We start from the raw sequence: 54,216 nt of genomic DNA, 5'->3' as shown, positions 1-54,216 counted from the left end.
GCCAATGGGCGCCTGCGGGGCGCGAAGTGTTGGATCAGGAGCGCGAAAGCGCGAGCAGCCGGCCCAGCATGGCGGTGCGCGTTTCGGCGTCCAGTGTCGGCGCGCCGAGCAGGTCGGCGAGCCAGAGGCCATCCACGGCATATCGGACGAGCACGGCATCCGGCGAGGAATCCGTGCCGATGTTTTCCGCGAGATGCCGCTCGACCCATTGTCGCCAGCGTTCCCGCAGGTGCGGCTCGGAAATCAGCGCGATGGTCAGCACCTTCCATTGCTCGCTGTCGTCCATGCCCTCCGGCACGAAGAACACCGCGACATAGGCTCGGGTGAAGCGACCCTTCGGCTCCGGGTCGGATTGCATCTTTTCCGCCAGCACCCGGTCGAGCTTTTCCGTCAGGTCGCTGAACAGGCCGTCGAGCAGCGACAGCTTGTTCGGAAAATGGTGCAGCAGGCCGCCCTTGCTCACGCCGGCCGCCTGCGAGACCGCATCGAGCGTCACGCTTCCCGGCCCCTTCTCCAGCGACAGCCGTGCGGCGACCTCCAGCAATTGCTGGCGGACGGCTTCCGGGTGTTTCTTGCGGTGATGTGCCTTGCTCATGCTCAAAACATACCGTCTGGACGGTTTCTTGTCAATCTGCCAAAACCGCGCGCTTCGTCGCAGGCAAAAGGCTGCCATTGCCTGCCGGATGGCCGGGCGCTAAGACCGGGGAAACGGGAAAGCGGCAATGGCGGATACGACCGGCAGCGAGGAACGGCAGGGCGAGACGATCACCCTCTATGAGGCGATCGGCGGCGATGCGGGCGTGCGGGCGCTGACGCACCGCTTCTACGAACTGATGGACACCCTGCCGGAAGCGGCACGCTGTCGCGCGATCCATCCACCGGATCTCTCCGGCAGCGAAGAGAAGTTTTACGAATACCTGACCGGCTGGCTCGGCGGACCGCCGCTCTATACGGACAAGCGCGGCCACCCCATGCTGCGCCGTCGCCATTTCGTGGCACAGATCGGGCCGGCGGAGCGCGACGAATGGCTGCTTTGTTTCGGGCGAGCGCTGGAGGAGACCGTGCCGAGCGAGGGCTTGCGCGCCATCATCCTCGAGCCGGTGACCCGCCTCGCCCACCACATGCAGAACCAGGAATAGGAACTCCGATGTCGTTTTCGCTTCGTTCGACGACACTGCTCGTCGCCGGCCTGATGGGTATCACGGGCGTCGTCACCGCGGCTGCCGCGTCGCACGGCAGCGACCCGCGCCTGATGGCCGGCGCCTCCGCCATGTGCCTGGCGCACGCCCCGGCACTGATCGCGCTTTATGCCGCGTGGCCGACCATACGGATCGCCCCGCTTGCCGCCCTGCTGCTCGCCGTCGGAACCGCGCTCTTTGCGGGCGACCTCGTCTTCCGCCATACGGCCGGCCACGGGCTCTTCCCGATGTCGGCGCCGACCGGCGGCGTGATCATGATGGCGGGCTGGCTGGCGGTGGCGCTCGGCGCGTTCCTGCCGCGCAAGGAAACCTGATCAGCTCTTCGGAATCCGGCCGAAACGCAGCAGGTTGCCGTGCGGATCATGGATGTAGAACTCTTCCATGTTCCACGGCCGTACCGCCATCGGCGTCAGGCTGGGAACCCCGCGCGCGCTGAATTCGCGGTGCAGGTCTTCAATGCCGCCGCCGCGAAGGTAGACGGTCGTGTTCTCGCAGAGCGACCGGTCATCGACGAGCGCGAAATGCAGTTCCATGCCGGCCACGCGGCGCACGATGAGATAGTTGTTCGCCTCGTAGACGACCTCTTCGAAGCCGAGCTGCTTCGTGTAGAAAGCCTTGGTTTCCTGAATGTCGAGCGACGGCAGGACGGGCAGGACTTCGACGCGGTCGGGATCGTCGAGCACGCTCATGCGCCCTCGACCACGCTGAAACCCTCGAATTTCGGCGGGCCGAGATAGATGCCCTTGTCGGCCGCGGCATTCTTGTGCGCCTGCCGGAAATTCTCCGATTTCGTCCAGGCAATGAAATCGTCCTTGCTCGCCCAGATCGAATGGGAGGCGAAGAGGGTGAAGCCCTCTTCCGCATTGGTATCGCCACGAAGCAGGTGAAAAGACTGGAAGCCAGGGGTGTCCGCCAGGCTGGAATCCCGCCCCTTCCAGATATTTTCAAAGGCCTCTTCGTGGCCGATTGCAATCCGGAAACGGTTCATGGCGAAGAACATGCGAATACCTTGGTGTCAGAGCGAATCCCGCCGCACACGACGCGGCACGGGGAAGGCTACGACATTGTCATTGCGTGCTTCAAGGGCGGATGTGCCCTCGAAGCTCGCCGTGCGCGACGGCGGGCGGGCGTTCTGGACCGGGAATTCCGTGACATTCTCGGTTTCGAGCACCTCCGCACGACGCGTCAGCAGGGCGTAAAGTTCCGGCACAAGGCCGTCGCCGTTCTGGGCGGCCAGCTTGTGCAGGCCGATCATCATGAAGGCTTCGGGTCTTTCGTCATTCACTGCGCAGTCTCTCCCTGGCTCATGCTCTGCAGGGCACGCTCGAAGGAGGATTTGCTGCCGTTGCGCAGCGGCACGAAGGCCTTCTCCCACTTCTTGCAGCCCGTCTTCACGCGGATGCAGGCATCATGGCTGATACAGTCGATGGGGCAGAAGACGCAGTCGACCGAGGGCAGCACGTTGTCGATGCGCGATACCGCCTCGCGCAGGCCGCCATCGTGATGGATGAGGTTGGCGCCATAGGAACTGGCGATCTGGCGCAGATGCGCCACCTGGCAGTCCCGACCGCCGACATAGAGGAAGCTGCGCCCTTCGAGCGTCGCCTTGCTGTCCGCCTTCTGGGCCGCGTCGTCCTGGTGGCCGCGGGCCTGCTGCTGCTGCCTGTGCTTCTCGCGCATCGCCTTCCTCTCCGCTTCGCCGGTCCGGCGCTTGATCTTGGTGACTTCCACGCTGCGCGGCGCCTGCGGCACCCGCATTTCGACGCGCGGGGCAACGGCGGGCACTTCTGCCACCGTGGTTTCCGGCGCGGCCGCGACCTGCTTCCTGAGTGTGGCGACCTGGCGTTCCAGGTCCGAGATGCGCCGGTCGCGCTCGGCGATCATCGATTTCAAGACCGCTTCCGCGCGGCCTGCAGTCACGTAATTCATGCAAGTTCCCCTTTGGCACTCCGCAGCGCGAAGCCTCAGTCAGGGGCAACCTACAAAACCTGAGTTTGAGAGTAAAGTATAAACATGACTACGAAAGTCATATTTTCGTGCAAAAAATTCCCGCCATGGGGCTCATGACGGGAATGCGCGTCTCAGTTGAAGACGATCGGCACGTTGAAGGCCCAGGACGAGCGCCCGGCGGCCTCTGGAATCTTGGCGAAGGGTGCGGCGCGCTGCACCGAATCGACCGCCGCCTTGTCGAGGGCCGCGCTGCCGGAACTGCGCGCGACGCGGATGCCGCTCGCCTGGCCGCTTGAGCCCACGGTGAAGCTCACGACCACGCTGCCGCGATCGCCGCCGGAGACGCGGCGCTTGGCGCGGTTGATCTTGTTGCGCACCTTGCCCGGATAGTTGCTGACGGCGGCATTGCCGGCGGCGGACGAATTGCCCTTCTTCTGGCCGCCGACCGCCGCGGTCTTTACATCCGCCGATCCATCGACCTCGCCCTTGGTGGCGTTCTGCTTGGCCTTGCCCTTCTCGCCGGCCTTCTTGACCGGCTTCTGCTTCGGCTTCTTGCGCTCGACCTTTTTGACCGGCTCTTCCTTCTTCACTTCCGGAACAGGCTCGATCGCTTCTTCCGGCACGATTTCCGGCTTGATTTCCGGAACCGGGATGGCGGCGATCTCCACCTCGGCGGAGGGCACGAGCAACTCTTCCACCGGCTCGGAAACGATCGGATCGGTGGGCTGCACCATCTCCGTCACTTCGGGCTCGATTTCGGTCGGCTGGATTTCCGCCACTTCCTGCGGCACCGGCTCGGTGATGTCGGGCTGGATCGTCTCGGGCGTGATCGTATCTTCGGGATTTCCGGATTCCACCGCCTCGAAGGCGCCGTTGCCAAGCATCTCCACTTCCGCGACGACGCCGCCGGCGATCAGCGCCTGCTCTTCTTCAGGCGCCGGCGCCATGGTGAGGATTGCGGCGGCCGTGGCGTGCGCCAGCAGGGAAAGGACGCCTCCGCCAACCCAGAGCCACTTGCTTCCAGACATGATATCACCCGTCATTCCGTTTCATGCACCGCAGCACCTCATGCGCCGCGAACGCTATACTCATCCTTCAAGGCTGGCCGTCGCCTTGCTGCGCGTGACGATGCCGTCCATGCAGCGGCCCTTCTCCAGGCCCTCGCCTTCGCAGACCGGCGCATCGTTGATCAGCAGGTTCTTCACCGTCTCGCATTTGATGCCCGGCACGTCGAACTGGCGCACCTTGGATTTGCCGGCCGGCAGGTCGCGGAAATCGAGCAGCGCCAGGCGCTCGACCGTGCCCTTGTCATTGAAGATGACGAATTCGAAGGAGACCTTCGAGACGTTCTGCGCAAAGCCGTTGGCCGCCACGAAGGTGAAGAGGCAGCCCTTCTGCGAGCTTGCGAGCGCGTTGAGCTCGACGTCCAGCCCCTTGGGCGCATCCTGCGCTGCGGCATGCGTGATAGCGGCAGCAGAAAGCATCGCCGAAAGTAGAATGGTGCGTACGGTCATTGGCCCGCCTGTTTCATACCGGTTTTAAGGTCGGCCGAGAGCGCCGGCCGCGGTCGTTCCTGCCGGCTGCCTCACACAAGAATTAACATCCCATTGTGGCGCCGGTATTGCGTGCATAGATAAATATGAGTAATGAAGTCAAGATAGTAAACGCAAAATCCCCGTCAAACCCCTGTTCCGGCAACTGAATTTACAGTGAAGGGCCGGCGTGGCAGACATTCGATCAAGGCCGAGCAATGAGCAACACGACCCGACCGACCCCCGCCGAAATCCGCGCCTTTCGCGCCGAGAACCCCAAAATGCGCGAGCGCGACATCGCCGCCCAGCTCGGCATTTCGGAAGCCGCCCTCGTCGCGGCCGAAGTCGGCCTGACGGCGGTCCGCATCGACGGCGATGCCAACCGCTTCCTCGAACGCTCGGAAGCGCTCGGCGAGGTCATGGCGCTGACCCGCAACGAGAGCGTGGTGCACGAAAAGATCGGCGTCTTCGAGAAGATCACCACCGGCAAGCATGCCTCGATCGTGCTCGGCGAAAACATCGACCTGCGCATCTTCCCCGGCACCTGGGCGCATGGCTTCGCGGTCACCAAGACCGATGGCGACCAAGTGCGCCGCAGCCTGCAATTCTTCGACAAGGCCGGCGTCGCCGTGCACAAGGTGCACCTGCGCCCCGCCTCCAATCTCGAAGCCTATGAGGCCATCGTCGCCGACTTCCGCCTGGAAGATCAGTCGCAGGATTTCGTCGAGGTGGTGTCCCAGAAGGTCGACGATACCGGCCCAGTCGATGTCGCAGCCCTGCGGGAAAGCTGGGCGGCGATGACCGATACGCACCAGTTCTTCGGCCTGCTGAAGAAGCTGAAGATCGGCCGTCAGGATGCCGTGCGCAGCGTCGGCGAGGATTTTGCCCATGAGGTGCGCGCCGATGCCGTCGGCGACCTGATGCGCGCCGCCGCCGAGCGCGATGCCGACATCATGTGCTTCGTCGGCAATAACGGCACGATCCAGATCCACACCGGCCCGGTGAAGAACATCCAGCCGATGGGGCCGTGGCTTAACGTGATGGACCCGACCTTCCACATGCACCTGCGCATGGACCACATCGCCGAGTGCTGGGTCGTGCGCAAGCCGACGGTCGACGGTCACGTCACCTCGCTGGAGGCCTATGACGCGAGCGGCGAAATGATCATCCAGTTCTTCGGCAAGCGCAAGGAAGGCATGGTGGAACGCACCGACTGGCGCGAGATCCTTGACGGCCTGCCGCGCCCCGACAGCGTCGCCGCCTGAGGAACAAGCAATTCCAGCAAAAGTGTGAAGCGGTTTTGCTTGCCGAGAATTGCGTCAAGACAAAGAGACAGAGTGTTTCGCGTTTCGTGAAAACACTCTGGTGACCCGTTAAGGAACCGACCATGAGCAAGAGCTTCGATTTCCGCCGCGCCCGCCCATGGGAAGTGGCCCTCACCGTGTTTGCCCTTTCCGCCCCCCTCCTGCTGCCGCTGGCGGGCGCCGGCTCGAACGGTTTCATCCGCAAGGCCGTTGCGCAGGAAATGCAGCAGGTCGACAGCTCGAAACTGGTGGCGATCGGCGGCGCTGTGACGGAAATCGTCTATGCGCTCGGCGAAGGCGGCCGTCTCGTCGCCCGCGATTCCACCAGCACCTTCCCGGAAGACGCGCTGAAGCTGCCGGATGTCGGCTATATGCGCCAGCTCTCGCCGGAGGGCGTCATCGCCGTCAACCCGACCGCCATCCTCGCCGTCGAAGGCAGCGGCCCGCCGGATGCGCTGGCCGTCTTGAAGAGCGCCGGCATTCCCTTCGAAACCGTGCCGGAAGGCTATGACCGCGCGGCGATCCTGAAGAAGATCGACGTCGTCGGCAAATTCCTCGGCGTGCCAGAGAAAGCCAAGGAACTGGAAGCCACGGTCGCGGCCGATCTCGACGCGGCGATTGCCGATGCCGCCAAGCGGCCGGAAAACGAGCGCAAGCGCGTGCTCTTCATCCTCTCCTTCCAGAACGGCAAGGTCATGGCCGCGGGCGGCCACACGGCGGCCGACGGCATTATCGGGCTTGCCGGCGCGATCAACGCGACCGAAGGCGCCTTCGAGGGCTACAAGCCGCTCACCGACGAGGCGATCATCAAGGCCAAGCCAGACGTCGTCATGATCATGACGCGCCCCGGCGCCGGCAGCAGCGACGAGGAGATCCTCGCGCATCCGGCGATCTCGGTGACGCCGGCCGCCGCCAACAAGGCGATCCTGCGCATGAACAGCCTGCACCTGCTCGGCTTTGGCCCGCGCACCGCCTCCGCCATCCGCGATCTCAACAAAGAACTCTACGGCAATGTCTCTCAATGATGTCGTGCGCGACGATGGCGCGCACACCGTGAGCGGTTCGGTGCTGACGCGCTCCGTCCAGTCCCGGCATGCCGGCGACCGGACGGCGATCGCGCGCCTGACGCTCGCGGCCCTCGTTCTCGTCTCGATCGTCGCGCTCGCCTTGTCGATCACGACCGGCGCCTCGGATGCCTCCGCGATCAACGTCATCGGCGCGTTGTTCAGCGGCGCGGAAGACACCGCGCTCAGCATGCGCGACCGCATCATCGTCTTCGACATCCGCATGCCGCGCGCGCTGCTCGGCTTTCTGATCGGCGCGGCACTCGCCATGTCCGGCGCGGTGATGCAGGGCCTGTTCCGCAATCCGCTCGCCGATCCCGCCCTCGTCGGCATCTCATCCGGCTCCGCACTCGGCGCGGTGCTGATGATCGTGCTCGGCGCCAGCCTGCCGGCCGGGGTGATGATCGCGCTCGGCGCCTTCGCCCTGCCGCTCGCCGCCTTCGCCGGCGGCCTTCTGACGACGCTGCTGCTCTATCGCATCGCCACGCGCGGCGGGCAGACCTCCGTCGCCACCATGCTGCTGGCCGGCATCGCGATTTCCGCACTTGCCGCCGCCATCACCGGCATCCTCATCTATATGGCCGATGACAAGCAGCTGCGCGATATTACCTTCTGGAGCCTCGGCTCGCTCTCCGGCATGACCTGGGCAAAACTCTTTGCCGCAGGCCCCATCATGCTGGTGGCCCTTCTCGTCGTGCCCTTCCTGTCGCGCGGCCTCAATGCCATCACGCTCGGCGAGGCCGCCGCCTTCCACATGGGTGTGAAGGTGCAGCGGCTGAAATATATCGCGGTCGTCGCCGTTGCCGGCGCGGTCGGCGCCTCGGTCGCCGTTAGCGGCGGCATCGGCTTCGTCGGCATCGTCGTGCCGCATCTGCTGCGCATCGTCATCGGCCCGGACCACCGCTACCTGCTGCCGGCCTCAGCGCTGTTCGGCGGCGTGCTGATGCTCGGCGCCGACATGCTGGCGCGCACCATCGTCGCCCCCGCCGAATTGCCGATCGGCATCATCACGGCGCTGGCCGGCGCGCCCTTCTTCCTCTGGGTGCTGCTGCGCGACCGCACGCGCAACGGCTGGTAGGACAATGATCACCGCAAAGAACCTCACGGTCAGCCTGTCCGGCAAGACCATCGTGCATGGCGTGGCGCTCGAAGCTAAGGCCGGGCAGCTTACCGCCATCGTTGGCCCGAACGGCTCCGGCAAGACGACGACGATGAAGGCGATTGCCGGCGAACTGCCGAGCAAGGGCGAGATCACCATCAACGGCCATGCGCTGGGGGCACTCGAACCCTGGCAGCTCGCCGTGAAGCGCGCCGTGCTACCGCAGGCCGCCACCATCGCCTTCCCCTTCACGGTGCGCGAGATCGTCCGCCTCGGCCTTACCGTCGGCCCGAACCGCCATGCGGAGCGCATCGACGCCATTACCACGGAGGCGCTCGCCGCCGTCGATCTTTCCGGTTTCGCCGGTCGCTTCTACCAGGAGCTTTCGGGCGGCGAGCAGCAGCGCGTGCAGCTCGCCCGCGTGCTCTCGCAGATCTGGGAACCGGTGCTCGACGGCGAACCCTGTTTCCTGATGCTCGACGAGCCGGTCTCGGCACTCGACATCCGCCACCAGCTGACCATCATGCAGCTTGCGCGGCGTTACTGCGAAGGCGGCGGCGGGGTGATTGCGGTCATGCACGACCTCAACCTCACCGCCATGTTCGCAGACCATATGGTGATGATGCGCGCCGGCCGCATCGAGCGCGCCGGCCGACCCGCCGACGTCATGACCGACGATGCGATGGAAGCCGTGTTCGGTTGCCGCATGCGCATCAACGGCGTGCCCGCCACCGGTGTGCCCTTCGTGTTGCCGCACACCGCTTCGGCCTGATTCTCCAGCGCCTTACGGAACTTTTTGCCCCGCCCCACGTTTCCTGCCCCGGAAAGACCGTTCCGCCAAGGGGGTGGAGCGCTGTTCGGCCCGCGCACCGCGCGGGCGACCGCAAAAGGAGAAACGGCATGGCCACCGGATTGTTTTCATCGCGCAGCAAAAGCCTGCGCAACGGCCTTCACGACGACGCCCAGGCCGTCGAGGAGCAGATCGCCGAACTGCGCGACGAGATCGCGTCGCTTGCCAAGCTGCTCGCCAGCGACGCCTCGGACGGCGCAAGCGGCATTCGCAAGAAGGCACGGGCGGTCAAGGCGCAGGCGAGCGACGCCGCGCATGACCTGAAGGACCGCGCACAGGGCGACATCCGCGACATGATCGCCGCCGGCGAGGACATTCTGGCTGAGTTCCAGACGCGCTACCAGGATTCCGGCCGTCGCGCCCGCAAGGCCGTGAAGGAGCATCCGCTCGCCACGCTCGGCGTCGCGGCTGCCGCGGGCTTCCTGCTCGCAGCACTGCTGCGCCGCTGATCCCATCCTCGCACGTTTTCAGGGACGCCATCCGGCGTCCCTTCCTGATTTCCGGAGCGCCATAGCATGCTGTCACTGGGGGCCATTCTCATGCAGAACCTCGTTACCCGCGTCACGGACCGGGTGGACGAGACGATGGACATTGCCAAGCGCAATGCGATCGCCGGCCTGATCATCGGCCTCCTGCTGATCACCGCCTATGTGCTCGGCGTCGTCGCCACCGCCGTGTTGCTGGCGCAGCACTACGGCACCGTGCCGGCCCTCTTCGGCCTTGCCGGCGGCTTCCTGCTGCTTGCGCTGATCGTGCTCGCCATCGTCGCCATGCGCAACAAGCGCGAGCGTGAACTGCGCCGCATCCGCCGCGATCAATTGGCGGCACGCCGCGACCTGATGGCGGCCGCGGCGACCGTCGCCGTGCGAAAACCCTTCGCAGCAACGGCCGTGGCGCTTGCGCTCGGCTTCCTGCTCGCGCCAAAATCCCGCCGCGACGACTGATTTCCTGATTTTTTAAAGCGGCATGCGGATGACGGCCGTGACGCCCTTCGGCAGATACTCGACATGCACGCTGCTGCCGAGGATCTTGTCGAGGCTGCGCTCGATCAGCACCGAGCCGAAGCCGCGGCGCCCCTCCGGCTTGACCGGCGGCCCGCCGACCTCGTGCCACGTCATGTTAAGCACGCGCTGGCCGTCCTCGTTCAGGACACGCGCGGTGATCACCACCTTGCCGCTGCGCAGCGACAGGCCGCCATATTTGCGGGCATTAGTGGCAAGCTCGTGCAGCACGAGACCGAGCCCGACAGCCTGGTCCGGCCCAAGCTCCACCTCGTCCTTGTGGATCTCGACCTGGCCTTCATAATCCATCGCATAGGGCATGATCTGCTTCTGCAACAGCATTTTCAGATGGATGACGCCCCATTCGTGGTCGCTGAGCAGGCCATGCGCCTCCGAGAGCGATTGCAGCCGGCCGGCGAAGGCATCCATGAATTCGACCGGGTCGCTCGTCTGCCGCAGCGTCTGGCGCGCCAGCGATTGCAGCATGGCAAGCGTGTTCTTGACGCGGTGGTTGAGTTCGCGCAGCAGGAGGCGCGTGCGCTCGGAGGCAAGCTGCCCGTCGGTGACGTCGACATTGATGCCGAGAAACACCGTCGGCTTGCCGTCCGCATCCCATTCATGCACGCGCCCGCGCCCGAGCAGCCACCGCCCCGATTTCGCGGCCCGGAACAGGCCGTCATATTCCTTGCCGGAGGCGAGCGCATCGCGCAGGCGGCCGATGGTGACCTTGCGGTCTGCCGGATGCACGGCAGTGAAGAATTTGCGCGCGCTCATCGGCCGTGCCGGCTTGACGCCGAGCATGCGGTAGAAGGTCTCATTGCCAGAGACTATGCCCGTCGAGATATCCCACAGCCAGCTTGCGACATTGGCCGCATCGAGCGCCAGCGCATGGCGCTTTTCGTCGCGCGAGAGAACTTCGGCCGCCAGCGCGCGCCGTCGCGCCTCCTCCTTCAGCCCGAGCAGCGAGGTGGCAAGCGATGCCAGTTGCTTCAGGCGCGGCAGGAGATCGGGGGAGACGCGCGGATGCGGCTTCACGTCGAAGACACAGACCGTGCCGATCGGCTGGCCGCTGACGACGATCGGCACGCCGGCATAAAAACGCAGGTGCGGCTCGCCGACAACACTCGGCAGGCCGGAAAACCGATGATCCTTGGTGGCATCGGCGACGACCAGCGGTTCGTCGACATTTTCGGTGATCAATCGCACACAGAAAGAATCCGCCGAGGGCGCACGGATCTCCCGCGTGCCCTCGCGCGCCAGGAACCACTGGTCCGTGCGGCCGAGAATGGTGACGAGGGCGATCGGCGCGGAAAACAGTCCCGCGGCAAGTCCGGCAATGTCGTCGAAATCGGGATCGGGGCCGAGAAAGACCGGCATCACAGCCTCAAGCGCCGCCAAACGGTCTGGCGCGCCCAGAACCGCTTCAAAATCGGACGGTAGTGGCTGAACGTTATCCTTCATACACTTTCGGTAAGCGATTCCACGTCCCATTTCACCAGCCAGTCATGCCGGCAGACGCAGATTCGTCCCAATCCCCTCAATCTTTCCGCCGCCCGTCATCATGACAGGCGGCGTTTGGTAGAATTACGATGCGAAGGCGCGCGACGTGATCGGCGCCGAAATGGCATCCGGCCCGTAGTCACCCTCGCCGCTGACTTGCAAAAGCTCCTGCAAGCGCTGGCGGGCCCGGTTCACGCGGCTCTTGATGGTGCCGAGCGCGCAGCCGCAGATTTCAGCCGCTTCCTCATAGGAGAAGCCGGAAGCGCCGACGAGGATGATCGCCTCGCGCTGCTCGTCCGGCAGCTTTTCGAGCGCTTTCTTGAAATCCTGCATGTCCAGCGAACCGTATTGCGAGGGATGCTGCGCGAGGTTCTCGGTAAAGATGCCGTCGCTGTCCTGCACCTCGCGGCCGCGCTTGCGCAGCTTGCTGTAGAGTTCGTTGCGCAGGATCGTGAAGAGCCAGGCCTTCATGTTCGTGCCCATTTCGAACTGTTCCTGCTTGGCCCAGGCCTTCATGATCGTGTCCTGCACGAGGTCGTCCGCCTGGTCGTGGCGGCCGATCAGCGAAATGGCGAAGGCGCGCAGGCTGGGAAGAACTGCGAGGAGTTCACGCTTGAAAGTCGTCTGTCGCTGTTCCATCTCGTCCTCACTCGGCCCGTTGAACGCTGTTTTCGACAGCATCCAGCTTTTCGAGAAGATCCAAGAACCGTTGGGGAAGCGTCTCGTCCTGTACCGAATGGTAGAATGCACGAAGTTTCGTCGCGATCTGTGCATTGGGATCATCCGGCCTCTTTCGAGGCTTGGCGGCATTCGTTTTATGTTCCACGCTATTCACTCTTGGCCACTTTCATTGTTCATCGCGCCCTAGTGACGAATTCGGCTTGGAAATGCCCCGCAGCAAAAAAGGTTCCATGCTTTGGAACTTAAATTTGGTTCCCGCGTTCAAACCGTCAACTGCAATTGCAGCAATTTAAGAACAGGGGACCAATCATGCCGATTTCCGACCGCATCGGACCGCACCTGCCGGCGCTGCGCCGTTACGCACGCGCCCTCACGGGCACCCAATCCTCCGGCGACGCCTATGTGGCCGCCACGCTCGAAACGATCCTCATCGATCCTTCCGTCATGCCGGAGGGCGAGGACGACAAGGCGAAGCTCTTCGGGCTCCTGAGCCGCATCATTTCCTCCCTCCCCGTTTCGATGAGCCGCCGCGCCGGCGCCATCGCGCCCGGCCGGGAAGCGCCCTTCGACCTCTCCGGCGTTCCGCCGCTCGGCCGCCAGGCGTTGCTGCTCGCAACCGTCGAAGGTTTCTCGGTGGAACGGACCGCGGAAATTCTTGAAGCGGAAATGACCGACATCCGCGCCCTGCTCGATGCCGCCTTCGCGGAAATCGCCGCCCAGGCGCAGACCGGCATCATGATCATCGAGGATGAGCCGCTCATCGCGCTCGACCTCGCCCACATGGTCAACGGCATGGGCCACCGCGTCACCGGCATCGCCCGCACGCAGGCCGAGGCCGAGACGCTGTGGAGCGACAGCCGCCCCGGACTGGTTCTCGCCGACGTACGGTTGGCCGATGGCAGTTCCGGCATCGACGCGGTCAACACCATCCTGTCGCGGACCGACATTCCCGTCATCTTCATCACCGCCTATCCCGAACGGCTCCTGACCGGCGAGCGGCCGGAACCGGCCTTCCTCGTCTCGAAACCGTTCAATCCGGAGCAGGTGAAGGTCCTGATCAACCAGGCCCTTCTCTTTACCCCGCAAGCGCGCGCCGCGGCTTGATCTAGCTCCCGGATGGCCGCAGCGGCGGCGCGGCCGGCGGCGGTGGGAGGCACGCCCACCGCCGCCTTCGCTTTTTCTAGTGTTCGTCACCCGCACAAAAGAAAACAGCCAGCGCCTGGGAGGCACTGGCTGCTTGAGTATCCACGGACCGGAGGGGGACACGGTATCGTGGTCGATCACCAGTCGAGGGCCTCGCATTTGGGGGATATGCGCAGACCGGTGACGACACAAAAACACGCGACAACGGATTTGGTTCCGCCCGGTTGCAAATTTTTTTGATCTTTTTATTCGATCGTTTCGAGCTCTGCCCGGTGCCTGTAAAGCGCGAGGAAACGGCGGTAATCCCGGTCGTAGCGACCCTTCACATCCGCCCTATATTCGCTGCCGCCCGGATACATGCCCGCACCCGCCGCCTGAAGATCGGCATAAAGCCCGCCCGCCACCGCCGCGACCATGGCCGTTCCGAGCAGCACGGCATCGTTGGTATCCGCCACGACGACGCGGCAGCCGGTGACGTCGCGGTAAAGCTCCATCAGCAGCGGATTGCGGACATGACCGCCGGTGACATGCAGCGTATCGAGCACGTAGCCGCAGTCGCCGAGCTTGTCGAGAATGTGCCGGATGCCGAGCGCGATGGCGACTGAGGTGCGCCAGTAGAGCCGGCAGAGCCCGTCGAAGGAGGCATCGAGTGCCAGCCCGCTGATGACACCCAGCGCATGCGGATCGGCCAGCGGCGAGCGGTTGCCGTGGAAATCCGGCAGCACATGGAGCCGGTCGGCGAAGGCCTCGCCCTCCTCCTGCTGCATCTCGCGGATGCGGGCGACGATGCGCGCATGGTTTGCCGCCGAAGGCTCGCCGCCGGCGCTGTGCAGGCGCACGATATGATCGAGCAGCGCGCCCGTCGCCGATTGCCCGCCCTCGACCAGCCACCAGCCCGGCAGCACCGCCTCGTAATAAGGCCCCCACATGCCGAAGCCGAATTTCTTCTCTCGCGAGAAGGCGACGATGCAGCTCGACGTGCCGCCGATCAGTGCCAACTGGCGCTCCAGCTTCTCCGGCTGGCCGGCGAAGGGGCCGAGCACGCCGAACGTGCCGGCATAGGCATCGATCAGGCCGGTCGCGACCACGCAATCCGTGTCAAGGCCAAGGTCCTGCGCCGCCTCTGCCTTCAGCCGCCCGATCGCCTCGCCCACCGCCAGCGTTTCTTCGGGCAGCGAGCCGCGCTCGCGCAGGTCCTCAAGCCCGATCGCCTGGAGAAAACTTTCGCTCCACGGCTTTTCCTCATGGGCGAGGTAGTTCCATTTGCCCGTCATCGTGCAGCGCGACCGCGCATTCGAGCCGGTCGCCCGCCAGGTGATGAAATCGGCAAGATCGAAGAAGAAGCCGGTTTTCGCCCATTGCTCCGGCCGGTGGCGCTTCAGCCACATCAGCTTCGGCATCTCCATTTCCGGCGACATGACGCTGCCGGAATGGGCGAGCACCGGATGTTTGGTCGCGGTGCAGATGTCGGCTTCCTTCAGCGCACGATGGTCGAGCCAGACGATGGTGTCCCAGCGCGCCTCCTCACCGCCCGAGACGGCAAGCGGCTGGCCCTGCCTGTCCCGCACCACCAGCGAGCAGGTTGCGTCGATGCCGAGTGCCGCGATGCGCCCCGCCGCGACACCCGCCACCGCAAGCGCTGACTTCAGCGAAATGCAGACCGCCTGCCAGATGTTTTCCGAATCGTGCTCGGCGTGGTCGGGACTGGGCCGGCGCATGGCGATCGGGTGTTCGGACCGCCCCAGGAGCGTGCCGCTTCGGTCGAACACGCCGGCGCGGGCACTGCCGGTGCCGATGTCCACCGCAACGATCAAATCGCGCATCAATGCTCTTTCCCGTCGGCCTCTTCCTTGCGGACAAACTGTAACAATTCCCGCATGTCGTCAAACAGGGCGTCGGGGTTCAGGCTGAGGAGCGTGTCGCGATGGCGCGGCGTGCGCGCATGGGAGCCGCCGGTGAAGGCGACGACGCGCATGCCGGCGGATTTCGCCGCCGAAATGCCGGCCGGGCTGTCTTCCACCACGACGCAGTGGCCGGGCGCGACACCCATCGCGGCGCTGGCATGGAGGAAAAGGTCGGGCGCCGGCTTGCCGCGCGCCACCATGCTGGCGCTGAAAATGTTCGGCTCGAAACGATCGATCAGGCCGGTGACGGTAAGCGACAGGCGGATGCGTTCCGGCTGGCTCGACGAGGCGACGCAATGGGCGATGCCGAGCCCGTCCACCGTCTCGGCAATGCCCTCGATCGGCTGAAGCTCGGCGCGAAACCGCTCGTAGAGCACCTTGCGCATGGCTTCAAGAAAGGCCGCGTCGATCGCCAGGCCGTATTCGTCATGCAGGATTTCCGACATGCTCTTCAGGCTGCGGCCGAGGAAGCGGTCGTGTGCCTCCTCCTCGCTCATCGCGACGCCGGCCGCCGCCAATGCCTCGACCAGCACCGTAAGCGATATCGGCTCGCTGTCGACGAGCACGCCGTCGCAATCGAAGATGACCAGTTCTGTCTTGGTGGCGGCCATGGTTTTCGTTCCGTTTCTGGCCCCCGTGGTAACGTCTGCCCCCGCCGATGGAAAGCCCCGTCTTTTGTGGGGTTTTCTCAGTTCGAGAGCGAATTTCCGAGATAGCGCTTCAAGGTTTCGCGCGTGCCGTCCCGCTGGAGGGATGTCAGGGCATTGGCGAAGCGCTGCTGGAACAGGTCCGACTGCGCGACGGCGCCGAAAATGTCGTCAAGCGCGAGGAAGGCCTGGGGGTTGTCCTTCGCGGCACTTGCGGCGGCCTGGATGCGGTCGGCATTGGGATCGTTGAGGGGGATCGGCTTGCCGCTGTCCGTGGTGCCGGCGAGATAATGGCACCAGAGCGCGGAAACCAGCGCAAGGCCTGTGACGTCCTCGCCGCGGGCAAGGCGGTCGGCGGTGGACGGCAGGATGAATTTCGGCTGGCGGTTGGAGCCGTCCTGGGCGAGGCGCGGGATCGTGTCGGCGATCTTCGGGTTCGAGAAGCGGCGTTCGATCAGCGCGAAATAATCGTTGAGGTCGGTGTCCGGCACCGGCGGGATGACGGGGATGATTTCCTCGCGTTCCAGCTTGGCCAGGAAGGCGCGGATATCCGCATCCTCCATCGCCTCGTGTACGAAGTGGATGTCGAGCAGCGCTGCGGGATAGGCGATCGCCGCATGGCCGCCGTTGAGGATGCGGATCTTCATGTGCTCGTAGGGCGCGACATCGGGCACGAACTGCACGCCGACCTTTTCCAGCTCCGGGCGGCCTTCCGGGAAGTTGTCCTCCAGCACCCATTGCTTGAACTCTTCGCAGAACACCGGCCATTGGTCGTCGATTTCGTAGTCGTCGGCGACGATGGCGATTTCGCGAGCGCCCGTCGCCGGCGTGATGCGGTCGACCATGCCGTTCGGGAAGGCGACATTGCCGTCGATCCAGTCGGCGAGATCAGGGTCGGAGAGGCGCGCAAGGCCGGAGACGGCGGCATGCGTCACCTCGCCATTGCCGGGAATGTTGTCGCAGGACATCACGGTATAGGGGGGGATATCCTTGTCGCGGCGGGCCTTGAGACCAGCGAGGATGAGGCCGAAGACGGTCTTCGGATCGGCCGGATTTACGGCATCGGCGGCGATGGCCGGATGGCTCGGGTCGAAATGGCCGGAGGCCGGGTTGATGAAATAGCCGCCCTCGGTGATGGTCAGCGACACGATGCGGATCGCAGGATCGGTGAGTTGGGCAATGGTCGCGGCGGCATTGCCGGGGGCGAGATAGCCGGTCATCGCGCCCGTGACGCGGGCGCCAGAGCGGTTGTTGTCCTGCTCGACGACGGTGGTCAGGAAATCCTGGCCTTCGAGCTTTGCCCGCATCGCCGCGTCGGACGGCAGGACGCCGGCGCCGATGATCGCCCAGTCATGGTCGAGGCCGAGATTGAACAGGTCGTCGAGATAGACCGCCTGGTGCGCCCGGTGGAAGTTGCCGACGCCGAAGTGCACGATGCCCGCCTTGAGGTCTTCGCGCCCGTAGGCCGGCACGCCCGCGGTCTTTGCGACATCCGTCAGGGTGGCGAGCGACAGTTTCGTGGTCATGGTCCATTCCTTCCGGTTGTCCGGTCTCTGCTTCGTGCCGGGGCCTCGCGATGTACGTGCGGCCCCGGCTCGTTCTGGTGTGCCTCAGCGGATGGCCAGGCCCTTGTCGTCGAAACGATGGATGCGGCCCTCTTCCGGCGTCAGGTAGACGGTGTCGCCATGGGTGACGGGGAAGTCGCCGCCGGCGCGCACCGTCATCATGCCGATGCCCTCGGCATTGACGTGCAGGAAGGTGTCGGAACCGAGATGTTCGGCGACGCCGACGAGGCCCTTCCAGGTGCCGCTCTCCTTGGAAAGCTTCAGGTGCTCCGGGCGGATGCCGACGGTCGGCGCGTTCCACGGCTTGGCCGCCTCGCCCTTGACGAAGTTCATGCGCGGCGAGCCGATGAAGCCGGCGACGAAGAGGTTGTCGGGCTTGTTGTAGAGGTCGAGCGGCGAGCCGACCTGCTCGATGTTGCCGGCGTTGAGAACCACGATCTTGTCGGCCATGGTCATGGCTTCCACCTGGTCGTGGGTGACGTAGATCATCGTGGTCTTCAGCTGGTGGTGCAGCTCGCTGATCTCGAGCCGCATCGTGCCGCGCAGTGCCGCGTCGAGGTTCGACAGCGGCTCGTCGAAAAGAAAGGCCGACGGTTCGCGCACGATCGCCCGGCCGATGGCCACGCGCTGGCGCTGACCACCGGAAAGTTGACCCGGACGACGGTCGAGGTAATTGGTGAGGTTCAGGACGCGCGCGGCATCCGTCACCTTCTTGTCGATCGCGGCCTGGTCCATCTTCGCCATCTTCAGCGGGAAGGCGATGTTGTTGCGCACGCTCATATGCGGATAGAGCGCGTAGGACTGGAACACCATGGCAAGCCCGCGCCGTGCGGGTGCCTCGCCGGTGACGTCGCGTCCGTCGATCTCGATCGAGCCGCTGGTGGTGTCTTCGAGACCGGCGATAAGGCGCAGCAGCGTGGACTTGCCGCAGCCCGACGGGCCGACGAAAACCACGAACTCGCCGTCCTCGATGGTGAGGTCGATGCCCGGAATGACCTGCGTCGCGCCGAAGCTCTTGTTGACTTTCTTCAGAATGATCTTGCCCATGATGGCTCCTCCCCGATCCTGGTCTTTACTTCACGGCGCCGAAGGTCAGGCCGCGGACAAGCTGCTTTTGCGAAAACCATCCCATGATGAGGATGGGGGCGATGGCGAGCGTGGAGGCTGCCGAGAGTTTCGCCCAGAAGAGACCCTGCGGGCTGGAGAACGAGGCAATGAAGGCGGTCAGCGGCGCGGCGTTGGTCGTCGTCAGGCGGATCGTCCAGAAGGCCTCGTTCCAGGCGAGGATGATGTTGAGCAGCATGGTCGACGCGATGCCCGGCACCGCCATCGGCGTCAGCACGTAGACGATCTCGCCCCAGAGCGATGCGCCATCCATGCGTGCCGCCTCCAGGATCTCGCCCGGAATTTCGCGGAAGTAGGTGTAGAGCATCCAGATCACGATCGGCAGGTTGATCATGGTCAGCATGACGGTGAGGCCGATGCGGCTGTCGAGCAGGCCGAAGTCGCGGAACAGCAGGTAGATCGGCACCAGCACGGCGACGGCCGGCATCATCTTGGTGGAGAGCATCCACATCAGGATGTCCTTGGTCTTGGCGGTCGGCGAGAACGCCATCGACCAGGCGGCCGGCACGGCGATCAAGAGTGCCAAGAGCGTCGAGCCGAGCGACAGGACCACCGAGTTCAGGAAGAACTTGAAGTAGTTGCTCTGCGCCTGAACGGCCTGGTAGCTCTCGACCGTGCCGGACGGAAGGATGTTGAAGCCCTGGATCGCCTCGGTCTCGGATTTGAACGAGGTGATGATCGTGTAGAGGATCGGGAAGAAGATGATCAGCGCGATGATCCAGGCGGCGATCGTGAAGACGACGGTTCTTCTCGTTGAAACGGCTCTAGCCATGATCTTGCTCCCTACTTGTCCAGGTTCTTGCCGACGGCGCGCATCAGGAAGAAGGCGACGATATTGGCGAGGATGACGGCGATAATGCCACCGGCGGAGGCTCCGCCGACGTCGTAGCCGAGAAGGGCCGTGCGGTAGATCAGGAACGGCAGGTTGGTGGACGCATAACCCGGTCCGCCATTCGTCGTGACGAGGATTTCCGCATAGACGCCGAGCAGGAAGATCGTCTGAATGAGGATGACGACCGTGATCGAGCGCGAGAGATGCGGCACCGTCAGGTAGATGAAGCGGGAAATAAAGCCGGCGCCATCCATCTCGGCCGCTTCCTTCTGCTCGCCGTCAAGCGATTGCAGGGCGGTCAGCAGGATGAGCGTGGCAAACGGCAGCCATTGCCAGGCGACGATGATGATGATCGAGAACAGCGGATATTGCGCAAACCAGTCGACCGGCTGGAGACCAAGGGACCGGTTGATATCCGCAAGCACCCCGTAGCCCGGGTGCATGATCATGTTCTTCCAGACGAGGGCCGCCACCGGCGGCATGACGAAGAACGGCGAGATGATCATGATGCGCACGATCCCCTGCCCCCACATCGGCTGGTCGAGCAGCAGCGCAATCCCGATACCGCCGATCACCGTGATCAGCAGCACCCCGCCGACGATCAGCAGCGTGTTCCAGATCGACTGGAAGAAGGCCGGATCGGTATAGAAATACTGATAGTTGAACAGCCCCGCCCAGCTGACATTCGCTGGGTTCAGGAGGTTGTAGTTCTGGAACGAAAACCACAGCGTCATCGCCAATGGCACGATCATCCAGATCAACAGCAACCCCACCGAGGGCGCCAACATCATCCGCGCCAAACCGCGCGTGTTCTCCGTCGCCATTGTCGTGACCTCCCTTTTCGCCGGCCGCTCCCCGCGCCGGACAGGCATCGCATCCATATTGGATAGAGCCCGAGTGCCGTTGTCACACGTTTTTTACAGTTCCGGCGCGGAATGGCCGCGCCGGATGCAAAGACCCCGTTTTCGGCTGCCCGGAACGCATCCGGGCAGCCTGTCCTTGGGGAGGAGGTTTACTTGATGTAGCCGGCGCGGGTCATTTCGCGGGTGGTGACCTGCTGTGCCTGGGCAAGCGCATCGTCGACCGTCATCTGGCCGGCAAGGGCTGCCGAGAAGAGCTGGCCGACCGTCGTGCCGAGACCCTGGAATTCAGGGATGGCCACGAACTGCACGCCGACATAGGGCACCGGCTTGACGGCCGGGTTCTTCGGATCGGCGGCGTCGATCGAGTCGAGCGTCATCTTGGCGAACGGAGCCGCCTTCTGGTACTCGGCGTTCTCATAGAGCGACTTGCGCGTGCCCGGAGGCACGTTTGCCCAGCCTTCCTTCTCGGCGACGAGAGCGGCATATTCCTTGCTGGTTGCCCAGGCGATGAACTTTTCTGCCGCTTCGGTCTTCTGCGAGCCTGCCGGGATGGCGAGGTTCCAGGCCCAGAGCCAGTTGCCGCGCTTGCCGAGGCCCGTGTCCGGAGCAAGGGCGAAACCGACCTTGTCGGCGACCGTCGATTCCTTCGGGTTCGTTACGAAGGATGCGGCGACCGTGGCGTCGATCCACATGCCGCACTTGCCCTGCTGGAAGAGCGCAAGGTTCTCGTTGAAGCCGTTGGAGGACGCGCCCTGCGGGCCGGCGTCGGTCATCAGCTTGACGTACATGTCGAGCGTGTTCTTCCATTCCGGCTGGTCGAACTGCGGCACCCACTTCTCGTCGAACCAGCGGGCGCCGAAGGCGTTGGACGTGGCGGTCAGGAACGCCATGTTCTCGCCCCAGCCGGCCTTGCCGCGAAGGCAGATGCCGTTGATGCCGGCCGCGCGGTCGGTCATCTTGCGGGCCGCTTCACCGATGAACTCCCAGGTCGGCGCGTCGGGCATGGTGAGCCCGGCCTTCTCGATCAGGTCCTTGCGGTACATGACCATCGAGCTTTCGCCGTAGAACGGCGCGGCATAGAGCTTGCCGTCGTCGCCCGTCAGACCGGCGCGAATGGCCGGCAGCAGGTCATCGACGTCGTAGTCGGCGCCGAGATTGTCGAGCGGCACCAGCCAGCCCTGCTTTGCCCAGATCGGAACCTCGTAGGTGCCGATTGTCATGATGTCGTACTGACCGCCCTTGGTCGCGACATCGGTCGTGACGCGTTCACGCAGCACGTTTTCCTCGAGCGTGACCCACTCGAGCTGAATGTCCGGGTTCTTCGTCGTGAAGGCTTCCGTCAGCCCCTGCATGCGCACCATGTCGCCGTTGTTGACGGTGGCGATGGTCAGCGTTTCGGCGTTGGCGAAACCGCACAGGAGAGCAGCCGAGCTGACGCCCAGCAGAAGGGTTCTCAAATTCATCATCTTCCTCCCAGAAGGGTTTTGAGCATTTGCTTCGCTCATGAGCAATTACCCATAAATTGCCATGATAAGTCAACGCGAATCGTTGCTGCACCGCACAAAGCGGAGCAGCGTCCATTGAATTTCATGGGAAATTTCTGTGTGGAGACCCGTTCGGCTCAGGCCGAAAGCAGGTGGCGCGCGGTCGACTCATCGGTGATGACGCCGTTGATCATGCCGCCGCGCAGCGCCGAGAGCAGGGCGAGATGCTTGCGCTTGCCCTTGGCAAGCCCGATCACCGTCGTCGTCTCGCGCGGCGGCAGTGGCACAGAGGCGACGCGTTCGTTGATGCTGCCTTCGAGCAGCTTGCCATCGCGGTCGAACATCCAGCCGCAGATCTCGCCCGCGGCGCCCTCCTCCATCAGCCGCGCCATTTCCTCCGGATCGAGGAAGCCGTCGAGGCAGAGCGGCGCATCCGCGCCAAGCTCGCCGATACCGACAAAGGCGACGTCCGCCTCGCGGCCGAGCCGCAAGGTGGATTGCACGAGGCTCTGCTTGTGCAGCAGGTCGCGCTCCTCGGTGGAGGAGACGAGCACCGGCAGCGGCATCGGATAGTGCCGCGCCTTCACCGCATCGGCCATCGAGAAGATGACGTTGTAATAGGCAGCCGAACCGTCCGGCCCGATATTGCCGGTCAAGGACATGATGCGGTGCTGCGGACATTCCATCGTCGGCAGCTGGTCGATCGCCGCCTTCAGCGTGCGCCCGGTGCCGACCGCCAGCACGATCGGGTCGGTCTTCTTCAGCCAGCGCTCGATTTCCGCCGCCCCAGCTTCCGCAATGCCGATCGTCGTGGACGAGGAGCCCGGATCGCTCGGCACGATATCGACATGCACCAGCCCGAATTTCTTGCGCAGCGCTTCGCCCAGTTCCAGGCATTCGGCGATCGGATGGTCGAGGCGCACCTTGATCAGGCGCTCGGCGACGGCGAGCGACACGAGGCGCTGCGCCGACTGGCGGGAAATGCCCATGGCGGACGCGATCTCGTCCTGCGTGCGGCCCGCGACGTAATAGAGCCAGCCAGCCCTCGCCGCATCGTCCAGCCGCCCGGCTGTCTCCGTCCGCTTCGCCATGGTTTTCCCCGATTGTTTCAAACGATTTGCTGCATCTTTTCACGCCCTCTGTCAAACGTCACATGATGCCGCAGCAGGGACAGCCTCCGCCATGCGTTACCAGCAATGCGCTGAAAACATAACTTAAAATCTCATGTTTTTGCGCGCTGGACCGCCTGAGAAACCGGCATTTCTTCGTAAATTTTACCGTTTGATAAAAAAATAAACCTGAGTTACCGTTCTGTCATTCAAAAGCCCACGCGAATGGGAGAATAACATGGGAACGACGCAATCTGGGATCCATCGGGGGCGACTTGCGCCCGCCGAATACGAGACAAATTTTTCCGACCTCCATCCGCGCCTCGACGATCACGAGGCGCTGGTCGCGGCAGACCGCTGCTACTTCTGTCATGACGCGCCGTGCATGACGGCCTGTCCCACCTCCATCGACATTCCGCTGTTCATCCGCCAGATCTCGACCGGCAACCCGATCGGTTCGGCGAAGACCATCTTCGACCAGAACATCCTCGGCGGCATGTGTGCCCGCGTCTGTCCCACCGAGACGCTGTGCGAACAGGTATGCGTGCGCAACACCGCCGAACACCGCCCCGTCGAGATCGGCCGCCTGCAACGCTACGCAACCGACGTCGCGATGACGGAGAACAAGCATTTTTATGAGCGCGCCGCACGCACCGGCAAGGCGATCGCCGTTGTTGGCGCCGGGCCGGCAGGCCTCGCAGCCGCCCACCGCCTCGCCATGAACGGCCATGACGTCGTCGTCTTCGATGCACGCGAAAAGGCCGGCGGCCTCAACGAATACGGCATCGCCACCTACAAGGCGGTCGATGATTTCGCGCAGAAGGAAATCGACTACGTGCTGGCGATCGGCGGCATCGAGGTGAAGAACGGCCTGAAGCTCGGCCGCGATTTCTCGCTCGCCGACCTCACCGCCAATTTCGACGCCGTCTTCCTCGGCATGGGCCTTGCCGGCGTCAACGCCTTGCGCGCCGAGGGCGAAACGCTGCCGGGCGTCGTCGACGCCGTCGATTTCATCGCGGAACTGCGCCAGGCCGAAGACAAGGCTGCCATACCCGTCGGCCGCCGCGTCGTCGTCATCGGTGGCGGCATGACGGCGGTGGACGCCGCCGTACAGGCAAAGCTGCTCGGCGCAGAGGAAGTGACCATCTGCTACCGCCGCGGCAAGGAGCACATGAACGCCTCCGAATTCGAGCAGGACCTCGCGGCCTCCAAGGGCGTGATGATCCGCCACTGGCTCCAGCCGAAGCGCGTCATCGCCAAGGACGGCCATGTCGCCGGCATCGAGGTGGAATATACCGAGATGCGCGACGGCGCGCTCACCGGCACCGGCGAGACCGGTGTTCTCGCCGCCGACCAGATCTTCAAGGCGATCGGCCAAAGCTTCGAAGCCTCCGGCCTCGGCTCGCTGGCGATGAGCGGCGGGCGTATCGTCGTGGATTCCGAAGGCCGCACCTCCACCGCCAATGTCTGGGCGGGCGGTGACTGCGTGAAGGCCGGCGAGGACCTTACGGTTACCTCCGTGGCGCAAGGCCGCGATGCCGCCGATTCGATCAACCGCATGCTGGCCGCCGGTGCGCAGCCCGCCTTTGCCGTCGCTTGAGGGAGATGAGACATGGCTGATCTTCGCAACAACTTCGTCGGCATCAAATCGCCCAACCCGTTCTGGCTCGCCTCCGCGCCGCCGACCGACAAGGCCTACAATGTCGAGCGCGCCTTCAAGGCGGGGTGGGGCGGCGTGGTCTGGAAGACGCTCGGCGAGGAAGGCCCGCCGGTCGTCAACGTCAACGGCCCGCGCTACGGCGCGATCTGGGGCGCCGACCGCCGGCTGCTGGGCCTGAACAATATCGAGCTCATCACCGACCGCGACCTCTACACCAACCTGCGCGAGATGAAGCAGGTCAAGATGAACTGGCCGGACCGGGCGCTGATCGCCTCGATCATGGTGCCCTGCGAGGAGGAGAGCTGGAAGGCGATCCTGCCGCTGGTGGAAGAGACCGGTGCCGACGGCATCGAGCTCAACTTCGGCTGTCCGCACGGCATGTCCGAGCGCGGCATGGGTGCCGCCGTCGGCCAGGTGCCGGAATATATCGAGATGGTCGTGCGCTGGTGCAAGCAGTACACGCGCATGCCCGTCATCACCAAGCTGACGCCGAACATCACCGACATCCGCAAGCCCGCCCGCGCCGCCAAGGCCGGCGGCACCGACGCCGTGTCGCTGATCAACACGATCAACTCGATCGTCTCCGTCGACCTCGACAATTTCGCCCCGAACCCGACGGTCGGCGGCAAGGGCACCCATGGCGGCTATTGCGGCCCGGCGGTAAAACCGATCGCCCTCAACATGGTGGCCGAGATCGCCCGCGATCCGGAAACCTACGGACTGCCGATCTCCGGCATCGGCGGCATCACGACCTGGCGCGACGCGGCGGAATTCCTCGTTCTCGGCAGCGGCAACGTGCAGGTCTGCACGGCGGCCATGACCTACGGCTTCAAGATCGTGCAGGAAATGATCACCGGCCTGTCCTCCTGGATGGACTCCAAGGGCCATCGCGACCTGGACGACATCTGCGGCCGCGCCGTGCCCAACGTCACCGACTGGCAATACCTCAACCTCAACTACATCGCCAAGGCCAAGATCGACCAGGACGCCTGCATCAAATGCGGCCGCTGCCACATCGCCTGCGAGGACACCTCGCACCAAGCGATCACGCAGTTCGTCAACGGTGTCAGGCACTTCGAGGTGATGGAAGACGAGTGCGTCGGCTGCAATCTCTGCGTCAACGTCTGCCCGGTGGAAAACTGCATCACCATGGTCGGCCTCGAACCCGGCGTCCTCGACCAGCGCACCGGCAAGCCCGTCGACCCCAACTACGCCAACTGGACGACCCACCCGAACAACCCGATGGCCAAGCAGGCCGCGGAGTAACCTTTCACAAATCGATCGCAGGACGTCGCGTTCTGCGATCGATGCATTGTGGTAGATGCGTCAGCGTTTTCTCAAGATCGGGAAGACCATTCCGAATGTTATGCTGGCGATGGCGATCATCTGGAAAGGCGTCAGTGTTTCACCGAGCACCGCCATGCCGGCCACCGCCGTCGCCACCGGAATGCAGGGCATGAACAGCGAAGCCTGTTGCGGGCCGAGTTGACGAACCACGTAGGTGTAGAGCACCACCGCAACCGCACCGGCAAGAAAACCCTGGATCACCAGTTGCGTTGCGATCTCGGCCATGGATGCCTTTGCCAGTCCGCTCGGCGCCAGGGCGTGCAGCAAGGGAAGCGGCAGGCAGGAAAAGAGGACGACGGCGATCGTCGTGGTCACCGCTTCGAGCGACCAGAGCCTCACCAGCACCGCATAGACGGCAAACATGATCCCCGATCCCGCAAACAGCAGGTCGCCGCGCAACGTGTCGCCTGCGACGGCGCCTGCGTGGAAAACGAACAGCAGCAAGCCGACGATGACCGCGACAATGCCGACCATGCGCGCGCCGGAAACCTTGTCTTTGAACACGATGCGCGAGAACACGAAGGAGAAGAACAGGATGGAGGCGGGCGACAGGGCGGCAGCGTGGCTCGCCGGCGCATATGCAAGCCCCTGATTGATGATCAGCGGATAGGGCAACCCCGTTAAAATGGCCAAGGGAACGGCCTTCCGCCAGCCGAGCGCCCTCAGCTTTCCAGTGCCAGTCGTCCATAACACCGGCAAAAAGACGAAAGCGGCACCGAGAAATCGCAGGCCCACAATATCGGCCGCCGTCAGGTGTTCGCGCAGGCTGAAACGGGCGGCAACGAACTGGATGGTGGTGATTGCAACGAACACAATGCCCGCCAGAATGGCCAGCCGTTTGCTGCCGGCATTGTCTCCGATCGTGGCGATATGCACGTTTGCCTCCCTCGTGGCGGGACGGGCCTTGGCCCGTGACAATCACATACTATTGCTCAGTTGTGCGCGGCTAAATATATTGAATTCCTGTATTCAAAGTGAAAATCACCATCTACGGGATGATATAGCGTGAATCATGAACTTGCCGATCTCGACACGATCGACCGCAGCCTGCTGAGGCTGCTTCAGGAAGACGGCCGCCGCACCACGCTCGAACTGGCGAACCGGGTCGGCCTGTCGCCGACCGGTGCCAGCCAGCGTGTCAAGCGGCTGTTTCGCGAGGGTTATATCAAAGCCGTCAGGGCGATCCTCGATCCAAAGAAGATCGGCCGCGGCACGGTGGTGTTCATACAGGTCCGCCTCGACCACACGGCACCGCATATTTTCGAGCGGTTTTCCGATGCGATCTCGAAGGCGCCGGAAGTGCTGGAATGCCACATGGTCATCGGCGGCTTCGACTATCTCGTGAAAGCGAGAATTGCCGACATGTCGCTGTTTCAGGACTTTCTGGAGCGGGTGATCCTGCCTTTACCCGGTGTCAGGGAGACGCACACCTATGCATCGGTGGGGGACGTAAAGCCCGATGCCGTGCTGCCGATTTAGTCATAGGCGGAACTCACCCGAAGAGGCTGAAACTCTGCCCCGCACTATAGGCCAGAAGTGCCAGCCCGGCGAAATAGACGATCGTCAGAACGACCATCACGTATCCGCCCAGCACCACCAACCCATCGCGCTGCGAAATGCCGGCGGCGAGCAGCAGGATGGCGACGCCGGGCAGCGTGTTGGAGAAGGGAATGAGACCGAGCGGCGCCATGAGCAGGAGACCCGCCCCCATCAGCACGAGACCATTGACGCGATTCATCACGGCGCCGGAGGTAAGCCCGATCAGACGCGGCTTGAAGAACCGGTCGATCTTGCGCAGGAACTTGACGCCGCGCTCCAGCACGGGGCGCAACTTGCCGCTTTCGAGCCGCCGGTCGGCGACCTTTTGCGGCAGCCAGGGCAGCCGGTTCAGCGTGATCGCGGCGCTGATCAGCACGATGCCGGCGCCGAACACCGTCGACACGCCGGGAATGGAGACCGGAAACAGGAACGGCAGCGACAGGAAGGCGCAGAGCAGCAGCAGGCCGCTTTCGCCCATCATCGACAGCAGGTCGCGCAGCGTGATGTGCTCGCCCTTGATCGCGTTGATGATGTCTTCGAGCAATTCGCTCGTCTTGCGGTCCGTGTCCTTGAAGCCGATGGCTGACGTCATTGCATGTCCTCTTCTGTGCCGTCGGATTTGGGCGAGAATTGCGGCAATCCTGTGTGGAGTGGCGCAGAACGGCAACGCGGTCTATGACCGTGCCGCAGGCGAGACCATAGGATCATTTTCTTGACGAAGCGTATGCCGGCCCGGGCGGGCCTCAGTGTTCATGCCACAGGCCGCGAAAAGCTCAAAGGCCATATCGCCATGCTGCTCTTCGCGGTGCTGATTGCCGGGTCCTTCTCCTTCGGCGGGCTCGCGGCGCGCACCATGGAGGCCGAGCCGCTGACGCTCTGGCGCTACCTCATGACGATCGTCGTCATGGCCGCCCTCGCCTTCGGTGTCTTCAAGGTTCCGCTCGCCCTGCCGAAACAGGCCTGGCGCTTCCTCCTGCTCGGCGGCCTGATCGCGCTCTACATGCTGACCATGTTCTGGGCGCTGGAGTTCACCAGCCCCATCGCCACCGGCGCCGTCTTCACCCTGATGCCACTGATGAGCGCCGGCTTCGCCCTGCCGGTGCTGGGCCAGCGGACACGGCCGGGCGTGCTCGCCGGCCTGCTCATTGCCGCCGCGGGTGCGGTCTGGGTCATCTTCCGCGGCAATATCGATGCCATCCTCGCCTTCGATGTCGGCACGGGCGAGATGATCTTCTTTGCCGGCGTCATCTGCCACGCGCTCTACGTGCCGCTGATCCGCCGCTTCGACCGCGGCGAACCGGCCATCACCTTCGGTTTCTGGGTGACGGTGGGTGCCGCACTCTGGCTGATCCCGCCGGGCATACGCGGCCTTGTCGAGACGGATTTTTCCGCGCTGCCGCTCGCCGTCTATGCCGCCGTCACCTATCTCGCGGTCGTCACCACGGCCGGCACGTTCCTGCTCCTGCAATATGCCTCGATGCGCCTGCCGGCCTCGAAAGTGCTCGGCTACGGCTACCTGACGCCGAGCTTCATCATCCTGCTCGAAGGCCTTCTTGGCCACGGCTGGGCGAGCCCGCAGGTTGCCCTCGGCGCGCTCATCACGGCCTGCGGCCTCGCCTTGATGGCCTTCCTGCCAGACTGATTTTTCTGGGAACGATCTTCCGTCTCGTGCGTTCGGGCCCCGTTGGGGCGCACGAAAAATAATGACGGAGCGCATATTTTGAAGCGGTTTGACATCATAGATGGCATGCGGGGCTACTTCCTCGTCTTCATGCTCATCAACCACCTGATCTTCGTCGGCGGCTACTGGATGATGGAAGTCAACCACCGTCAGTTCGCCTTTGTCGAGGACGCCCAGGGCTTCGTCTTCCTCTCCGGCCTGCTGATCGGCATGGTCTATGCCCGCAAGATGCTGAAATACGGCTATGACGTCGGGCGTCAGCTCATCCGCAACCGCGCCTTCGAACTCTATCGCTATGCCATGGGCACGGTGATGGCCATTCTCGTCGTGCAGATGGTGCTGCCCGATGCCTACCGGCTCTGGTACAACTGGCTCGGCACCACGAATTTCGACGAGCCGTTGCGTCTGGTGGCCATCGCCACCTTCCTGTTCCAGCCGACCTTCATGGATATCCTGCCGCAATATATCGTCTACATGCTGTTCGCGCCGCCGCTCGTCTGGCTCTGCCTGCGCGGGAAGTGGGCGCATGTGCTGGCGGGCTCGCTGATCGTCTGGATGGCCGCACAGCTCGGCCTGCAACGCTTCATCACCGATCCGCTGCACACCTTCTTCACCGGCTCGGACGGCCAGGGCATCCGCACGAGCTTCAACCTGCTCGGCTGGCAGATCGTCTTCTTCTCCGCTCTGGTGATCGGCGCGCTGACGGCGCAGAACAAGATCGACTGGGAGCGCATCTTCTCGCCGGAAAAGACGCTGCTGCCGAAGGCCGCATTCGCCATCTGCCTGTTCTTCCTGCCGCTACGCATCGTCACGGCGTGGGACCTGCTACCGCAATCCGTGCTCGACAAGTTCGCGACGATGGAAATCCGTGCGGATTTCGGCCCGGTCTATCTCATCAACTTCGCCGCCGTCGCGATCGGCCTCACCTGGCTGCTGATCGCCGGCCCGAAACATCACAATCTCTGGATCCGCAAGCTGGCGGGCGGCGTCACCGCCGTGTTCACCCTGCGCTTCCTGCGCCTGCTCGGCCGCCATTCGCTGCAGGTCTATGTCTGGCATGTCGCCATCGTCTATGCGGTCTATTATGCCGACGGCCGCACGCCGGAACTGTCGCAGCTCACCAAGACGATGATCGCCGTCACCGGCATTGCCCTTCTCGCCCTTCCCGCGCTCTGGCGCGAACGCGAGGAGATCGCCGCCAGCCTGTTCGGCCCGCCGAAAGCGGAGCCCGCGAAGGAAACTAGGCCGGCTGCTCGCTGACATGCAGGCCGGTGAGGAAGAGCTGTTCGAGGAAGCGGGCCGCATCCTCGAACCGCCCGTCGCCGGCATGTTCCTGCCCCAGCACCGCGCGCACCTGCACGTCGAAGTCGGCATAATGCTGGGTGGTCGACCAGATCGAGAAGATCAGGTGGTAGGGGTCGCATTTGGCGATCTTGCCCGCCTTCGCCCAGACGCGGATGACCTCCGCCTTCTCGTCGACGAGGGACTTCAGCGGCCCCTTCAGCTCGTCCTCGATGTTCGGCGCGCCCTGCAGGATTTCATTGGCGAAAAGCCGGCTTTCGCGTGGAAAATCGCGCGCCATTTCCAGCTTGCGGCGAATGTAGCTGCGGATTTCCGACACCGGATTGCCCTCCGCATCGAATTCGCGCAGCGGATCGAGCCAGGTATCGAGCACGCGGGTGATCAGCGCCCGGTGCATCGCCTCCTTGGTGCGGAAATAGTAGAGCAGGTTCGGTTTCGACATGCCGGCGACCTCGGCGATCTGGTCGACGGTGGCGCCACGGAAACCGTGGAGAGAAAACACCTCCAGCGCCGCCTCGAGGATCTGCTCCTCCTTCGCCTCCTGGATGCGTGTGCGCCGCTGTGTCCTGGCCGCCCTCGGTAATGCCATCGTGCTCCCCCCGGCCTTGACCGTCGATCCGGAAAAGTGCCGCCAAATTCACCAGTTTAACCAGCCGCCATTTTCTTGGGCGCACCCATATGCTTTTTGGTTTTTCGGCTTGAGTGCCACAACGGAAGCTGTAATGTTTACCAACCGGTCAAATTATCAGACAGTTATCAAGTAAAGGCAACTGCTGATCGGAAGGCGCGAAAATAACAAAGGCGCCGCCAGCCGGTGGGAACGAAATGGGGCTGCAAAAGCCCGAAGACGTGGGAGCATAGGACATGGCCGCACCCGGCGAGAACATGCGTGTCAACGCGGACCGCCTGTGGGATTCCCTCATGGACATGGCGAAGATCGGCCCCGGCATTGCCGGCGGCAACAACCGCCAGACGCTGACCGATTCCGACGCCGAAGGCCGCCGCCTGTTCCAGGCCTGGTGCGATGGCGCGGGCCTCACCATGGGCGTCGACACGATGGGCAACATGTTCATGACGCGTGAGGGCACGGACCCGGAAGCGCTGCCCGTCTATATCGGCTCGCATCTCGACACCCAGCCGACCGGCGGCAAATATGACGGCGTGCTCGGCGTGCTGGCCGGCCTCGAAGTCGTGCGCTCGCTGAACGATCTCGGCATCAGGACGAAACACCCCATCGTCGTCACCAACTGGACGAACGAGGAAGGCGCCCGCTTCGCCCCCGCCATGCTCGCCTCGGGCGTCTTCGCCGGCGTGCACAGCCAGGATTACGCCTATGCCCGCAAGGACCCGGAGGGAAAGACCTTCGGCGACGAGCTGAAGCGCATCGGCTGGATCGGCGACGAAGAGGTCGGTGCACGCAAGATGCACGCCTATTTCGAATATCACATCGAGCAGGGCCCGATCCTCGAAGCGGAAGGTAAGGACATCGGCGTCGTCACCCACTGTCAGGGCCTGTGGTGGCTGGAGTTCACGCTGACAGGCCGCGAGGCGCATACCGGCTCGACGCCGATGACCATGCGCGTCAATGCCGGGCTCGCCATGTCGCGCATCCTCGAAATGGTGCAGACCGTCGCCATGGAAAACCAGCCCGGCGCCGTCGGCGGTGTCGGCCAGGTGTTCTTCTCGCCGAATTCCCGCAACGTGCTGCCGGGAAAAGTCGTCTTCACCGTCGACATCCGCTCGCCCGACCAAGCGAAACTCGACGGCATGCGCGCCCGCATCGAGGCCGAAGCGCCGAAAATCTGCGAAGCGCTCGGCGTCGGCTGTTCCGTCGAAGCCGTCGGCCATTTCGATCCCGTCACCTTCGACCCCACACTGGTCGCGACCGTGCGCAAGGCCGCCGAAGACCTCGGCTACAGCCACATGAACCTCATCTCCGGCGCCGGCCACGACGCCTGCTGGACCGCCAAGGTGGCTCCCTCCACGATGATCATGTGCCCCTGCGTGGGCGGTCTCTCGCACAACGAGGCGGAAGATATTTCGAAGGAATGGGCGGCCGCCGGCGCCGACGTGCTGCTCCATGCGGTGATCGAGACGGCGGGGATTGCGGAATGAGTGCAGCCGTTGCTCCCGATGATGCAGCAGCGGATGAAAGCGGGAAGGCGACGATTGAGTATTCTTTCATCATGCGCGTGGAAGGCATTTCTCAAACGGAAATTGACCATTTCGTCGCCGGGATTGACGGCTGGAGGATAAAACCGGGCTCTGACGAGGTCTTCCTTTACCCACAAGGCGAACCAGATTTCGATGGAAACGCCGGCGAATACCTTCATGACGTCTTCTCCCGTCATGAAAAAGTGTTCGAGGAGGCAGCCCGGACCGGCACATCCCGCAAGATCGATCTTGCAATCTATTTCGATGCAAACCGGATCGCTGCGATTTGCCCGACGTTCGACGCAGCTGTCATCCGACGTCTGGCGGATCTGAACTTTTCGCTAGTCGTCTCAGTATTTCCGAGCAGCTTTGAAGACGATGAAGGAACGGAAGAATGAGCACAGTCATCAAGGGCGGAACCGTTGTCACCGCCGACCTCACCTACAAGGCGGACGTCAAGGTCGAGGGTGGCAAGATCGTCGAGATCGGGCCGGACCTTTCCGGCGACGAGGTGCTGGACGCGGCGGGCTGTTATGTCATGCCGGGTGGCATCGATCCGCATGTGCATCTCGAAATGCCCTTCATGGGCACCTATTCGGCGGATGATTTCGAGAGCGGCACGCGGGCGGGCCTTGCCGGCGGCACGACGATGGTCGTCGATTTCTGCCTGCCCGATCCCGGCCAGTCGCTGCTCGATGCGCTGAAGCGCTGGGACAACAAGTCGACCCGCGCCAATTGCGACTATTCCTTCCACATGTCGGTCACCTGGTGGGGCGAGCAGGTCTTCGACGAGATGAAGGCCATCGTCGAGGAAAAGGGCATCAATACCTTCAAGCACTTCATGGCCTACAAGGGTGCCTTGATGGTGAACGACGACGAGATGTTCGCCTCGTTCCAGCGCTGCGCCGCACTCGGCGCCCTCCCCCTCGTCCATGCGGAGAACGGCGACGTCGTCGCCGCCATGCAGGCCAAGCTGATGGATGAGGGCAACAATGGACCGGAAGGCCATGCCTATTCGCGCCCGCCTTCCGTCGAAGGCGAGGCGACGAACCGCGCCATCATCATCGCCGACATGGCGGGTGCGCCGCTCTATGTGGTTCACACCTCCTGCGAACAGGCGCACGAGGCCATCCGCCGCGCCCGGCAGAACGGCATGCGCGTCTATGGCGAGCCGCTGATCCAGCACCTGACGCTCGACGAAAGCGAATATTTCAACAAGGACTGGGACCATTCGGCGCGCCGCGTCATGAGCCCGCCCTTCCGCAACAAGCAGCACCAGGATTCGCTCTGGGCCGGCCTTGCGAGCGGCTCCCTGCAGGTGGTCGCGACCGACCATTGCGCCTTCACGACCGACCAGAAGCGCACCGGCGCAGGCGATTTCCGGAAAATCCCGAACGGCACCGGCGGCCTTGAAGACCGCATGCCGATGCTCTGGACCAATGGCGTCAACACCGGCCGCCTCACCATGAACGAGTTCGTCGCCGTGACCTCGACCAACATCGCCAAGATCCTCAACGTCTATCCGAGGAAGGGCGCAATCCTCGTCGGCGCGGATGCGGATATCGTCGTGTGGGACCCGAAGCGCTCGAAGACCATCTCCGCCAAGAGCCAGCAATCCTCGATCGACTATAACGTCTTCGAGGGCAAGGAGGTGGTGGGCCTGCCGCGCTACACGCTGACACGCGGCGTGGTGGCCATCGAGGAGAGCACGGTAAAAACCCGCGAGGGGCACGGCCAGTTCGTCAAGCGCGAGCCCTTCACGGCGGTCAACAAGGCACTGTCGACGTGGAAGGAAATCACCGCACCGCGCAAGGTCGAGCGCAGCGGCATTCCGGCGAGCGGCGTCTGATGCGCGCCGGCCGCCTGTTCCCCGTCCTCCTTCTCGGCACCGCCCTCGCCGGCCCGGCGGTGGCGGCGGCGGACATCGTCGACGGTTCCTACGGCAACAAGGAAGGCTGCCAATATGCGGCGTCCGGCGATTCGTCCGGCGCCGATTTTTTCTTCCTGTTGAACAAGGAGGGCGTTACCACGGCGGCCTCGTATTGCGAATTCAAGGGCGAGGCAAAACAGGTGGGCGGTGCCACGGTGGTGCCTGCGGAGTGCCATGAAGAAGGCTACGAGGAGACGACGCCCCACGATCTGACACTGACGCCGGAGAATGGCGGTTACACGATCAGCTTTCCGGACGGAACGCGCTGGGGGCCGATCATGCGGTGCGAAAAGTGACGGTCGGAGGACGTAGCCATACCCCCCTCTGTCCTGCCGGACATCTCCCCCTCAAGGGGGGAGATCGGCTAGGAGCGCACTCCTCACTTCCTGGAAGACAAGTCGGTTGCCGCGAGCGGAGTGTTGCCGTTTCGGGAAACCGGTGCCGTCTTCCGATCTCCCCCCTTGAGGGGGAGATGTCCGGCAGGACAGAGGGGGGTGCCTTCCCCCACCGCCTAAACCGCAACCAGCGCTTCGAGATGCGGCAGAAGCACCACGCTCTCCTGCTCGTGGGGATCTGTCCTAGCGATGACCGCCGAGGCCGGCTGGTCGGAGAGATTGGCGGGCAGATGCGGCACGCCGGCGGGGATGTAGAACATCTCGCCCGCCTTGACGATGACATGGTTTTCCAGCCGCTCGCCATACCAGGTATGCGCCTCGCCGGAGAGCATGTAGATCGCCGTCTCGTGGCTCTCGTGCATGTGCGCCTTCGCCCGTCCGCCCGGCGGGATCGTCAGGAGATGCATGCAGATGCCGGAGGCGCCCACGCTCTCGCGGGCGATGCCCTCGAAATAGCTGAACCCCTGCTTGCCGTCATAGGTGCTGCCCGGCCGCACCACCCGGCATTCGGCCTTCGATTCCACCGCCATCGTTTCGTCCCCCGTGAGATTTCCGTGCCCAAAGTGATAATGAAGACAATGCCGATTGCAATGCTGGAAATGGACATGCAGTCTGCCGGAAACCGCGCCGTGAGGGGCGCCGAAAGATGACCAGCATGTCCGATCGATCCCTGTCCGATACCGTCGTTTCCGCCAAGGAGCTCGGCCTCACCTTCCAGACCGCCGACGGCCCGGTGACCGCGCTGACCGGCGTCAACCTCACGGTCGAAAAGGGCGATTTTGTTTCCTTCATCGGCCCATCCGGCTGCGGCAAGACCACGTTCCTGCGCGTCATAGCCGATCTGGAAAAGCCGACCTCCGGCACGATCACCATCAACGGCATGTCGCCCGAGGAAGCCCGCAGGCGCCGCGCCTACGGCTATGTCTTCCAGGCGGCCGCACTTTATCCCTGGCGCACGATCGAGAAGAACATTGCGCTTCCGCTGGAGATCATGGGCCACAGCCGCGACGAGCAGAAGGCGCGGGTCGCGCGCACGCTCGATCTCGTCAACCTGTCCGGCTTCGAGAAGAAATATCCCTGGCAGCTTTCCGGCGGCATGCAGCAGCGCGCATCGATCGCCCGCGCGCTCGCCTTCGATGCCGACCTGCTCTTGATGGACGAGCCCTTCGGCGCGCTAGACGAGATCGTGCGCGACCACCTCAACGAACAGCTCCTGGAACTCTGGGCGCGCACGAACAAGACGATCTGCTTCGTCACACACTCCATCCCCGAGGCCGTCTATCTCTCGACGAAGATCGTGGTGATGAGCCCCCGCCCCGGCCGCGTGACCGATATCATCGAGTCGCCGCTGCCGAAGGAGCGTCCGCTCGACATCCGCGAGACGCCGGAATTCCTCGAAATCGCCCACCGGGTGCGCGAGGGCCTGCGCGCCGGCCACAGCTACGAGGAGCACGCCTGATGAAGCTGCCCTACGTGCTCTGGCTCTTCGCCGCGACCGCCGTTTTCATCGGCGCCGCCACCTCGTCGCGCGCCTATATCGGCACGACGAACCTCCTCTACCTGCTGCTCTCGATGACGCTCTACATCGTCGGCAACCTGATGATGCTGAAGCTGATGCGCGAGGGCGGGCTTGGCCTTGCAGTGTCGCTTTCCGCCATCACCCAGCTTTTCCTCATCAACATCATCGCCTTCCTGTTCTTCGGCGAACGGCTGAGCGGCACCCAGCTTGCCGGCGTGGCGCTGGGCATCGTCGCCATGGGCCTCATGCTGATGCCCTCCCCGGCAAGGAGCTGAGCATGGAACAGGCCAGCTTCCTTCGAGACCGCCTGCTTCCTATCGGCACTGTGCTGCTTGCCCTTCTGGCACTCTGGTATGTCTTCGCCGTCGTGCTGAACGCGCCTTTCGAGCGCGACCAGGCGGCGCGCGCCGGCGGCACGATCGGCTTCATGGAATTGCTGCCGAAGACGATGGCGCAGGAGCGGCCGGTGCTGCCGGCACCGCACCAGGTCTTTGCCGAGCTGTGGGACACGACCGTCAACAAGGCGATCACCTCCAAGCGCAGCCTCGTCTATCATTCGTGGATCACGCTCTCGGCGACGCTGCTCGGCTTCTCGATGGGTGCCGTGCTCGGCGTGCTGCTCGCCATCGGTATCGTGCACAACCGCGCGATGGACCGCTCGCTGATGCCCTGGGTCATCGCCAGCCAGACGATCCCTATCCTCGCCATCGCGCCCATGATCATCGTGGTCCTCAACGCGGTCGGTATTTCCGGCCTGATGCCGAAGGCGCTGATCTCGACCTACCTGTCCTTCTTCCCCGTCGTCGTCGGCATGGTGAAGGGCTTGCGCAGCCCGGAGCAGATCCAGCTCGACCTGATGCACACCTACAATGCCTCGCCCGCGCAGACCTTCTGGAAACTGCGCTGGCCGGCGTCCATGCCTTATCTCTTCACCTCGTTGAAGGTGGCGGTCGCCATTTCGCTCGTCGGCGCCATCGTCGGCGAACTGCCGACCGGCGCCGTCGCCGGCCTCGGCGCGCGCCTGCTGGCCGGCTCCTACTACGGCCAAACGGTGCAGATCTGGGCGGCGCTCTTCATGGCGGCGGCGGTCGCGGCGCTGCTCGTCATCATCGTCGGCATTGCCCACACGCGCGTCCTCAAGCGCATGGGGGCACGGACATGAACCTTTCCGTCCTCCTCGCCGCTGTCGTCTTCTGGCTTGCCGCCTGGGCCTTCAACGAATGGCTGGTGCGCCGGAAATTCCTGAACCCCGCCGCCGATCGCGCCGCGCGCATCGCCGTGCCGCTGATCTTCGGCGCCACCATCCTCGTGCTGTGGGAAGGCATCGTGCGGGGCTTTAACGTTCCCTCCGTGCTTCTGCCGCCGCCGAGCATGATCTGGGTGCGGCTGATCAATTCCGTGCCGACGCTCTGGGCGGATTTCCGCCAGACCTTCCTGAAATCCGTGCTCGTCGGCTATGCGCTCGGCTGCGGCCTCGGCTTCCTCGTCGCGATCCTCATCGACCGTTCACCCTTCCTGCAGAAGGGCCTGCTGCCACTCGGCAATTTCGTCTCGGCGCTGCCGGTGATCGGTGTCGCGCCCATCATGGTCATGTGGTTCGGCTTCGACTGGCAGTCGAAGGTGGCCGTCGTCGTCATCATGACCTTCTTCCCCATGCTGGTGAACACCGTCTCCGGCCTTGCCGCGACGAGCCACATGGAACGCGACCTGATGCGCACCTATGCGGCCGACTGGTTCCAGACGCTGGTGAAGCTGCGTCTTCCCGCCGCCTGGCCCTTCATCTTCAATGCGCTCAAGATCAACTCCACGCTCGCGCTGATCGGCGCGATCGTCGCCGAATTCTTCGGAACGCCCATCGTCGGCATGGGTTTTCGCATCTCCACGGAAGTGGGGCGCATGAATGTCGACATGGTTTGGGCCGAAATCGCGGTCGCCGCGGTGGCTGGCTCCGCCTTCTACGGGGTGGTCGCGCTCATCGAGCGGATCGTCACGTTCTGGCACCCGTCTGTCCGTGGTGGGCAGGCGTAACAAAAAGAAAGAGGGAACTGACATGAAAACGAAGATCGCATCGCTGCTTTTGGCAAGCGCCTTCTCGCTTGCCGCGTTCCAGGCGCACGCCGCCGACAAGGTGACGCTCCAGCTGAAATGGGTCACCCAGGCCCAGTTCGCCGGCTATTACGTCGCCAAGGACAAGGGTTTTTATGAGGAAGAAGGCCTCGACGTCGAGATCAAGCCGGGCGGCCCGGATATCGCGCCCGCGCAGGTGATCGCCGGCGGCGGCGCCGATGTCGTCGTCGACTGGATGCCTTCCGCGCTCGCCACGCGCGAAAAGGGTGTGCCGCTCGTCAACATCGCCCAGCCGTTCAAGTCTTCCGGCATGATGCTGACATGTCTCAAGGAATCCGGCGTCACCGGCCCGGAAAACTTCAAGGGCAAGACGCTCGGCGTCTGGTTCTTCGGCAATGAATATCCGTTCCTCTCCTGGATGGCGCACCTGAAGATCCCGACCGACGGCGGCCCGGACGGCGTGACCGTGCTCAAGCAGGGGTTCAACGTCGATCCGCTGATCCAGAAGCAGGCGGCCTGCATCTCCACCATGACCTACAACGAATATGGTCAGGTGCTCGACGCCGGCATCAAGCCGGAGGACCTGATCACCTTCAAATATGAGGACCAGGGCGTCGCGACGCTGGAGGACGGCCTCTACGTGCTGGAAGACAAGCTCGCCGACCCGGCCTTCAAGGAGAAGATGGTCAAGTTCGTGCGCGCCTCCATGAAGGGCTGGAAATACGCCGAGGCGAACCCGGACGAGGCCGCCGACATCGTGCTCGAAAACGACTCGACCGGCGCCCAGACCGAGGCGCACCAGAAGCGCATGATGGGCGAAGTCGCCAAGCTGACGGCCGGCTCGAACGGGGCGCTCGACGAGGCGGACTACAAGCGCACCGTCGCCTCGCTGCTCGCCGGTGGTTCCGACCCGGTCATCTCCAAGGAGCCGGAAGGCGCCTGGACGCATGCCGTGACGGACGAAGCCCTGAAGTAGAACCAACCTTCCGAAGGTTTTTCGCGTGCGGGGCCTAGGTCCCGCACGTTTCATTTGAGGGGGCGAAACCTGCGACAGTGCGTCACGATTGCCATGGAAATGCCAAACGCATAAAATAATGAGGCACCATTCCGTTACCTCTTGTAAGGGTGACGGACGCCGATTACATACACCCATCAGTTGGAACCTGGAGAGGCCGCCAAGCCGTTTCCGTGTCCGCCAATCTGCTCGGGAACAGCATAAGTCCGGCAAGAACTTAAAAAGAACGCCCGGACCTCGATCGTAAAGTCATACTTTTGGGAAAGTTCGGCCTATGGCTTCTGGACACAGGAAAGTCCTCTTTTTATCCGTCGCCGCTTTCATGACGGTCCATCCGATTGTTCTATTCGCCGCCGATGCGGCAACGACCGACGCCGCCGCCACCACGCAGGTGCAGAACTTGCCCGCGATCGTCGTCACCGCCGCTGAAACGCGCGAGGTCATCGACCGCGTCATCGCGACCGGCTCGGTGCAGGCGGTCGAGGAAGTCTATGTGACACCGCTCGTCGACGGCCTTTCCATCCGTACGCTCGCCGCCGATGTCGGCGACACGATCGCCGCCGACGGCACGCTCGCAACGCTGAACGACGATGCGCTCGTACTGGAGAAGAGCCAGACCGAAGCCTCGCTCGCCAAGGCGAAAGCCGCTCTTGCCCAGATCAAGGCGCAGCTCGTCGAGGCCAAGGCCAATTCCGACGAGGCCATCCGTGTGCGCGAGCGCGCCCAGAAACTCGTCAAGTCCGGCTCGCAGTCGCAGGCCGCCGCCGACCAGGCGCTGGCCGCGGCGGACGCCGCGCTTGCCCGCGTCAACTCCGCCGAACAGGCGATCGCGGTCTCCGAAGCCGACATCACCGTGGCCCAGTCCCAGATCGACGACATCGACCTGAGGCTCGCCCGCACGGCGGTGAAGTCGCCGGTCGCCGGCGTCGTCTCCGTTCGCACGGCAAAGATCGGCGCCATTGCCAGCGGCGGCGCCTCGCCGCTCTTCACGGTCATTCGTGACGGCGAGATCGAGCTGAAGGCCGATGTCTCCGAGGATGGCATCCTCAAGCTGGCGCTCGGCCAGAAGGCGACGGTGACGCTCGCCGGCGGTGCCGCCAAGCTCACGGGCACGATCCGCCTCATCGAGCCGACGCTCAACCCCGACAGCCGCCTGGGCCGCGTCTATATCCGCTTCGACGAGCCCGGCAAGGCACGCGCCGGCATGTTTGCGAGCGCGGAGATCGTCGTCGAGCAGCGAGAGGGCGTCGTTCTGCCGCTCTCGGCCATCACGACGGCCGATGGCAAGACGGTGGCCCGCAAGGTCGAGGATGGCGTCGTCAAGCTGGTGCCGGTCGAGACCGGCATCCAGGACGGCCAGGTGATCGAGATCGTCAGCGGCCTTGCCGCCGGCGACGAGGTGGTCGCCAAGGCCGGCGCCTATGTTCGCGATGGCGACCGGGTCAATCCGGTGCATGCCGAACAGGCTTCGGCCACGAAATGACGTGAAGGCCCCGCGGATAGCGGGGGCAATGCCGGGCGTGGGGCGCCTGGTCATATACGGGTCAGCCGGGTGGGGCCGGCAGCCTGAACAACGTCTGGTCTCTTATCGAGGACTTTGGGGACATGAACTTTTCAGCTTGGTCCATTCGCAATCCGATTGCGCCGCTGCTCGCCTTTTTCCTGCTGATGTTCGTCGGCATCCAATCCTTTTATGCGCTGCCCATCACGCGCTTCCCCAATATCGACGTGCCCGTCGTCGCCATCACCGTGAACCAGAGTGGTGCGGCCCCTGCGGAACTCGAATTGCAGGTCACCAAGGAGATCGAGGACGCGGTCGCAGGCATCGAAGGCGTCGATGACATTACCTCCACAGTCACTGACGGCAGCTCGGTTACATCGGTGCTCTTCGAGATCGAAAAGCCGACGGACCAGGCGCTTCAGGACGTCAAGGACGCGATCGACCGCATCCGCAGCGACCTGCCGGCCTCGATCGAGGAACCGGTCGTCACCAAGATCGACGTGGAAGGCCAGGCGATCCAGACCTTCGCCGTCTCCTCGCCCAACATGACGCTGGAAGAGCTCTCCTGGTTCGTCGACGACAAGGTGAAGCGCGCATTGCAGGGCCAGGCCGGCATCGGCAAGATCGACCGCTATGGCGGCGCCGACCGCGAGGTGCGCGTCGATCTCAACCCGGACAAGCTGGAATCCTTCGGCATCACCGCCGCCGACGTCAGCCGCCAGATCCGCAACATGAATGCCGATGTCGGCTCGGGCCGCGGCCAGATCGCCGGCGCCGAACAGGCGATCCGCGTGCTCGGCGATGCGCGCTCCGTCGAGAAGCTCAACAACACGATGGTGGCGCTGGCGAACGGCCGCTTCGTGCGGCTTTCGGAACTCGGCACCGTCACCGATACCTATGAGGAGCCGCGCTCCTTCTCGCGCTTCAACGGCAACCCGGTCGTAACCTTCGCCGTCTTCCGCTCCAAGGGCGCCAGCGAAGTGACGGTCGCCGAATCCGTCGCGAAGTCGCTGGAAAAGGTGCGCACGCAATTCCCGGACGTCTCGATCCAGCTGGTCGACGACGCCGTCTACTTCACCTACGGCAACTATGAAGCCGCTCTCCACACGCTGATGGAGGGCGCGCTGCTCGCCGTCATCGTGGTGCTGCTCTTCCTGCGCAACTGGCGGGCGACGCTGATTTCCGCGGTGGCGCTGCCGCTGTCGGCGATCCCCACCTTCTTCGTCATGGACCTGATGGGCTTCTCGCTGAACCTCGTCTCGTTCCTGGCGCTGACGCTCGCGACCGGCATTCTCGTCGACGACGCGATCGTCGAGATCGAGAACATCGCGCGCCACATCCGCATGGGCAAGACGCCCTACCGCGCCGCGATCGAAGCCGCCGACGAAATCGGCCTCGCCGTCATCGCGACGACCTTCACCATCATCGCCGTCTTCGTGCCGGTCTCCTTCATGCCGGGCATTCCGGGCCAGTACTTCATCCAGTTCGGCCTGACGGTGGCGGTCGCGGTGTTCTTCTCGCTCGTGGTGGCGCGCCTGATAACGCCCGTCATGGCGGCCTATCTCATGCGCTCGGGCGATGCCGACGGCCATGGCGAGGAGAAGGAAGGCGTCTTCATGCGCGGCTACACCTGGCTCGTCAGCAAGACGACGGGCAAGTGGTATGCCCGCTATGCGACGCTGCTTGCCGCCATTACCTTCCTCATCGGCTCGGTCATGCTGCTCGCCACCGTTCCCGGCAGCTTCCTGCCGCCGGAAGACGCCTCGCGCGTCGTGCTCTCCGTCGAACTGCCGCCGGATGCCATGCTGGAGGATACCGACCGCACGACCACGCAGATCTTCGAGCGGGTCAAGGGCATCAACGGCGTCGAAAGCGTCTTCGTGCTCGGTGGCTCGTCGCCGAAGGGCGACCTCGAACTGCGCCGCGCCTCGGTGACGGTCATCCTCCACAAGCTCGAACATTCGCTCGTCCACAAGCTGGTTAACGATGTTGCCGGCCGCATTCCGGTGATCGGTCCTTACCTGCCGAAGGTCGAGACGACAGGCCGCATCCGTCCACAATGGGACATCGAGAAGGAACTCTTCGCGACGCTGCGCGAAATACCGGACGTGCGCATCATCAAGCTCAATGACCGCGGCGAGCGCGACCTGGCGTTCAACCTGCTCTCCAACAACGAGGCGGACCTCAACAACACCGTCGCCGTGCTGGAATCCAAACTGCGTGCCGATCCGGTACTGTCGAATGTCAGCTCCGAAGGCTCGCTGCCGCGGCCGGAACTGCAGATCCGCCCGCGCGACGACCAGATGGCCCGCCTCGGCATCACGACGGCGCAGATATCCGAAGTGGTGCGCGTCGCGACCATCGGCGATATCGACGCGCAACTGAGCAAGGTGTCACTGGACGATCGCCTGATCCCGATCCGCGTGCAGGTCGACCGCAGCTTCCGCACCGACCTCGCCGCCATCCGCAACCTGAAGGTCCAGGCGGCGAACGGCCAGGTCGTGCCGCTCTCCACCGTGGCCGATATCGACTATTCCGAAGGCCCGAGCTCGGTGAAGCGGCATAACCGCAACCGCGTGGTGCAGATCGGTTCCGACCTTCAGCAAGGGGTAGCGCTCGATACGGCCAGCGCCCGGTTCAAGGAGATCGCCGCCAGCACCGACATGCCATCCACCGTGCAGTTCGCGGAAAGCGGCGACGCGGAAGTTCAGGCGGAAATGCAGCAGTCCTTCGGCAATGCCATGCTGCTCGGCGTGCTGCTCGTGCTGATGGTGCTGATCCTGCTGTTCAAGGACGTCATCCAGCCCTTCACCATCCTGTTCTCGCTGCCGCTCGCCATCGGCGGCGTGGCGGCGGGCCTGATCCTGACGCAGAACGCGCTCTCCATGCCCGTCCTTATCGGCATCCTGATGCTGATGGGCATCGTGACGAAGAACGCCATCCTGCTCGTGGATTTCGCCATCGAGATGATGCATCACGGCATGGACCGGGTGGAGGCGATGATCGAGGCCGGCCGCAAGCGCGCCCGCCCGATCGTCATGACCTCCATCGCCATGTCGGCCGGCATGCTGCCCTCCGCACTCGGCGTCGGCGAAGGCGGCTCGTTCCGCTCGCCGATGGCGATCGCCGTGATCGGCGGCATCATCGTCTCGACGGTGCTGTCGCTCGTCGTCGTGCCCTCCTTCTTCCTCATCATGGACGACGTCTCGCGCTTCCTCGGCTGGCTCTTCGGCCGCTTCGTCGGCAAGAAGGATGACGAGTTGCTGGCCATGGAGCCGGAGGCGCTGACCCGCCTTGCCGACCAGACCGCCCGCGACGTCTCGGACCTCGAAAAGCGCATCGAGACGCTGGAGAAGAAGAACGGCGAGCGAAAGCCGTTCAGCGTGGTGCACCACTCGGCACTCGCCGCGGAATGAAACAAACGGCCGGTTCGCACCGGCCGTTTTTGTTTTGATTGATCGAAATCAAGTCGGACTTGCCTGCCCTCGCCTATCGTCTTGTCATCGAAGACCGAAGACACTACAGCGCCGCGCGTCATTCATGACGCGCAAAGGTCGCTGTAGCATGTTGAATCTGCTTCATAATTTTATCCTTTCAGGATGAAATTATGAAGCGGCGAGGAGCATGGAGTGAGATCGATGAACAGGCTGATGAAACCCGGCGCACGGGAACGGGAAACCCTGCTGAATTCCGGCCTCCTGTCCATGCTCGGCGTGGAAAGCGTTGCGGCGATGATGGAGATCGCGGCCATCGGCAACCTGCCGGCTCGCCAGATGCTGTTTCGCGAGGGCGAGCCCGCCGACATGCTGCATTGCGTGCTTTCAGGCTATATGCGCGTCTACAAGCTCGATCCGGATGGGCGCGAAGCCGATGTCGAGCTCTACGGCCCGGGCGACCTGATCGGCGCCAGCGTCGTGCTCGATGGCGGCCGTTATGCCGCAACCGCCCAGGCCGCCGAACCCTCGCTGATCGCCCGCTTCGACCTGAGACGCGTGCGCGATATCGCAAGCCGCCGGCCGGACCTCGCCATCGCACTCGCCAGCGCGCTTTCGGCGCAGCTTTCCCGCGCCTTCGCCAGCCTCGCCGACGACCGGCTGCACACCGCCCCGCAACGCGTGGCGCGCTACCTGCTCGCCCATTGCCCGGTGGAGGGCAAGCCGACGAGCTTCCGCCTGCCCTACCAGAAGAGCCTGCTCGCCGGAAAACTCGGGCTGGCACCCGAAGCCCTGTCACGCGCCTTTTCCATGCTGCGCAGCCACGGTGTCAACGTGCGCGGCCGCCTCGTCCATATCGGCGATCCGGAAGCCTTGCGGCGGATCTAGAGCATTTCCAGCCGAAGCGGTATCGCTTCGGCGTCGGACAATGCGGAAAACAAGAATCTAGAGCCCGCCCTGCACCTTGAGGAAGTCGACGATGCGCTCGACGCCCTCGCCACGCTTCATGTCGGAAAAGACGAAGGGCCGCGCGACGCGCATGCGCCCCGCATCCCGTTCCATCACGTCGAGATCGGCGCCGACATGCGGGGCCAGGTCCTTCTTGTTGATGACGAGCAGGTCCGAGCGGGTAATGCCCGGCCCGCCCTTGCGCGGGATTTCCTCGCCCTGGCAGACGGAAATCACATAGATCGTCAGGTCCGCCAGGTCCGGCGAGAAGGTGGCCGCCAGATTGTCGCCGCCGGATTCGATGAAGACCACGTCGAGATCGGGAAAACGCCGGTTGAGATCGGCGATGGCCTGGAGGTTGATCGAGGCGTCCTCGCGGATTGCTGTGTGCGGGCAGCCGCCGGTCTCGACGCCAACGATGCGGTCCGAGGGCAGCGCCTGCATGCGCACCAGCGCCTCCGCATCCTCCTTCGTGTAGATGTCGTTTGTGACGACGGCGACGGAATAGTGCTCGCGCATCGCCTTGCAGAGCTTTTCGGTGAGCGCCGTCTTGCCCGAGCCGACGGGGCCGCCGATGCCGACGCGCAGGGGACCGTTCTTCGATGTCATTCCAAATCTCCGTCCTAAAAAAATCTGCCGGCTCATGAGCGGAACAGCCGGACCGATAATATCTCATGCCGAAGGCTCGTTATATCGGCGCGAATGGTCGACGAGCCGAGGTCGTCGAGCGTCGATGCCGACGCCGCTGCTGCAAGCGCGATGATCTGCGTCTCCAGCGCCGCCAGCGTCGCCACCCCGTCGCGCTGGCCGATGACGCCGCAGCGGATGGCGACCGAGACGAGGTTCGAGACGACCGCGTGCAGATAGGCCGCTAGCGCCGCTTCGGCCGTTATGCCATGCGCGCCGGAGACAGCGCCGACGGCCACCGGATAGGCCGCCTTGTCCAGCGCCTCCAGCACCGGATGCGGCCAGCTCGATGCCGCGGTGAGAAAGGCCTCGCCCTGCAACATCGTCTCGCGATGCCGCTCCGCCGAGCCCGAAAGCGCCTCCGCCAAGATCGCAACATCCGCCAGCCGCACCCGGTCGTCGGCGATACGGTGCGCCTCGGCGAACAGCACGGCGTCGTTCCAGAGGTTGCCATGCGACAGAAGGCTCGCGAGCCAGTCGCGCAACGCGCCGGCGTCAACGATATCGCCGGCGCTCACCGCCTGTTCCAGCCCGCCCGAATAGGAAAAGGCGCCGACCGGGAAGGCCGGCGACAGCCATGTCATCAGCCGCACCAGCGCGACGGGCGATGCCGTCTCAGCCATGGTCGTGGTGGTGATGGCCATGTCCCGTGCCGTGATAGGCGCCGCGCAGCGGATGGAAAGGTTCCGACACCTCGCGCACCGACGCACCTAGCCCAATCAGCATGTCGCGGATGACGTGGTCGCGCAGGATGAGGATGCGCCCCTCCTCGAACTCCGCCGGCAGGTGGCGGTTGCCGAGATGCCAGGCGAGCTCGACGAGGTGCAGACGGTCCTTCGGCGTCACCTCGTAAAGCGCTTCCTCCGCCGCGATCACCTCGATCACCTCCCCTGACTCGGCGAGCAGCAGGTCACCATGGGAAAGCTGCACCGGCTCCTTCAGGTCGAGCATGACGACGTCGTCATGCTGCAGGTGCAGGAGCTTGCGGCGCACATGGCGCTGGTCGTGCGACAGCACGACGATATCGATGGGCGTGCGGTTTCCGCCGGTTCCGTGCGGCAGGATTTCCGTGGAGCGATAGGGCAAGGGGCGACCTCGGGCGTCGATGCATATGGCCGCGAGAAAAGCATGTTTGCCCGGCCAAGGAAACCATCGAAACGGCGACCTACGTCATTTGCCGTAGGTGTTAGCGCCTACGTCCGCCCGCCGCGACCCGGCGGCTCGGCTCCAGCAGGCCTTCGCCCTCGTCCTCATGGATCGCCCGGTCGCGGCCGAGCGACTTGGCGAGATAAAGCGCATGGTCCGCTGCCTCGAAGACCGCGTCGAACGGCCGGTTCGCCGGCCGGTCGGCAATGCCGGCCGACATGGTGACAGCGACCGTGCCATGGGCGGTCTCGACCCGGCGCGCGGCGACGGAGCGGCGCGCCTCCTCGACCAGCAGGCTGCAATCGCCGCGATCCTCGCCGTGAATGAAGACGGCAAACTCCTCGCCGCCGAAACGCCCGACGAGATGGGTCGGTGCAAAAACCCGTTGCAGCTCTTCGGCAATGGCGACGATGACCTCGTCGCCCGCCGCATGGCCATAGACATCATTGACGACCTTGAAGCGGTCGACGTCGAACAAAACGAAGAAACCGTTAACGTTTGCCGCCACCATCTCCTCGGCGAAGGCACGCCGGTTGAACAGGCCCGACAGCGGATCGAGCCGGCTCAGCCGCTCGAATTCCGCGCGCGACAGCGCCATTTCATGGACGGCGGTGCCCAGCAGCCAGGCGAGCAGCGCCGACACGCTCGCCGCGATCATCACCGTCGTGGAGGTGTTGAAACCAAGCGCTTCACTGAAAGGATAGGGGAAAAAGCTGAAATTCGTGAGGATTGCCGCAACCATGAGGTAGGTTGCGGTGGCAAGCGTGATCGCCACCAGAACGGTGTTCAGCACGAAAGTCGAAATGTCGGCCCGTGTCCGGAAGACACCGACCTCCCACTGGGCCCTCAGCCAAAGGGCCAGCCTGCCACGCATAAATCTCTCCATCTTGAACGGAAGGATATTACGCGACTTTCTTTCAGATTCGTCTAAAGCAGTCGGTACAAGTTTAACTGTCCCGTTTTGAGGCTAGAACAGGAAGTAGCGCTGCGCCATCGGCAGCACGGTCGCGGGCTCGCAGGTGAGCAATTCGCCGTCCGCCCGTACCTCGTAGGTCTCCGGATCCACCTCGATATGCGGCGTCAGGTCGTTGAGGATCATCGAGGCCTTGGAGATTTTTCGCGTGTTTCGCACCGGCAGAAGCTGCTTGGCGACGCCAAGGCGCTCGCGCAGGCCCAGATCGATCGCCGCCTGCGAGACGAAGGTGACCGAGGAATTGGTGCGCATCTTGCCGAAGGCCCCGAACATCGGCCGGTAATGCACCGGCTGCGGCGTCGGAATCGAGGCATTCGGATCGCCCATCGGCGCCATGGTGATCGTGCCGCCCAGAAGCACCATATCGGGCTTCACGCCGAAGAAGGCCGGGTTCCACAAAACGAGGTCCGCCCGCTTGCCGACCTCGATGGAGCCGATCTCGTGGCTGAGGCCCTGGGCGATCGCCGGGTTGATCGTGTATTTCGCGATGTAACGGCGGATGCGCAGGTTGTCGTTGTCGCCCGTCTCGCCGGCAAGCCTGCCGCGCTGGCGCTTCATCTTGTCGGCGGTCTGCCAGGTGCGGATCGCCACCTCCCCGACACGGCCCATCGCCTGGCTGTCGGAGGAGATGATCGAGAAGGCGCCGATATCGTGCAGGATGTCCTCGGCCGCAATCGTCTCCTTGCGGATGCGGCTTTCGGCGAAGGCGATGTCCTCCGGGATCGACGACGACAGGTGATGGCAGACCATCAGCATGTCGAGATGCTCGGCGATCGTGTTGACCGTGTAGGGCCGCGTCGGGTTGGTCGAGGACGGGATGACGTTCGCGTGGCCGCAGACCTTGATGATGTCCGGCGCATGCCCGCCGCCCGCCCCTTCCGTGTGGAAGGCGTGGATGGTGCGGCCCTTGATGGCGTCGATCGTGTCCTCGACGAAGCCGCTTTCGTTGAGCGTGTCCGTGTGGATCATCACCTGCACGTCGTATTCGTCGGCGACGGAAAGGCAGCAATCGATCGCCGCCGGCGTCGTGCCCCAGTCCTCGTGCAGCTTCAGCGACGAGGCGCCGGCCTTCACCATCTCCTCGATGGGCGCGGGAAGCGAGGCATTGCCCTTGCCGGCGAGCGCGAGGTTCATCGGGAAGGCATCGAAACTTTCGATCATGCGCTCGATATGCCACGCGCCCGTGCAGGTCGTCGCGAGCGTGCCATGCGCCGGTCCGGAACCGCCGCCGAGCATCGTGGTGATGCCGCTTGCCAGCGCCTCGTCGATCTGCTGCGGGCAGATATAGTGGATATGGGCGTCCATGCCGCCCGCCGTCAGGATTTTTCCCTCGCCGGCGATCACCTCCGTCGAGGGGCCGACGATGATGGTGACACCCGGCTGCGTATCCGGGTTGCCGGCCTTGCCGAGCCCGGCAATGCGGCCGTTCTTCAGGCCGACATCGGCCTTGAAGATGCCGCTGTGGTCGATGATCAGCGCATTGGTGATGACGGTATCGACGGCGCCCTCGGCGCGTGTCGCCTGGCTCTGGCCCATGCCGTCGCGAATGACCTTGCCGCCGCCGAATTTCACCTCGTCGCCATAGGTGGTGAAATCCTTCTCCACCTCGGCGAAGAGCTCGGTATCGGCAAGCCGCACCTTGTCGCCCGTGGTCGGGCCGAACATGGCGGCATAGGCGGCGCGGGACATTCTGTAGGACATGGTTCAGGTTCCCCGGGAGGCAGGTGTCGTGTTCTGGTGGTCGAGACGTTCGAGGCGGCCGGCGGCGATTTGCGCATCCGTCCAGCGCCGCTCCGCGGCGAAGGGATGCCATTCCCAGCCCTCATGGCCGAAGCCGGCGATTGCGACACGGTCGCCCTCCCCGGCGATCGCATCGAGTACGTAAGCAATGACGATCAGGCCCGAACTCGGCACCACATAGGGCGACGGATCGAACGCCGAAAGTGCGGCGTCGAGCGCCTGGTGGGTCGCGGCCGGAACGACGCTCAGCCGCCGGCCGGTGGCGCGGGCGAAGGTTTCGAAGCCGATCGTATAGTCGTCGCAGAAATCATCGAGATCGGGATGACTTATGGCAAGCGGCGCGCGCATGGCGGCAAACGTTTCCGAAGCCCGCACGCACCAGAATTCCCCCGCCTGCCGCACCGGTTCGCTCGCCTTCCAGCGCCCGCCGCCGAGCATGCCGAGCGCCGGGCGGCCGGTGTTGCAGACGGCGACGACATCGGTCTTCCGCCCGCCGCGGCCAGCCGAGCGGCAATCGTTGAAGCGGATCACCAGGTCGGCGGCATCGATCGCCCCCGCCACCCCCTCGGGGATGCTGCCGTTTCCGACGATGGCGATGCTGCGCGACACCGGCGGCCCTCAGTTTTCCGATTCGTAGACGGTTTTCAGCTCCGCCGTGCGCTTCTGCGTGAGGTCGGCAAGGCAGCCGGAGACCAGCATCGGCTCCATCGAGCCGCCGCGCGCCGCAAAACCGGCCAATTCGCACTGGCCGTCGCGATAGCCGATCCAGGCACGCTGGGCGCGCTTCAGCGCATCGACGGCGCCGACATAGTGCTCGCCCATGTCCTTGGCCTGCACGTCCATCTCGCGCGCCGCATCCATCGCCTTCTTGTAGACGGCATTCAGCTCCGTATCGGCGGTCTCGTAATCGCGGTTGGCGCAGACGTTCATGTCCATCTGCGTCATGGCGTTATCGCAGTCGACCTCCGGCTCGTTGTCCTGCGCGGTCGCGAAGGTGGCCGGGACGAGAAGGAAGGCGGCGGCAATGAGGGTCCGGAAATGCAAAGCCATGTCAGAGTTTTCCCATCACGCTCTGGCGGAAACCGTAGATCTCGCGCTTGCCGGTGAAGGGAATGAGGCGAACCGTGCGCGTCTGCCCCGGCTCGAAGCGCACCGCGGTGCCGGCGGGGATGTCGAGGCGCAGGCCGCGGGTCGTCTCGCGGTCGAAGGCGAGCCCGGCATTGGTTTCGTAGAAATGGTAGTGGCTGCCCACCTGGATCGGCCGGTCGCCGGTATTGGCGACGTCGAGCGTGGTCACCGGCAGGCCGGCATTGAGTTCGATGTCGCCGCTCGCGGCGATGATTTCACCGGGGATCATGGTCTTCCTCTCACGCGGCCTTTGCCGGCCCGCAGCCTTCGGCTTTCAGGACCCGCTTGGTGGATGCCGGATATTTTGCAAGCAGCGCCGCCGGCCGCACCGGCCGGCGCGTGAAGTCGCCGCCGCAATTCGGGCAGGCGCCGCCGAGAACGCCCGTCACGCAATCGGCGCAGAAGGTGCATTCGAAGGTGCAGATCATTGCGTCCGGGCTTTCCGGCGAAAGATCGCGGTCGCAGCATTCGCAGTTGGGCCTGAGGTCGAGCATGGTCCTACCGTATCGGTTCGTGCACGGTCACGAGCTTCGTGCCGTCGGGAAAGGTCGCTTCCACCTGGATGTCGTGGATCATCTCGGGGATGCCCTCCATCACCTGGTCGCGCGTCAGCAAATGGGCGCCCGCCTCCATGAGGTCGGCGACGGAGCGGCCGTCGCGCGCACCTTCGACGACGAAATCGCTGATCAGCGCAATCGCCTCGGGATGGTTGAGCTTCACGCCGCGCTCAAGCCGCCTGCGCGCCACGATCGCCGCCATGGCAATCAGCAGTTTGTCCTTTTCGCGGGGAGTGAGATTCATAGGCAGTCCATCGCTTGATTCCGATCGCGCCTACTATGCAAAGGTTTTGCGCGCGCGACATACGCAAAACAGGAAGGTGGCGCGTGGAGGCAAATCCCATAGGATTGCTTAGCGCGTTACAGAGTCCAGACTTTCGGCACGCTCGCGCCGTTACGCAAGTGCGAAATAAGCGGCAGGAGTTTTTTTCTCAGGGCAAAACCGTCGTCCGCCACCAGGCGCGCGACGAGCTTGTCCTGCCAATGGCTGACGCCGCCATCGGTTTCGCCCAGAAGCCGGCGCAGCGGCTCCAGATGGGCTTCCGCCTCCGGCCCGCAAAAGAGTACGGTGGCAAAGGCGCGCGCGCCGGCCAGCACCGCGCGCTCGCCCGTCAGCGCCGCCACATCACCCGAAAGGCTCGCCTCTTCCGCATGGATCAGCTTGCCGGCGCGGCGGATGCGCCAACGGTCGCGGAAAAGCCCCGTCTCCATCTGCTCGCCCATCGCTTTGCGGCCAAGCAGGATGGCCTCGACCGCCAGGAAGCGCGCGTCTTCCGCAAGATCGACCTCCAGCCGGCGGGTGAGCGAGGAGCGATCGAAGAGAATGGTTTCCTGCGGCAGCCAGTCGACCCGCGCGCCGGCGCCGACCTCGATGCGCGTCTCGACCGTCGCGGTGGAGGCGCTCGCCTTGTAGATCCGCTCGCAGGCCTGCGTCGTCGCCGTCAGGCGCGTGCCGGCGGCCGCCGAAAGATACCAGTCGATGCGGTCGCCGCCAGTCAGCCCGCCGGCCGTGTTGATGAGCACGGCCTCCATCGTGCCGTCGAAGGTTTTTGGCAGGCGGATTTTGGCGCAACCGTCCTGATAGAGCACGTCGAGGCGGGTACCGGCGGCGGACGCTTTAGCGGCAAGCCGCCCCTGCCCGCGCGCGCGTTGCGGACGGGGCAAAGCGCCTTCCCCTTGCTGAACGGGTGGTTGTTCCATGGATGCTGTCATGCCGGCAGGTTCCCCGATGCGGCCCTCCCGTGCAAGCGCTCATGCCTCCGGGCGGCCATAAAAAAGCCCGGCGCGATGGCCGGGCTCGAAGCTGAGACGGTCGGGCGGCGTGCATGCGCCGCCCTTTCCGCGTGAGACGATTATTCGTTCTCGACGTAGGTGTACTTGCCGTCTTCACCCTTCTTCCAGGTGTAGAGGACGTAGTCCGGGCGGGTGATGTCGCCCTTTTCGTCGAAGCCGAGTTCGCCGATGGCGGTCTGGAACGGACCCTTCGACTTGATCGCTTCAGCAACAGCCTGCGGATCGATGCCACCGGCAGCCTTGGCGCCTTCAGCGATGACCTGGACGGCAGCGTATGCGTAGAGCGTGTAGGCTTCCGGCTCGAAGCCGGCTGCGCGGAACTTCTCGACGAGGTCCTTGGCAGCTGCGTTCTTGCGCGGGTCCGGAGCGAAGGTCATCAGCGTGCCGTCAACGGCGTCGCCAGCGATGGAAGCCAGTTCGTTCGAGACGATACCGTCGCCCGAGATGAACTGAGCCTTCAGGCCCTGGTCGGCAGCCTGGCGCTCGATGAGGCCGAACTCGGTGTGCAGGCCGCCCCAATAGACGACGTTGACGCCGGCTTCCTTCATCTTGGCGATGAGAGCGGAGAAGTCCTTGTCGCCGACATTGACGCCTTCATAGATCACTTCCGTGATGCCGGCTTCGTTCGTCGCCTTCTTGGTTTCGTCTGCGAGACCCTGGCCGTAAGGCGTCTTGTCGTGCAGAACGGCAACCTTGCCATCCTTGAAGTTTGCAGCGATGAAGGCACCGGCTACCGCGCCCTGCTGGTCGTCACGACCGCAGGTACGGAAGGTGTTCCACAGGCCCCGTTCCGTGTAGGTCGGGTTGGTGGAAGCCGGCGAGATCTGCAGGACGCCGTTTTCAGCGTAGATTTCCGAAGCCGGGATGGAAACGCCCGAGTTGAAGTGGCCGACAACGAACTTCACGCCGTCAGCAACGAACTTGTTGGCAACGGAAACGCCCTGCTTCGGGTCGGAGACGTCGTCGCCGAGCACGATCTTGACCTGCTCGCCGTTGATGCCGCCAGCTGCGTTGATGTCGGCAGCAGCCTGCTCGGCACCCTTCTGGAGCTGTGCGCCGAAGGCAGCGTTCGGGCCGGTCAGCGGGCCGCCGACGCCGATCAGGATGTCGGCCCATGCGTTGCCGCTGAATGCGACCATTGCAGCCAAAGCAACAGCCGACAGGAGAGACTTCTTCATTGTGTTACTCCCAAAATTAAACGCGGGCTCGTTTTCAACCGGTCGCAACACCCGCATCATTGCGCCGATATGCTTTATCCCGCGGCCAAGAGGCGGTCGCGGAGTTCCCTCTGGTTATTTAGACTTCCATGAAAAGAGCGATGCTTTTTCATAGAGCCAGTAGTAGTTGT

60 protein-coding genes are annotated in these 54,216 nt (G+C 64.1%); 26 read left to right on the top strand and 34 right to left on the bottom strand.

Going from position 1 to position 54,216, the window contains the following annotated elements; all coding sequences use genetic code 11:
* Positions 1-34: 34 nt before the first annotated feature.
* A complete protein-coding gene (locus tag AC1RWL_RS25755) occupies positions 35-595 on the bottom strand; it encodes a TetR/AcrR family transcriptional regulator (RefSeq protein WP_435266097.1) in 561 nt (186 codons plus the stop codon).
* 127 nt (positions 596-722) lie between these two features.
* Between AC1RWL_RS25755 and AC1RWL_RS25750 the strand changes: the two genes are divergently transcribed.
* Positions 723-1,139 carry a group II truncated hemoglobin gene (locus tag AC1RWL_RS25750; RefSeq protein WP_493096597.1) on the top strand — a complete coding sequence of 139 codons (417 nt, stop codon included), beginning with the start codon at positions 723-725 and terminating at the stop codon, positions 1,137-1,139.
* Positions 1,140-1,147: 8 nt separating this feature from the next.
* Positions 1,148-1,513 (top strand): DUF423 domain-containing protein, encoded by a 366-nt coding sequence (locus tag AC1RWL_RS25745; protein WP_493096598.1) that lies wholly within the window; start codon positions 1,148-1,150, stop codon positions 1,511-1,513.
* Here the strand turns inward: AC1RWL_RS25745 and AC1RWL_RS25740 are convergent, their stop codons facing one another.
* From AC1RWL_RS25740 to AC1RWL_RS25715, 6 genes are all read right to left on the bottom strand, one after another.
* Positions 1,514-1,888 (bottom strand): bleomycin resistance protein, encoded by a 375-nt coding sequence (locus tag AC1RWL_RS25740; RefSeq protein WP_493096599.1) that lies wholly within the window; start codon positions 1,886-1,888, stop codon positions 1,514-1,516. It abuts the gene before it with no gap.
* Positions 1,885-2,199 (bottom strand): heme-degrading protein HmuQ, encoded by a 315-nt coding sequence (gene hmuQ, locus AC1RWL_RS25735; RefSeq protein ID WP_435266101.1) that lies wholly within the window; start codon positions 2,197-2,199, stop codon positions 1,885-1,887. The genes AC1RWL_RS25740 and hmuQ overlap by 4 nt, the downstream gene beginning before the upstream one ends.
* 15 nt (positions 2,200-2,214) lie before the next feature.
* Complete coding sequence (locus tag AC1RWL_RS25730; protein WP_435266102.1) at positions 2,215-2,484, bottom strand: hypothetical protein; 270 nt, start codon at positions 2,482-2,484, stop codon at positions 2,215-2,217.
* Complete coding sequence (locus AC1RWL_RS25725; RefSeq protein ID WP_256121128.1) at positions 2,481-2,879, bottom strand: DUF2325 domain-containing protein; 399 nt, start codon at positions 2,877-2,879, stop codon at positions 2,481-2,483. Before AC1RWL_RS25725 ends, AC1RWL_RS25730 begins: the two co-directional genes overlap by 4 nt.
* A gap of 401 nt (positions 2,880-3,280) precedes the next feature.
* Entirely contained in the window at positions 3,281-4,177 is an 897-nt protein-coding gene (locus AC1RWL_RS25720) for an energy transducer TonB family protein (protein WP_493096600.1), read from the bottom strand.
* A 60-nt stretch (positions 4,178-4,237) separates the two neighbouring features.
* The gene (locus AC1RWL_RS25715) at positions 4,238-4,663 is read right to left on the bottom strand and encodes a hypothetical protein (protein ID WP_435266103.1); all 426 of its coding nucleotides are present in this window, start codon (positions 4,661-4,663) and stop codon (positions 4,238-4,240) included.
* 236 nt (positions 4,664-4,899) lie between these two features.
* Between AC1RWL_RS25715 and AC1RWL_RS25710 the strand changes: the two genes are divergently transcribed.
* The 6 genes from AC1RWL_RS25710 to AC1RWL_RS25685 all read left to right on the top strand — a co-directional run bounded on the left by AC1RWL_RS25710 (position 4,900) and on the right by AC1RWL_RS25685 (position 9,942).
* Positions 4,900-5,946: a hemin-degrading factor gene (locus tag AC1RWL_RS25710; RefSeq protein WP_439624250.1), complete on the top strand. Its 1,047-nt coding sequence runs from the start codon at positions 4,900-4,902 to the stop codon at positions 5,944-5,946.
* Between the two features lie 122 nt (positions 5,947-6,068).
* Entirely contained in the window at positions 6,069-7,010 is a 942-nt protein-coding gene (locus AC1RWL_RS25705; RefSeq protein ID WP_493096601.1) for a heme/hemin ABC transporter substrate-binding protein, read from the top strand.
* Positions 6,997-8,127, top strand: a complete 1,131-nt coding sequence (locus AC1RWL_RS25700; protein WP_493096602.1) for a FecCD family ABC transporter permease — start codon at positions 6,997-6,999, stop codon at positions 8,125-8,127. The genes AC1RWL_RS25705 and AC1RWL_RS25700 overlap by 14 nt, the downstream gene beginning before the upstream one ends.
* Positions 8,128-8,131: 4 nt before the next feature.
* Complete coding sequence (locus AC1RWL_RS25695; RefSeq protein ID WP_492646649.1) at positions 8,132-8,920, top strand: heme ABC transporter ATP-binding protein; 789 nt, start codon at positions 8,132-8,134, stop codon at positions 8,918-8,920.
* Between the two features lie 128 nt (positions 8,921-9,048).
* Positions 9,049-9,447, top strand: a complete 399-nt coding sequence (locus tag AC1RWL_RS25690) for a glycine zipper domain-containing protein (RefSeq protein WP_439616034.1) — start codon at positions 9,049-9,051, stop codon at positions 9,445-9,447.
* A 66-nt stretch (positions 9,448-9,513) separates the two neighbouring features.
* Positions 9,514-9,942: a hypothetical protein gene (locus AC1RWL_RS25685; protein WP_493096603.1), complete on the top strand. Its 429-nt coding sequence runs from the start codon at positions 9,514-9,516 to the stop codon at positions 9,940-9,942.
* Between the two features lie 12 nt (positions 9,943-9,954).
* Here the strand turns inward: AC1RWL_RS25685 and AC1RWL_RS25680 are convergent, their stop codons facing one another.
* The 3 genes from AC1RWL_RS25680 to AC1RWL_RS25670 all read right to left on the bottom strand — a co-directional run bounded on the left by AC1RWL_RS25680 (position 9,955) and on the right by AC1RWL_RS25670 (position 12,325).
* Complete coding sequence (locus tag AC1RWL_RS25680) at positions 9,955-11,460, bottom strand: sensor histidine kinase (protein ID WP_493096604.1); 1,506 nt, start codon at positions 11,458-11,460, stop codon at positions 9,955-9,957.
* Between the two features lie 123 nt (positions 11,461-11,583).
* Positions 11,584-12,138 carry an RNA polymerase sigma factor gene (locus AC1RWL_RS25675; RefSeq protein ID WP_256121108.1) on the bottom strand — a complete coding sequence of 185 codons (555 nt, stop codon included), beginning with the start codon at positions 12,136-12,138 and terminating at the stop codon, positions 11,584-11,586.
* Positions 12,139-12,145: 7 nt separating this feature from the next.
* Positions 12,146-12,325 carry a NepR family anti-sigma factor gene (locus AC1RWL_RS25670; RefSeq protein ID WP_256121107.1) on the bottom strand — a complete coding sequence of 60 codons (180 nt, stop codon included), beginning with the start codon at positions 12,323-12,325 and terminating at the stop codon, positions 12,146-12,148.
* A 164-nt stretch (positions 12,326-12,489) separates the two neighbouring features.
* Between AC1RWL_RS25670 and AC1RWL_RS25665 the strand changes: the two genes are divergently transcribed.
* The gene (locus AC1RWL_RS25665) at positions 12,490-13,284 is read left to right on the top strand and encodes a response regulator (protein ID WP_439616031.1); all 795 of its coding nucleotides are present in this window, start codon (positions 12,490-12,492) and stop codon (positions 13,282-13,284) included.
* 284 nt (positions 13,285-13,568) lie between these two features.
* Here AC1RWL_RS25665 and AC1RWL_RS25660 read toward each other — a convergent pair whose 3' ends face one another.
* From AC1RWL_RS25660 to AC1RWL_RS25625, 8 genes are all read right to left on the bottom strand, one after another.
* Positions 13,569-15,146 carry an FGGY-family carbohydrate kinase gene (locus tag AC1RWL_RS25660; protein ID WP_493096606.1) on the bottom strand — a complete coding sequence of 526 codons (1,578 nt, stop codon included), beginning with the start codon at positions 15,144-15,146 and terminating at the stop codon, positions 13,569-13,571.
* A complete protein-coding gene (locus tag AC1RWL_RS25655; protein ID WP_435266112.1) occupies positions 15,146-15,838 on the bottom strand; it encodes an HAD family hydrolase in 693 nt (230 codons plus the stop codon). Before AC1RWL_RS25655 ends, AC1RWL_RS25660 begins: the two co-directional genes overlap by 1 nt.
* 77 nt (positions 15,839-15,915) lie before the next feature.
* Positions 15,916-17,400 (bottom strand): mannitol dehydrogenase family protein, encoded by a 1,485-nt coding sequence (locus AC1RWL_RS25650; RefSeq protein WP_493096607.1) that lies wholly within the window; start codon positions 17,398-17,400, stop codon positions 15,916-15,918.
* An 84-nt stretch (positions 17,401-17,484) separates the two neighbouring features.
* Positions 17,485-18,486, bottom strand: a complete 1,002-nt coding sequence (locus AC1RWL_RS25645) for an ABC transporter ATP-binding protein (RefSeq protein ID WP_256121102.1) — start codon at positions 18,484-18,486, stop codon at positions 17,485-17,487.
* A gap of 25 nt (positions 18,487-18,511) precedes the next feature.
* The gene (locus tag AC1RWL_RS25640) at positions 18,512-19,336 is read right to left on the bottom strand and encodes a carbohydrate ABC transporter permease (protein WP_493096608.1); all 825 of its coding nucleotides are present in this window, start codon (positions 19,334-19,336) and stop codon (positions 18,512-18,514) included.
* An 11-nt stretch (positions 19,337-19,347) separates the two neighbouring features.
* Positions 19,348-20,220: a carbohydrate ABC transporter permease gene (locus AC1RWL_RS25635; RefSeq protein WP_439624231.1), complete on the bottom strand. Its 873-nt coding sequence runs from the start codon at positions 20,218-20,220 to the stop codon at positions 19,348-19,350.
* 188 nt (positions 20,221-20,408) lie between these two features.
* On the bottom strand, positions 20,409-21,722 hold the full coding sequence (locus AC1RWL_RS25630) for an ABC transporter substrate-binding protein (protein ID WP_256121099.1): 1,314 nt from the start codon (positions 21,720-21,722) through the stop codon (positions 20,409-20,411).
* A gap of 158 nt (positions 21,723-21,880) precedes the next feature.
* Entirely contained in the window at positions 21,881-22,834 is a 954-nt protein-coding gene (locus AC1RWL_RS25625; protein ID WP_256121098.1) for a sugar-binding transcriptional regulator, read from the bottom strand.
* Between the two features lie 256 nt (positions 22,835-23,090).
* On the opposite strand from AC1RWL_RS25625, the gene AC1RWL_RS25620 reads away from it, so the two are divergent.
* Both AC1RWL_RS25620 and preA read left to right on the top strand, forming a co-directional pair.
* Positions 23,091-24,452 (top strand): NAD(P)-dependent oxidoreductase, encoded by a 1,362-nt coding sequence (locus tag AC1RWL_RS25620; protein WP_493096609.1) that lies wholly within the window; start codon positions 23,091-23,093, stop codon positions 24,450-24,452.
* A gap of 12 nt (positions 24,453-24,464) precedes the next feature.
* Entirely contained in the window at positions 24,465-25,778 is a 1,314-nt protein-coding gene (gene preA / locus AC1RWL_RS25615; RefSeq protein ID WP_493096610.1) for an NAD-dependent dihydropyrimidine dehydrogenase subunit PreA, read from the top strand.
* A 60-nt stretch (positions 25,779-25,838) separates the two neighbouring features.
* On the opposite strand, the gene AC1RWL_RS25610 is transcribed toward preA, so the two are convergent.
* Positions 25,839-26,735 (bottom strand): DMT family transporter, encoded by an 897-nt coding sequence (locus tag AC1RWL_RS25610; protein WP_493096611.1) that lies wholly within the window; start codon positions 26,733-26,735, stop codon positions 25,839-25,841.
* 129 nt (positions 26,736-26,864) lie between these two features.
* Between AC1RWL_RS25610 and AC1RWL_RS25605 the strand changes: the two genes are divergently transcribed.
* On the top strand, positions 26,865-27,338 hold the full coding sequence (locus AC1RWL_RS25605) for an Lrp/AsnC family transcriptional regulator (RefSeq protein ID WP_435266117.1): 474 nt from the start codon (positions 26,865-26,867) through the stop codon (positions 27,336-27,338).
* Between the two features lie 13 nt (positions 27,339-27,351).
* On the opposite strand, the gene AC1RWL_RS25600 is transcribed toward AC1RWL_RS25605, so the two are convergent.
* Positions 27,352-27,990 carry an exopolysaccharide biosynthesis protein gene (locus AC1RWL_RS25600; protein ID WP_256121093.1) on the bottom strand — a complete coding sequence of 213 codons (639 nt, stop codon included), beginning with the start codon at positions 27,988-27,990 and terminating at the stop codon, positions 27,352-27,354.
* A 120-nt stretch (positions 27,991-28,110) separates the two neighbouring features.
* Between AC1RWL_RS25600 and AC1RWL_RS25595 the strand changes: the two genes are divergently transcribed.
* Both AC1RWL_RS25595 and AC1RWL_RS25590 read left to right on the top strand, forming a co-directional pair.
* A complete protein-coding gene (locus tag AC1RWL_RS25595; protein ID WP_493096612.1) occupies positions 28,111-29,040 on the top strand; it encodes a DMT family transporter in 930 nt (309 codons plus the stop codon).
* Between the two features lie 78 nt (positions 29,041-29,118).
* Positions 29,119-30,339 carry an OpgC family protein gene (locus AC1RWL_RS25590; RefSeq protein ID WP_493096613.1) on the top strand — a complete coding sequence of 407 codons (1,221 nt, stop codon included), beginning with the start codon at positions 29,119-29,121 and terminating at the stop codon, positions 30,337-30,339.
* Here AC1RWL_RS25590 and AC1RWL_RS25585 read toward each other — a convergent pair.
* Positions 30,320-30,970 (bottom strand): TetR family transcriptional regulator C-terminal domain-containing protein, encoded by a 651-nt coding sequence (locus AC1RWL_RS25585; protein WP_435266120.1) that lies wholly within the window; start codon positions 30,968-30,970, stop codon positions 30,320-30,322. The genes AC1RWL_RS25590 and AC1RWL_RS25585 overlap by 20 nt on opposite strands.
* Before the next feature lie 275 nt (positions 30,971-31,245).
* Between AC1RWL_RS25585 and AC1RWL_RS25580 the strand changes: the two genes are divergently transcribed.
* From AC1RWL_RS25580 to AC1RWL_RS25565, 4 genes are read left to right on the top strand one after another with little or no spacing between them, the layout of a single operon-like run.
* Positions 31,246-32,496 (top strand): Zn-dependent hydrolase, encoded by a 1,251-nt coding sequence (locus AC1RWL_RS25580; protein WP_493096614.1) that lies wholly within the window; start codon positions 31,246-31,248, stop codon positions 32,494-32,496.
* Positions 32,493-32,933 (top strand): hypothetical protein, encoded by a 441-nt coding sequence (locus AC1RWL_RS25575; RefSeq protein WP_493096615.1) that lies wholly within the window; start codon positions 32,493-32,495, stop codon positions 32,931-32,933. The genes AC1RWL_RS25580 and AC1RWL_RS25575 overlap by 4 nt, the downstream gene beginning before the upstream one ends.
* The gene (hydA, locus tag AC1RWL_RS25570) at positions 32,930-34,384 is read left to right on the top strand and encodes a dihydropyrimidinase (RefSeq protein WP_493096616.1); all 1,455 of its coding nucleotides are present in this window, start codon (positions 32,930-32,932) and stop codon (positions 34,382-34,384) included. Before AC1RWL_RS25575 ends, hydA begins: the two co-directional genes overlap by 4 nt.
* Entirely contained in the window at positions 34,384-34,761 is a 378-nt protein-coding gene (locus tag AC1RWL_RS25565) for a hypothetical protein (RefSeq protein ID WP_493096617.1), read from the top strand. The genes hydA and AC1RWL_RS25565 overlap by 1 nt, the downstream gene beginning before the upstream one ends.
* 215 nt (positions 34,762-34,976) lie before the next feature.
* Here AC1RWL_RS25565 and AC1RWL_RS25560 read toward each other — a convergent pair whose 3' ends face one another.
* On the bottom strand, positions 34,977-35,390 hold the full coding sequence (locus AC1RWL_RS25560; protein WP_439616018.1) for a cupin domain-containing protein: 414 nt from the start codon (positions 35,388-35,390) through the stop codon (positions 34,977-34,979).
* 125 nt (positions 35,391-35,515) lie between these two features.
* Between AC1RWL_RS25560 and AC1RWL_RS25555 the strand changes: the two genes are divergently transcribed.
* From AC1RWL_RS25555 to AC1RWL_RS25520, 8 genes are all read left to right on the top strand, one after another.
* Positions 35,516-36,319 carry an ABC transporter ATP-binding protein gene (locus AC1RWL_RS25555; protein WP_435266125.1) on the top strand — a complete coding sequence of 268 codons (804 nt, stop codon included), beginning with the start codon at positions 35,516-35,518 and terminating at the stop codon, positions 36,317-36,319.
* Entirely contained in the window at positions 36,319-36,654 is a 336-nt protein-coding gene (locus tag AC1RWL_RS25550) for a hypothetical protein (RefSeq protein ID WP_256121084.1), read from the top strand. The genes AC1RWL_RS25555 and AC1RWL_RS25550 overlap by 1 nt, the downstream gene beginning before the upstream one ends.
* Before the next feature lie 2 nt (positions 36,655-36,656).
* A complete protein-coding gene (locus tag AC1RWL_RS25545) occupies positions 36,657-37,541 on the top strand; it encodes an ABC transporter permease (protein WP_493096618.1) in 885 nt (294 codons plus the stop codon).
* A complete protein-coding gene (locus tag AC1RWL_RS25540; protein WP_493096619.1) occupies positions 37,538-38,407 on the top strand; it encodes an ABC transporter permease in 870 nt (289 codons plus the stop codon). Before AC1RWL_RS25545 ends, AC1RWL_RS25540 begins: the two co-directional genes overlap by 4 nt.
* A gap of 22 nt (positions 38,408-38,429) precedes the next feature.
* Positions 38,430-39,422 carry an ABC transporter substrate-binding protein gene (locus AC1RWL_RS25535; protein ID WP_256121081.1) on the top strand — a complete coding sequence of 331 codons (993 nt, stop codon included), beginning with the start codon at positions 38,430-38,432 and terminating at the stop codon, positions 39,420-39,422.
* A gap of 361 nt (positions 39,423-39,783) precedes the next feature.
* Positions 39,784-40,944 (top strand): efflux RND transporter periplasmic adaptor subunit, encoded by a 1,161-nt coding sequence (locus AC1RWL_RS25530; protein WP_435266553.1) that lies wholly within the window; start codon positions 39,784-39,786, stop codon positions 40,942-40,944.
* 122 nt (positions 40,945-41,066) lie between these two features.
* Positions 41,067-44,378, top strand: a complete 3,312-nt coding sequence (locus tag AC1RWL_RS25525) for an efflux RND transporter permease subunit (protein WP_493096620.1) — start codon at positions 41,067-41,069, stop codon at positions 44,376-44,378.
* Positions 44,379-44,600: 222 nt separating this feature from the next.
* On the top strand, positions 44,601-45,284 hold the full coding sequence (locus AC1RWL_RS25520; protein ID WP_493096621.1) for a Crp/Fnr family transcriptional regulator: 684 nt from the start codon (positions 44,601-44,603) through the stop codon (positions 45,282-45,284).
* Positions 45,285-45,341: 57 nt separating this feature from the next.
* Here the strand turns inward: AC1RWL_RS25520 and ureG are convergent, their stop codons facing one another.
* The 12 genes from ureG to AC1RWL_RS25460 form a co-directional block, all read right to left on the bottom strand.
* On the bottom strand, positions 45,342-45,953 hold the full coding sequence (ureG, locus tag AC1RWL_RS25515; RefSeq protein ID WP_492646625.1) for an urease accessory protein UreG: 612 nt from the start codon (positions 45,951-45,953) through the stop codon (positions 45,342-45,344).
* 32 nt (positions 45,954-45,985) lie between these two features.
* Entirely contained in the window at positions 45,986-46,675 is a 690-nt protein-coding gene (locus AC1RWL_RS25510; protein ID WP_493096622.1) for an urease accessory protein UreF, read from the bottom strand.
* Positions 46,647-47,117, bottom strand: a complete 471-nt coding sequence (gene ureE / locus AC1RWL_RS25505; protein WP_493096623.1) for an urease accessory protein UreE — start codon at positions 47,115-47,117, stop codon at positions 46,647-46,649. Before ureE ends, AC1RWL_RS25510 begins: the two co-directional genes overlap by 29 nt.
* A gap of 100 nt (positions 47,118-47,217) precedes the next feature.
* Positions 47,218-48,051, bottom strand: coding sequence for a GGDEF domain-containing protein (locus tag AC1RWL_RS25500; protein WP_493096624.1), 834 nt, complete (start codon positions 48,049-48,051; stop codon positions 47,218-47,220).
* A gap of 93 nt (positions 48,052-48,144) precedes the next feature.
* Positions 48,145-49,851 carry an urease subunit alpha gene (gene ureC / locus AC1RWL_RS25495; RefSeq protein WP_493096625.1) on the bottom strand — a complete coding sequence of 569 codons (1,707 nt, stop codon included), beginning with the start codon at positions 49,849-49,851 and terminating at the stop codon, positions 48,145-48,147.
* Between the two features lie 3 nt (positions 49,852-49,854).
* Complete coding sequence (locus AC1RWL_RS25490) at positions 49,855-50,499, bottom strand: glycosyltransferase family 29 protein (protein ID WP_493096626.1); 645 nt, start codon at positions 50,497-50,499, stop codon at positions 49,855-49,857.
* 9 nt (positions 50,500-50,508) lie between these two features.
* Positions 50,509-50,940, bottom strand: coding sequence for a lysozyme inhibitor LprI family protein (locus AC1RWL_RS25485; protein WP_493096627.1), 432 nt, complete (start codon positions 50,938-50,940; stop codon positions 50,509-50,511).
* 1 nt (position 50,941) lies between these two features.
* Entirely contained in the window at positions 50,942-51,247 is a 306-nt protein-coding gene (locus AC1RWL_RS25480) for an urease subunit beta (RefSeq protein WP_327508573.1), read from the bottom strand.
* Between the two features lie 10 nt (positions 51,248-51,257).
* A complete protein-coding gene (locus AC1RWL_RS25475; RefSeq protein WP_256121069.1) occupies positions 51,258-51,512 on the bottom strand; it encodes a DUF1272 domain-containing protein in 255 nt (84 codons plus the stop codon).
* A 4-nt stretch (positions 51,513-51,516) separates the two neighbouring features.
* Positions 51,517-51,819, bottom strand: a complete 303-nt coding sequence (locus AC1RWL_RS25470) for an urease subunit gamma (protein ID WP_493096628.1) — start codon at positions 51,817-51,819, stop codon at positions 51,517-51,519.
* A gap of 116 nt (positions 51,820-51,935) precedes the next feature.
* Positions 51,936-52,775 carry an urease accessory protein UreD gene (locus tag AC1RWL_RS25465; protein ID WP_493096629.1) on the bottom strand — a complete coding sequence of 280 codons (840 nt, stop codon included), beginning with the start codon at positions 52,773-52,775 and terminating at the stop codon, positions 51,936-51,938.
* A 152-nt stretch (positions 52,776-52,927) separates the two neighbouring features.
* Positions 52,928-54,046, bottom strand: a complete 1,119-nt coding sequence (locus tag AC1RWL_RS25460) for a branched-chain amino acid ABC transporter substrate-binding protein (RefSeq protein WP_256121066.1) — start codon at positions 54,044-54,046, stop codon at positions 52,928-52,930.
* Positions 54,047-54,216 lie beyond the last annotated feature (170 nt).

This window comes from Shinella sp. GW821-FHT10F02, from assembly GCF_058809275.1.
The sequence above is the reverse complement of the archived record's forward strand: the minus strand, read 5'-3'. Positions and strand labels throughout refer to the sequence as shown.

Bases quoted from the DNA above. Each gene is read 5' to 3' on its own strand.
- AC1RWL_RS25755 (WP_435266097.1), bottom strand. From the start codon at position 595: ATGAGCAAGGCACATCACCGCAAGAAACACCCGGAAGCCGTCCGCCAG.
- AC1RWL_RS25750 (WP_493096597.1), top strand. From the start codon at position 723: ATGGCGGATACGACCGGCAGCGAGGAACGGCAGGGCGAGACGATCACC.
- AC1RWL_RS25745 (WP_493096598.1), top strand. From the start codon at position 1,148: ATGTCGTTTTCGCTTCGTTCGACGACACTGCTCGTCGCCGGCCTGATG.
- AC1RWL_RS25740 (WP_493096599.1), bottom strand. From the start codon at position 1,888: ATGAGCGTGCTCGACGATCCCGACCGCGTCGAAGTCCTGCCCGTCCTG.
- hmuQ (WP_435266101.1), bottom strand. From the start codon at position 2,199: ATGTTCTTCGCCATGAACCGTTTCCGGATTGCAATCGGCCACGAAGAG.
- AC1RWL_RS25725 (WP_256121128.1), bottom strand. From the start codon at position 2,879: ATGCGCGAGAAGCACAGGCAGCAGCAGCAGGCCCGCGGCCACCAGGAC.
- AC1RWL_RS25720 (WP_493096600.1), bottom strand. From the start codon at position 4,177: ATGTCTGGAAGCAAGTGGCTCTGGGTTGGCGGAGGCGTCCTTTCCCTG.
- AC1RWL_RS25715 (WP_435266103.1), bottom strand. From the start codon at position 4,663: ATGACCGTACGCACCATTCTACTTTCGGCGATGCTTTCTGCTGCCGCT.
- AC1RWL_RS25710 (WP_439624250.1), top strand. From the start codon at position 4,900: ATGAGCAACACGACCCGACCGACCCCCGCCGAAATCCGCGCCTTTCGC.
- AC1RWL_RS25705 (WP_493096601.1), top strand. From the start codon at position 6,069: ATGAGCAAGAGCTTCGATTTCCGCCGCGCCCGCCCATGGGAAGTGGCC.
- AC1RWL_RS25700 (WP_493096602.1), top strand. From the start codon at position 6,997: ATGTCTCTCAATGATGTCGTGCGCGACGATGGCGCGCACACCGTGAGC.
- AC1RWL_RS25695 (WP_492646649.1), top strand. From the start codon at position 8,132: ATGATCACCGCAAAGAACCTCACGGTCAGCCTGTCCGGCAAGACCATC.
- AC1RWL_RS25690 (WP_439616034.1), top strand. From the start codon at position 9,049: ATGGCCACCGGATTGTTTTCATCGCGCAGCAAAAGCCTGCGCAACGGC.
- AC1RWL_RS25685 (WP_493096603.1), top strand. From the start codon at position 9,514: ATGCTGTCACTGGGGGCCATTCTCATGCAGAACCTCGTTACCCGCGTC.
- AC1RWL_RS25680 (WP_493096604.1), bottom strand. From the start codon at position 11,460: ATGAAGGATAACGTTCAGCCACTACCGTCCGATTTTGAAGCGGTTCTG.
- AC1RWL_RS25675 (WP_256121108.1), bottom strand. From the start codon at position 12,138: ATGGAACAGCGACAGACGACTTTCAAGCGTGAACTCCTCGCAGTTCTT.
- AC1RWL_RS25665 (WP_439616031.1), top strand. From the start codon at position 12,490: ATGCCGATTTCCGACCGCATCGGACCGCACCTGCCGGCGCTGCGCCGT.
- AC1RWL_RS25660 (WP_493096606.1), bottom strand. From the start codon at position 15,146: ATGCGCGATTTGATCGTTGCGGTGGACATCGGCACCGGCAGTGCCCGC.
- AC1RWL_RS25655 (WP_435266112.1), bottom strand. From the start codon at position 15,838: ATGGCCGCCACCAAGACAGAACTGGTCATCTTCGATTGCGACGGCGTG.
- AC1RWL_RS25650 (WP_493096607.1), bottom strand. From the start codon at position 17,400: ATGACCACGAAACTGTCGCTCGCCACCCTGACGGATGTCGCAAAGACC.
- AC1RWL_RS25645 (WP_256121102.1), bottom strand. From the start codon at position 18,486: ATGGGCAAGATCATTCTGAAGAAAGTCAACAAGAGCTTCGGCGCGACG.
- AC1RWL_RS25640 (WP_493096608.1), bottom strand. From the start codon at position 19,336: ATGGCTAGAGCCGTTTCAACGAGAAGAACCGTCGTCTTCACGATCGCC.
- AC1RWL_RS25635 (WP_439624231.1), bottom strand. From the start codon at position 20,220: ATGGCGACGGAGAACACGCGCGGTTTGGCGCGGATGATGTTGGCGCCC.
- AC1RWL_RS25630 (WP_256121099.1), bottom strand. From the start codon at position 21,722: ATGAATTTGAGAACCCTTCTGCTGGGCGTCAGCTCGGCTGCTCTCCTG.
- AC1RWL_RS25625 (WP_256121098.1), bottom strand. From the start codon at position 22,834: ATGGCGAAGCGGACGGAGACAGCCGGGCGGCTGGACGATGCGGCGAGG.
- AC1RWL_RS25620 (WP_493096609.1), top strand. From the start codon at position 23,091: ATGGGAACGACGCAATCTGGGATCCATCGGGGGCGACTTGCGCCCGCC.
- preA (WP_493096610.1), top strand. From the start codon at position 24,465: ATGGCTGATCTTCGCAACAACTTCGTCGGCATCAAATCGCCCAACCCG.
- AC1RWL_RS25600 (WP_256121093.1), bottom strand. From the start codon at position 27,990: ATGACGTCAGCCATCGGCTTCAAGGACACGGACCGCAAGACGAGCGAA.
- AC1RWL_RS25585 (WP_435266120.1), bottom strand. From the start codon at position 30,970: ATGGCATTACCGAGGGCGGCCAGGACACAGCGGCGCACACGCATCCAG.
- AC1RWL_RS25580 (WP_493096614.1), top strand. From the start codon at position 31,246: ATGGCCGCACCCGGCGAGAACATGCGTGTCAACGCGGACCGCCTGTGG.
- AC1RWL_RS25575 (WP_493096615.1), top strand. From the start codon at position 32,493: ATGAGTGCAGCCGTTGCTCCCGATGATGCAGCAGCGGATGAAAGCGGG.
- hydA (WP_493096616.1), top strand. From the start codon at position 32,930: ATGAGCACAGTCATCAAGGGCGGAACCGTTGTCACCGCCGACCTCACC.
- AC1RWL_RS25565 (WP_493096617.1), top strand. From the start codon at position 34,384: ATGCGCGCCGGCCGCCTGTTCCCCGTCCTCCTTCTCGGCACCGCCCTC.
- AC1RWL_RS25560 (WP_439616018.1), bottom strand. From the start codon at position 35,390: ATGGCGGTGGAATCGAAGGCCGAATGCCGGGTGGTGCGGCCGGGCAGC.
- AC1RWL_RS25555 (WP_435266125.1), top strand. From the start codon at position 35,516: ATGTCCGATCGATCCCTGTCCGATACCGTCGTTTCCGCCAAGGAGCTC.
- AC1RWL_RS25550 (WP_256121084.1), top strand. From the start codon at position 36,319: ATGAAGCTGCCCTACGTGCTCTGGCTCTTCGCCGCGACCGCCGTTTTC.
- AC1RWL_RS25545 (WP_493096618.1), top strand. From the start codon at position 36,657: ATGGAACAGGCCAGCTTCCTTCGAGACCGCCTGCTTCCTATCGGCACT.
- AC1RWL_RS25540 (WP_493096619.1), top strand. From the start codon at position 37,538: ATGAACCTTTCCGTCCTCCTCGCCGCTGTCGTCTTCTGGCTTGCCGCC.
- AC1RWL_RS25535 (WP_256121081.1), top strand. From the start codon at position 38,430: ATGAAAACGAAGATCGCATCGCTGCTTTTGGCAAGCGCCTTCTCGCTT.
- AC1RWL_RS25530 (WP_435266553.1), top strand. From the start codon at position 39,784: ATGACGGTCCATCCGATTGTTCTATTCGCCGCCGATGCGGCAACGACC.
- AC1RWL_RS25525 (WP_493096620.1), top strand. From the start codon at position 41,067: ATGAACTTTTCAGCTTGGTCCATTCGCAATCCGATTGCGCCGCTGCTC.
- AC1RWL_RS25520 (WP_493096621.1), top strand. From the start codon at position 44,601: ATGAACAGGCTGATGAAACCCGGCGCACGGGAACGGGAAACCCTGCTG.
- ureG (WP_492646625.1), bottom strand. From the start codon at position 45,953: ATGACATCGAAGAACGGTCCCCTGCGCGTCGGCATCGGCGGCCCCGTC.
- AC1RWL_RS25510 (WP_493096622.1), bottom strand. From the start codon at position 46,675: ATGGCCATCACCACCACGACCATGGCTGAGACGGCATCGCCCGTCGCG.
- AC1RWL_RS25500 (WP_493096624.1), bottom strand. From the start codon at position 48,051: ATGCGTGGCAGGCTGGCCCTTTGGCTGAGGGCCCAGTGGGAGGTCGGT.
- ureC (WP_493096625.1), bottom strand. From the start codon at position 49,851: ATGTCCTACAGAATGTCCCGCGCCGCCTATGCCGCCATGTTCGGCCCG.
- AC1RWL_RS25485 (WP_493096627.1), bottom strand. From the start codon at position 50,940: ATGGCTTTGCATTTCCGGACCCTCATTGCCGCCGCCTTCCTTCTCGTC.
- AC1RWL_RS25480 (WP_327508573.1), bottom strand. From the start codon at position 51,247: ATGATCCCCGGTGAAATCATCGCCGCGAGCGGCGACATCGAACTCAAT.
- AC1RWL_RS25475 (WP_256121069.1), bottom strand. From the start codon at position 51,512: ATGCTCGACCTCAGGCCCAACTGCGAATGCTGCGACCGCGATCTTTCG.
- AC1RWL_RS25470 (WP_493096628.1), bottom strand. From the start codon at position 51,819: ATGAATCTCACTCCCCGCGAAAAGGACAAACTGCTGATTGCCATGGCG.
- AC1RWL_RS25465 (WP_493096629.1), bottom strand. From the start codon at position 52,775: ATGGAACAACCACCCGTTCAGCAAGGGGAAGGCGCTTTGCCCCGTCCG.
- AC1RWL_RS25460 (WP_256121066.1), bottom strand. From the start codon at position 54,046: ATGAAGAAGTCTCTCCTGTCGGCTGTTGCTTTGGCTGCAATGGTCGCA.